This is a genomic window from Verrucosispora sp. WMMC514 (genome assembly GCF_027497295.1).
In the GTDB taxonomy this organism is placed as follows: Bacteria; Actinomycetota; Actinomycetes; order Mycobacteriales; family Micromonosporaceae; genus Micromonospora; species Micromonospora palythoicola.
This window is the reverse complement of record NZ_CP114906.1, coordinates 1,261,922-1,318,698: the sequence shown is the minus strand read 5'-3', so window position 1 is coordinate 1,318,698 and position 56,777 is coordinate 1,261,922. Positions and strand designations below refer to the sequence as shown.

The following is a 56,777-nucleotide window of genomic DNA, read 5'->3' as shown; positions in this document are numbered from 1 at the left end:
GGCCCGAAGTCGGCCCGGGCGTCGGAGTCGGTGGAGAAGCTGACGATCGTGGTCGTCCGCCCGTGGAAGTTGCCCTCCGCGACCACGATGTTCGCCTGGCCGGCCGGTACCCCCTTGACCTGGTAGCCCCACTTGCGGGCCACCTTGATGCCGGTCTCCACGGCCTCGGCCCCGGTGTTCATCGGCAGCACCAGATCCTTGCCGCACAGCGCCGCCAGTTCCCGGCAGAAGTCGGCGAACTGGTCGTGGATGAACGCCCGGCTGGTCAGCGTGAGCCTGTCGAGCTGGGCGTGTGCGGCGGCGACCAGCGTCGGATGCCGGTGACCGAAGTTCAGCGCCGAGTAGCCGGCCAGGCAGTCCAGGTAGCGGTTGCCGTCCACGTCGGTCACCCAGGCACCCTCGGCCGAGGTGATCACCACCGGCAGCGGGTGGTAGTTGTGCGCGGTGTGCCGCTCCGAGTCCTGCACCGCGGCGGGGGTCCGCAGCATGTCCTCGATCATCGGTCTGCCTTTCCCTGACGGAGTCGCAACGTGCAGCACTTCGGGCCACCGCCGGCCCGACGCAGCTCGGACAGGTCGACGCCGATCGTCTGGTAGCCCCGGTCGCGCAGCTTGGCGGCCAGGTCGGTGGCCTGCTCGGGCAGCACCACGTGCCGGCCGTCGCTGACCGCGTTGAGGCCGAGCACCTCCGCGTCGGCCATGGTGGCGTGCACCGCGTCCGGGAAGAGCCGGCGGAGCACGGCCTGGCTGCCCGGCGAGAACGCCTCGGGCAGGTACGCCACGGTCCGTTCGTCGAGCACGGTCAGCGCGGTGTCCAGGTGGTAGAAGCGGGGATCGACCAGCTGCATGGTGATCACCGGGTATCCGAAGACCTCCTGGAGCTGGGCGTGCGAGGCGTGCGCGGTGCGGAAACCGGTGCCGGCGAGCAGGTGGTCGCCGGCCAGCAGGACGTCGCCCTCGCCCTCGTTGACGTGCTTCGGGTCGTACATCTCGAAGCCGGCGGCCTCGAACCAGGCGCGGTACGCGGGGGCCTCGTCGGCGCGCTGCGGGTCGCGGAACTGCACCGCCATCGCCTTGCCGTCGATCACGGTGCCGCCGTTGGCGGCGAAGACCATGTCGGGCAGCCCCGGTACCGGTGCGATCTCCTCGACGGTGTGGCCCAGGTCGAGGTAGACCTGCCGCAGCCGCTCCCACTGCCGTACGGCGAGGTCGACGTCGACCGGGGCGGTCGGATCCATCCACGGGTTGATCGTGTAGTCGACGGCGAAGTACGTCGGCCGACACATCAGAAACCGTTGGCGGGTGGCGTCCATCGTCATCTGTCCTGCTCCAAGCCTCGGGCGCGCCCGGCCACCGTCGGCCCACGGGCTGGCGCCGTGGCTCAACGGTATGCGGGCAAGACCAGCAGGATCCACCGCGAACCCTTGCATTCAGCGGCAGATCATTGCGTTTGGCACCCGAGTGGTGCAGATTCATTGCGTATGGGTCGTGGCCCGACTCGCCGGGCGACCCACGTCAGGGCCCGAGCCTCCCCGGGCATACGTCAGGGGCGGCGAATCGCCGCCCCTGACGAGCGTGTGCGCCCGGCTGGTGAACCACCAGATCTGATCGGGCTACGGTCGGTTTCGCACCGTCCGGCACCGGTGAACCACCGGCGGGGCGAAAAGTGCCCGTTAGAGGCGGTCCACAAACTGTGAATCAAGCCACTCGCGGAAGCGGACCACGGTGTCCCCGTCGGTGGTCGGCCAGTCGTACTGACCGGTCATCGCGAGCACGCCCAGCACCACCGCTCCGAGCCCGAAGGCGATGCCCAGCAGTGCGTCGGACTTGCCGGCGATGTGCCGCCGGCGGGTGGCCATCAGTCCGAGTACGGCGAGCACCGCCCCGACCGCGCCCAGCGCGATGCCGTAACCGGCGAGGGCGCCGGTGAGCACGAACAGGACGCTGCCGACGCCGACGATCAGGCCGAGCGTGGCCAGCAGGCTGGCCCGGGGTCGCGGGCCGACGGGTGCCGGCGGTACGTCCCGATCGGTCTCACCGGCGGGCGTCCGGTCATCCACGGTGCCGTCCCGCTCGACGGTGTCGGTGGTCCGGTCACGGTCGGCGCGCCGGTCCTCGTCGGCGATCCGGTCGCCCTCGGCGGTGCGGTGGCCGTCGACAGCGCGGTCGAGGCTCGTGGTGCGGTGGCCGTCCACGGTCCCGTCGCGGTCGGTGGTCTCGGTGGCGGCGCGGCCGCTGCGGCCACCGTGCACGGTGGAGCGGGCGGTGGCGGCCCGGGCCTCGGCGGCCCGCTCCGCGTCGGGCTGGGGAGTCGCCCGGTCGGTGTCCGGGCCGGCGCTCCGGTCGGTGGCAGCCCGCCCGGTGACGACGGTGTTGCCGGTCGGCGTTCGGCGCTGCTCGGTGCTGCCGTCGGTGCCGCCCGCGTCGGTGCGGGTGTCGGTGGCGACCGTCCCGGTCCGGCCCCGGTCGTCGTCCGTCGGTGCCGCCGATTCGTCCCGGCGCAACAGCGAAGGAAACTTCATGATCTTCACCTCCTGATCGATGCGTGGACGGCGGCATCAGCCCCGTATTCGCCAGCCACGCCACAACATCTCGGAGTTACCCACCCCCCACCCCGCCGACACCCCCACCCCGCCGCCCTGCCCCACCACCGCACCGATCATGCAGTTGTGGTCGCACGGAAGGCTGTCAATTCCGACAAATGGACGGCCATAACTGCATGATCGCCGGCGCGGGCGGCGCGGGCGGCGCGGGCGGCGCGGGCGGCGCGGGCGGCGCGGGCGGCGCGGGCGGCGCGGGCGGCGCGGGGTGGGGGTTGGGGTGGGTTTGTGGGTGGGTCAGTGGGGGCGGGTGAGGGGGGCCAGGGCTGCGGTGAGCAGGGCGAGGCGGCGGGGGCGGGAGACGCGGACCGGGCGGTTGCGGACGCAGTGCGCGAGGACTTCCACGGCCCGGTCGACCGGGAGCATCAGCGGTCGGAACGTGCCCTTGGCCAGCTTGGTGTCGACGAAGCCGAACCGCACGGTGGTCACGTGCACGCCGTGCCGACGCAGGGCCGCCGAGAGACCCATCAGGTACGACGACAGTCCCGCCTTCGAACCGGCGTAGCCGGGTGCCTCGCCGGAGACCAGCCGGTCGGCCAGGCTGGAGATCCCGATCAGGTGCCCGTCGCCGGCGGCGAGCATCGTCGGCACCACCACGGCGGCGGTGCGTACCGCGCCCATCAGGTTGACCTCGAAGGTGCGTGTCTGCGCGTCCAGGTCGGCCGGGTCGACGGGTTCGCCGATGCCGGCGGCGTAGACGCACAGGTCCACCCCGCCGAGTTCGTCGATCGCCTTGCCCAGCACCTCGGGATAGTCGGGTGCGGTGACGTCGACGGTGTGGTGGGCGTACGTGGGGACGATTATCGGGTTGTCGCGCCGGGACAGCCCGGTGACCAGCCAGCCGTCGGCGAGCAGTCGGCGGGTGAACGCCAGTCCGATCCCGTCGCTGTTGCCGATCACCACCGCGCGGCGCATCCGATCCGTCACGACTCACCGCCCCATCGAGTCGACGTGCCGCCCGCCCGTGCCGACGGCCCGACCGGCAATTGAACCAGAATCCCGAGGACAGTCCCTACCGTCGAGTAGCGGTCCTCTGCCGGGCCTGCCGAGCGGCGGGGGAGTCGAGGGTTGCGCCGGGGCGGGGAGCGACCCGCCGGGGTGCGGGGCGGAGCAGGGTGACGCCGGCCCGGCGAAGGAACACCTCGCGGCGGGCGACGGCCTGACCTCGTTCGTCGAGCTGGTACCCGTCCAGCCAGAACCATCCGTCGTAGGTGGTCCAGCCCAGCTCGCGGATCACCCGGAACAGGATCGGACGGTGAAACTGCACGCTGGCGGACCGGGTCAGACGCAGCAGGTCACCGGCGTGGAGTGGGCTCACCGCAGCCAGCCGAGGAACCGGCGGTGCAGTGTGCCGGCGGTCGACCAGCTCAGGTCGTGGCTGGCGGAGACGAGGCAGGAACCCATGTAGAGCGCCAGGGACACGGGCGCCCGGTCGTACTCGGCGCGCAGCTCGATGCGGCGTCGGGCGCACGGCCAGGGTCGGCCGCATCCGGCGCAGCTCCAGGTGGGCAGTACTGGCCCGTGCGTGGTCATGGGAATCCTCTCGGGGACGCCATTGCCGGCCATTTCCGGTCCGGGGAAATTCTGTCCCAGGATGCATTCGGTCGCGTACCTTGCGCAATGCGTCGCTTCGCCAATAGCCTGACTTGAAATTGGTGCGCGATGAATGCGAGCGAATTAGTCGTGGCAGGGAACGGCGGATGTTGCACCAGGAGAGCGGTGATGTTGCATGACGGATGAAACAGTCGGTTCCACGGTGCCGCGACGTCAGCTCGGGCGGCTGCTCACCCAGCTCCGCGAGGACGCCGCCGTCACGCTCGACGCGGCGGCGCAGGCGCTTGACTGTTCGCGGCAGAAGATATGGCGCATCGAGAAGGGGCTGGTGCCGGTACGCGTGGTCGACGCCCGGGCCATGTGCGATCTCTATCGCGTCGCCGACGAGATGAGGGCGATCGTCGCCGGTCTCGCGAAGGAAACTCGTGCCAGGGGTTGGTGGCACTCCTACGGTGACGTGGTGCCGCCGTGGTTCTCGCTCTACGTCGGCCTGGAATCGTCAGCAGCGCTGATTCGACGGTACGACTCGGAGCTGATCCCCGGATTGCTCCAGACCCGGGAATACGCCACCGAACTCTTTCGCCGCAAGAACCCGACAATGACAGTTGACGAGCGGGAGAAACTGGTCGCGGTACGCCTCCAGCGTCAGCACATCCTGGTCCGCCGGCTGCCCAGCGCGCCCACGCTGAAGGTGGTGCTGAGCGAGGCCGTGCTGCGCCGCACCATCCCCGACCGGCGGGCGATGGTCGAGCAGTTGCGCCACCTGCTCGACGTGGCCGCGCTGCCGACCGTCTCGCTGCGGGTGCTGCCGCTGGCCGCCGGCCCGCCGCTGGCCAGCGAGACCGGCACGTTCGTCCTGCTGGACTTCCCGCGCCCGCTCGGCCGGGCGTCGACCGAGCCGACCACCGTCTACCTGGAGAACATCACCGGCGCGCTCTACCTCGACAAGCCGGCGGAGGTGACCGCCTTCGAGCACGTCTGGTCCGACCTGGAGACGCTCGCGCCGGATGCGGCAGAATCGGAGAAACTCGTCCAGACGATCATCGAGGAGCATCATGCCTGACCTTGCCGGTGCCGTCTGGCGCAAGAGCAGCCGCAGTGGCGGCAGCGGCGGCGACTGCGTCGAGGTGGCCGACAATCTGCCCGGCGTGGTGGCCGTCCGCGACAGCAAGGATCCGCACGGCCCGGTGCTCACCGTCGCCCCCGTCGCCTGGGCGGCCTTCGTCGCCGAGGTGCGACGCGGCAGGCGCTGACAACCCGCGTGGCAGGTGCGGAAGCCGGCAGCCCGGCCCGCGCTGCCAACAGCGCCGTCGAGGGTCGCGACCATGCGGGTGGTGGGCGCGGCGGACGCCGGCCGGCCGGAGACTGCTGCGCCAACCGCTGGCTACGCTTGGCGCCGTGCCAGAGGGACACACGATTCATCGCCTGGCGGCCCGGCATGCCGAGCTGTTCGCCGGGGACAAGGTGCACGCCGCCAGCCCGCAGGGCCGCTTCGCCGACGGTGCCGCCACGATCTCCGGCACGGTGCTGGACGGCACCGAGGCGTACGGCAAGCACCTGTTGCACCACTATGCCGATGAGCTGACGCTGCACGTGCACCTCGGCCTCTACGGCAAGGTCGCCGACGGTGCCGGTGGGCCGCCGGAGCCGGTCGGGCAGATCCGGCTCCGGCTGACGAGTGACCGGCACTGGCTCGACCTGCGCGGGCCGACCGCCTGTGAACTGCTCAGCCCGCCCGAGGTGGCCGCGCTCCGGGCGCGACTCGGACCGGATCCGCTGCGCGCCGACGCCGATCCGGAGCGGGCGTACGCCCGGATCTCGCGCAGCATGACGCCGCTCGCGGCGTTGCTGCTGGATCAGACGGTGGTGGCCGGCACCGGTTTGATCTTCGTGACCGAGGCGCTGTTCCGCGCCGGTCTGTCGCCGAGGCTGCCCGGTCGGGAACTGACCCGGGCCGGCTGGGAGGTGCTCTGGGCCGATCTGGTGGAACTGATGACGCTCGCGGTCGGCACCGGCCGGATCGACACCGTCCGCGCCGCCCACCTGCCCGAGGCGATGGATCGTCCGGCCCGCGTCGACCGGCACGGGGGAGAGGTCTACGTCTACCGCCGCCCCGGCCAGCCCTGTCACGTCTGCCGGACCCCGATCAGCCGAGGCACCATCACCGCCCGCAACCTCTACTGGTGCCCCACCTGCCAGTCCTGACCCGACCGGCGTGAATCTTGGTCCGGAACGGCCCTTCACGGGGCCGCGCTCGACCAAGGTCTGACCGAGATGTGGATCAGTCGAGGAGCCAGCGGACCACGTCGGCGTGGTCGGTGAAGACCCGGTCGCCGTCGATGCTCCAGGCCATCGTCTGCCCGATCGTCCAGCCGCGTACCCGGTCCCGGTCCAGCCCCAGCTCGGCGCTGAGCCGGTCCAGCCGGCGACGGACGGCCACCCGGGAGTGACCCAGCTCGGTGCCGCGCACCATCGCCACCACCGAGAACTCGCGCTCGCCGACCAGCGGCTTCGGGTCGATCACCAGCCACGGCTCGCGTTCGGCGCGCAGCACGTTGCCGGCGTGCAGGTCCTGGTTGACCAGGACCTGTGCACCCTGGCTGCCGGTGAGCCCGCCGAGCAGGTCGAGCGCGGCGTCGACCAGCCGCCGCTCGAACGGCCGCCCGGCCCGCTCCCACTTGACCGGCAGCCGGGCCGCCCAACCGGTGGCGGCCTCCGCCAACGACAGGAACGGCTGACCGGCCGGTACCCAGAGGCGGGGGAGCAGCGCCACCACGGCGTCGAGCGCCTCGTCGAGCGGTACCGCGTGCAGCGGTGTGCCGGGGTCGCAGCGTTCCAGCAGCAGGGCCCGCAGGCCGGCATCGTGGGCGAGCAGCCGGACGGCCCCGGCACCGTCCCAGCGACGCAGCGCCGTCGCCTCGTGCGCGCTCTCCGCGTCGGGAAACTGCACCTTGAGCACCGCGCGGGTGCCGTCCGGCAGCTCGGCCGGCACCGCCAGGGAGGCGCAGGCGTACCCGAAGGGCGGCCCGAGCCGCAGTGACCAGCGCCGGGCGCAGGTGGCCAGCCGGCCGGGCAACCCGGCCAGCCATTCCGACCCACCCGGCATGCCGTGCAGCCAGGTCAACCCGTCGGGGACGCGCAGCACGCCGCTCACCGAATCATGATGGCCGAGCCCGGTCGGGCGCCACAACGGAGATCAGCGGAGCCGGCGGATGTCGCCGTACGCCCGGTAGAAACCGCCCCGGCCGGACTCGCGGACCTCGGTGACCAGGTAGCGCGCGCCCGGCTCGCGGATGCCCTTGGGGAACTGCACCGACCAGTCCCGGTGGTAGCCGCCGGACAGCACGTGCACCCGCAGCCGGCCACCCTGCTCGACGCACTCCACCACCACGCCGCCGCCGGTGTCGGCGACCACCTCGACCTGGGTCACCGCCGCCGGCTCCGGCAGCCGGGCCGGCGCCTTGACGTCGACCACGTCGGGCACACTGCCCGCCTCCGCCGCCCGGATGGCGGGCTCGCTGGCGTCGATGCAGGCCAGGTGGCCGCTGGTGGTCACCACGTAGAGACGCTGGTCGTGGTACTGCATGGAATAGGCCGACCCGCAGCCGGTGCCGAGCTTCCACAGCCGGGTGCCGTCGGCGGCGAAACAGTAGATCGAGGACTGGCTGTCCCCGGCGAAGACGTAGCGGCCGTCGGCGGCGGTGGCGCAGGAGAAGACCGGGGCGTCGGCCCGGTAGGTGCGCCGCGCCGACCCGCCGTCCTTACCGATCCGGACCACCTCGCGGGTGGCGGTGCCGGCGAACACGGCGTCGCGTTCCTGCCAGCCGAAGAGCACCGAGCCGGTGCGGGTGTGCCACAGCTCGCGACCGGTGCGCCAGTCGTAGCCGCTCACTCCGGTCGAGTCGCCGTGGTAGACGGCGTCGGCGTCGCAACGCACCATCCAGGCCGACCGGCCACGCCCGGCCCGCCGCCACAGGAACTCGTCCTCGTGGTCGATGGCGGCGATCCCGCCGTCGGCGTCGGAGACTCCCAGCACGCCGTCGTGGATGTCGAGCCAGTAGATGTCGATGTCGGGCACGATCGCGTACGCCACCCGGGGGATCTTGCCGGAGAGGTCGTAGACGTTGCCGTCGTCGCAGCCGGCGTAGATCCAGGCGTCGTCGGCGACGATGCACTTGACCCCGTCGGGCAGGCGGACCTGGTCCAGCACCCGGGCATCGTGGTCGAGGGTGGTGATCACCCCCCGCTCGTTGCCCACCATGCAGGCGCGCCCGTCGACGAAGATGCCGAAGGCCGGTGCGCCGGAGTCGTACCGCCAGAGCACCGGGGCGGTGCGGGCGGTGGAGCGGGTGCTGACGATCTGTCGCCGGGAGACGGCCCGCTTCTGGCGTACGCCGGGCACGGCTGGGGCGTACCCCTTGCGGATCTTCTCGCCGATCTTCTTCGCCGCGGCGGCCCGCGCCCGGGCGTTGTCGGGGTAGCCGGTGGTCTTGACCTGGCCCTGGTCGCCGATCCGCCCATAGCGCACGGTCATCGTGGCGTCGTCGACTGCCACCTCGTAGAACTTGTGCGCCGCACCGTCCACTTCGGACAGTTCGAGGTAGGTCGTCTCCTGCGACATGGGGCTCCTCCGAGGGGTTCGCGTCGGCCCTGACCGGGCGGCGCGCACACGCTAACCCCCGGCACCGACAGAATCCCCACCCTCGGCGCCGTCAGCGGGCGAGCGCGTCCACGGCCTTGCGGGCGGCGACCAGCACCGGGTCCCAGACCGGGGCGTACGGTGGGGCGTAGCCGAGGTCGAGGGCGGTCATGTCGTCCACCGTCATCTTGTTCCACAGCGCCACGGCCAGGGTGTCGATCCGCTTCGCCGCCTCGGACCAGCCGACGATCTGGGCGCCGAGCAGCCGCCCGCTCGGGCGCTCGGCGATCAGCTTCACCGTCATCTGCCGGGCGCCGGGGTAGTAGCCGGCGCGGTTCGTCGACTCCGCGATCACCGAGACGAACTCGAACCCGGCCATCCGCGCCTCGCGTTCCCGCAGCCCGGTGCGCCCCACCTCCAGGTCGCACACCTTGGTCACGGCGGTGCCGATCACCCCCGCGAAGGTGGCGTACCCGCCGCCGATGTTGATCCCGGCGACCCGGCCCTGCTTGTTGGCGTGGGTGCCGAGCGGTACGTGCACCGGCATGCCGCTCACCTTGTGCAGGGTCTCCACGCAGTCCCCGGCGGCCCACACGCCGGGCACCTCGGACACCCGCATCTGGCGGTCCACCCGGATCCCGCCGCTCGGTCCCAGCGGCAGGCCGGCGGCGACGGCCAGCTCCGTGTTGGGGCGTACCCCGAGACCGAGCACCACCAGGTCGGTCGGGATCGGCCCGTCGTCGGTGACCACCTCGCTCACCCGGCCGTCGTGCTCCGTCAGGCCGGTGACCTGTACGCCGGTGCGGATGTCCACGCCCAGCCCGCGCATCGCCTCGGTGACCAGCCGGGCCATGTCGGGGTCGACGGTCGACATCGGCTGCTCGTCGCGCTCGACCAGGGTGACCGACAGCCCACGACGGACCAGTGCCTCGGCCATCTCGACACCGATGTAGCCGCCGCCGACCACCACCGCCCGCCGGGGCCGCGGGTCGGCCTCCAGCCAACCGCGCAACGCCGAGCCGTCGTCCAGGGTCTGCACCCCGAACACCCCGGCGGCGTCGGTGCGCGCCCAGGCCGGCTTCTTCGGCACCGCCCCGGCGGCGTACATCAGGTTGTCGAACGGTTCGCGGACGTCGCCGCCGCCGTCCAGGTCGCGGGCGACCACCTCGCGGCGGTCCAGGTCGATCCCGACCACCTCGTGCCGGATCCGCACGTCGATGGCGTAGTCCTCGCGGTGCGTCTTCGGCGACCGGGCCACCAGCTGCTCCCGGTCGGTCACCAGGCCGCTGATCCAGTACGGGATTCCGCAGGCCGAGTACGAGGTGAAGTGCCCCCGTTCGAACACGACGATCTCCAGGTCGTCCGGGCCCCGGCGGCGGCGCGCCTGGGCGGCGGCCGACATGCCGGCGGCATCCCCACCGATGACGATCAGCCGTTCCGTCACACCGTCACCTCCTTCCTCAGGCCGGGTCCCCGCCCCGGGTCTGGCGTGCCACGTCCGTCACCACATCCTCCAACCGTCCGGTCCGGGCGTACACCGAACGCTGCCGTTGGGCGCCGCTGCCGTGCCGGCGCAGCCCCTCCAACAGGCTGGTCACCTCGGCCAGGTCGCCGTGGCGTTCCAGCGCCGGCCCGAGGCGTCCGACGAGCTGGTGCAGCAGGTCCCAGGCCGGCCGTAGCTCACCGCTGGACAGGTCGACCGCCTCACCCTCCAACCCGTCGTGGGCGGCCCGCCAGTGCGCGCCGACCAGCAGGTGATGGTCGGTCGGCAGCGGTGGCCGCCCGGCCGCGATGTCGTCGAGCGCGGTCGCCACCAGCCCACGGACCAGCGCGGCGACCAGGACCGCGTCGTCGACGGTCGGGCAGACGTCACCGATGCGCAACTCCACCGTCGGGTACTTGGCGGACAGCCGGGCGTACCAGTAGAGCATCCCCTCGTCGAGCATCACGCCGCTGCTGATCAGCTGCCGGATCAGCCGTTGGTAGTGCTCGTGGTTGACCAGGTAGGGCGTCGGCGCGACCGAGGGCCAGCGTTCCCACTCGATCGAGCGCCAGCTGGCGTAGCCGGTGTCGGCGCCACGGGAGAACGGCGAGTTGGCGGTGACCGCGTGCAGGATCGGCAGCCACGGCCGTACGTGGTTGAGCACCTGTACGCCGGCGTCGGGATCCGGCACTCCGACGTGGACGTGCATGCCGTTGTTGCCCGGCCCGGGGACCAGCAGCCGGAACCGGGCGAGCATCCGGTCGAAGCGGGGCTTGTCGACCACGGCGGGCACCGGACCGTCGATCGGCCCGGTGCCGATCGCCAGCAACCGGGCGCCGGCCCGCTCGGCGGCGTCGGCCAGCGAGGCGCGGAGCAGGCCGAGGGAGTGCCGGATCGAGGAGAGTTCCAGCCCCGGCGGACTGCCGATCTCGATCTGACTGGTCTGGAACTCCCGCTCGACCTGTCCGCGCAGCTCGGCGGGGACCTGATCGAGGACCGCCTCGACCGCGGGCACTGCCACCCCGGTGTCCGGGTCGACGAGCAGGAACTCCTCCTCGACACCCACGGTGAGCAGATCGGTTGCCTCGGCCGAAGAGCCCGGGGCCGGTGCCGCCTGCGTGACCATCACTACCACCGTCCACTTCTGCCGGGCGGTCCGTCCGCACCGGGTCGGCCGGCAATTACCCCCTGTGGTGGCCCCGGGAAACTCCGCCCGGTGTGCCGTGGTGTGTCCGCTGGCCGGACCGGTCACATCGATCGACATTGACAACTGCGCGAGGGCGACGTACAACTCCTGAGAGAGCGCTCTCTCACCCGTCCCCGCAGAGAGGCACGTCCATGACACCTGCCCCGGCGGCATCCGCCGCCCCGCCTGTGCGACGCCGGCTGCCGCTGGCGTTGGTCCTGCTCACCGCCGTTACCACCGTCCTGGCCGGGCTCGGCACGACCGCGGACGCGGCCGTGCCGCCACCCCCGTCGGGCTGGAGCCTGGTGTGGAGTGACGACTTCACCGGTGCTTCCGGCACCCTCCCGTCCTCCGGAAACTGGATCATCGACACCGGCACCAGCTACCCGGGTGGTCCACCGCAGTGGGGCACCGGCGAGATCCAGACGTACACGAACAGCACCGCGAACGTCAGCCACGACGGTGCCGGCAACCTGCGGATCACCCCGCTGCGCGACAGCGCCGGTCGCTGGACCTCGGCCCGCATCGAGACCGTCCGCAGCAACTTCAAGGCCCCGGCCGGCGGAGTGCTGGCCATCGAGGGCCGCATCCAGATGCCGAACGTCACCGGTGCCGCCGCGTCGGGGTACTGGCCGGCGTTCTGGGCGCTCGGTTCGCCCTACCGGGGCAACTACCAGAACTGGCCGGGCATCGGCGAGTTCGACGTGATGGAGAACGTCAACGGCCTCAACTCGGTCTGGGGCGTACTGCACTGCGGCGTCGCACCGGGCGGTCCGTGCGACGAGTTCAACGGCATCGGCGCCTCCCGGGCCTGCCCCGGCAGCACCTGCCAGTCGGCGTTCCACACCTACCGCTTCGAGTGGGACGCCTCGGTCAGCCCGCAGCAACTGCGCTGGTACGTCGACGGGCAGCTCTACCACACGGTCAGCCAGAGCCGGATCGGTGAGCCGTACTGGTCGCAGATGACCAGCCATGCCGGCTACTTCCTGCTGCTGAACGTGGCGATGGGCGGGGCCTTCCCGAACGGGGTCGCCGGCAGCGCCACGCCGACCTCGGCCACCGTGCCCGGCCGGCCGATGCTCGTGGACTACGTCGCCGTCTACAGCCGGGGTGGTGGCAGCAACCCGCCGCCCACCACTCCGCCGCCGACCACGCCGCCGCCGGGCGGCACCCGGGACGCGTACGCGACCATCCAGGCCGAGTCCTTCAACGCCCAGAACGGCGTGATCGTCGAGGCGTGTGCCGAGGGCGGACAGAACATCGGGGCGCTGCGCAACGGTGACTGGGTCCGCTTCGACAACGTGGAGTTCGGCTCCGGCGGGCCGCGCGACTTCGTGGCCCGGGTCGCCTCCGGCGCGGCGTCCGGCGTCAGCGGCCTGGTGGAGGTGCGGGTGGACAGCCCGACCGCCGCACCCATCGGCAGTTTCGCCATCGCCAACACCGGCGGCTGGCAGAGCTGGCGTTCGGTGCCCGGCAACGTCTCCGGGGTGACCGGACGGCGCACCGTCTACCTCACCTTCACCAGTGGCCAGCCCAACGACTTCGTGAACGTCAACTGGTTCCACTTCCGGCGCTGAGGCGTGCGGCACGGCCCCCGGCGCCGCCGCTGGCGGACGGGGGCCGCGCCGTCGCACGGGGGAGGCCCTGGACAGAAACAGTTAACAGTCTTAATAATAGGCGCCAGGTTGACGTCCATGGATTTTCGTCCGGGCTGGAGGGGCAGATGAAACGGTCCAGAACCCTGGTGCTGTCGGTGGTCGGCGCACTGGCCGCCGCGCTCGGCGCGGTGTCGCTGACGCCGGCCGCGTACGCCGCCGGAGTCAGCGCGAGCTTCGTCAAGACGTCCGACTGGGGCTCGGGCTGGGAGGGGAAGTACACGATCACCAACGGCGGCGGCGCCACGGTCAACGGCTGGAGTCTCTCCTTCGACCTGCCCGCCGGCACCACGGTCGGCACCTACTGGGACGCGCTGCTGACCTCCAGCGGCCAGCGGTACACCTTCACCAACCGCTCCTGGAACGGCACCATCGCACCCGGCGCCTCGGTCTCCTTCGGCTTCCTCGGCAGCGGCTCCGGCTTGCCGGCGAACTGCCGGCTCAACGGCGCGGCCTGCACGGGTGGCACGACGCCGACGACGCCGCCACCCACCACGCCGCCTCCCACGACCCCGCCGCCGACCACGCCTCCTCCGACGACCCCGCCGCCGACCAGTCCGCCGCCGGTCACCGGGCTGCCGAAGCACATCCTCACCGGCTACTGGCACAACTTCGTCAACCCGGCGGACGAGCTGCGGCTGCGTGACGTGCCCACCGAGTACGACCTGGTGGCGGTCGCCTTCGCCGACGCGACCGGCACGCCCGGCGCGGTCGGCTTCGCCATCGACCCCGGCCTGTCCGCCGCGCTGGGCAACTACACCGACGCCGACTTCTCGGCCGACGTGCGGACCCTCCAGAGCCGGGGCAAGAAAGTGATCATCTCGGTGGGTGGCGAGACCGGCCGGGTCGTGGTCGACAGTTCGGCGTCCGCGGTGGCCTTCGCCGACAGCGTGTACGCCCTGATCCAGCGCTACGGCTTCGACGGCGTCGACATCGACCTGGAGAACGGGTTGAACCCGACGTACATGGCGCAGGCCCTGCGGTCACTACGGGCGAAGGTGGGCAGCGGGCTGATCATCGCGATGGCGCCGCAGACGATCGACATGCAGAACCCGGCGGGCAGCTACTTCAAGCTGGCGTTGGACATCAAGGACATCCTGACCGTGGTGAACACCCAGTTCTACAACTCCGGGGCGATGCTCGGCTGCGACAACAACGCCGCGTACGCCCAGGGGACGGTCAACTTCATCGTCGCGCTGGCCTGCATCCAGTTGGAGGCGGGGCTGCGGCCCGACCAGGTCGGGCTCGGCCTGCCGGCCGGTCCCGGCGCGGCCGGCGGCGGCATCGTCGCGCCCAGCGTGGTCAACGCCGCGCTGGACTGCCTGACCCGGGGCACCAACTGCGGCAGCTTCCGCCCGCCGCGCACCTACCCCGGCCTGCGCGGCGCCATGACCTGGTCCGTCAACTGGGACATCACCAACAACAACACCTTCGCCCGCACCGTCTCCCCCCACCTCCGCACCCTCCCCTGACACGCTCAAGATCCGGGCAACTTCCCCGATGCTGCTGTCTCAGGCCCGGCTGAGGCAGCAGCATCCCCGAAGTTGCCCGGATCTTGGGCTTGGCGCAGGGGGTGTAGGGGGTGCAGGGGCGGTCAGGGGGAGGGGGTTTGGGTGGGGGAGGAGTGGTGGCGGCGGCGGAGTTTCTTGGTTACCCAGGTGGCTAGCATGAGGGCGAACAGGGCGAGGATGCCGTAGTCGAACCAGGAGCTGTAGCGGTCGATCTGCTGCCAGCGGGAGCCGAGGGCGTAGCCGAGCCCGATGAAGATCCCGTTCCAGATGCCGCTGCCCAGCGTGGTCAGCGTGACGAACTCGACGAGCGGCATCCGGTTCGCCCCGGCCGGCACCGACACCAGGCTGCGGACCACCGGCACCATCCGGCCGAAGAACACCGCCCAGCGGCCGTACCGCTCGAACCACCGGTCGGCCTTCTCCAGGTCGTCCAGATCGACAAGGGGTAACCGGTCGAGCCACCGTTTGAGGCGGTCCTCGCCGACGACCGCGCCGACCCAGTAGAGGAACAACGCGCCGAGTACCGAGCCCGCGGTCGCCGCCACGGTCACCACGAGCGCGTTGAACTCGCCCTCGCCGGCCAGGTATCCGGCCATCGCCAGGACGATCTCGCTCGGAATGGGCGGGATGATGCTCTCCAGGGCGACCAGCAGGGCCACCCCCACCGCGCCGCTCGCCTCGATCACCCCGGCGATCCAGCCGGTCAGCCCGCCGACCTGGGTGGGGTCGACGTCCTGGGCAAGCGCCATGATGATGCCTTTCGCGGTCGGGGGTAAACAGTGCTCTTACCCGCCGACGCCGCCCACACACCGGGCCTGCTGTGGCTCACTCCTGCGGATGCAGCGCCTCGTCGGCCGGGCCGAGGCGCCATCCGGTGAACCGCACGACGAGCCCGCCCCGACTGGGCGAGCAGCAGTACGGCCCAGCCGCCGCCACCGCGTCGGGAGCCAGCGGAGCGAGCCGAACCAGTCGCCACGACTCACCGGCGGCCCGGGCCCGTACGGTGAGCGCGTCACCCGCGCGGCTGACCCGTACGCTCACCTCCCGGCCCGCCCAGTCCGGCACCGGTGCCACCGACCAGTCGGAGACGTCCCGGGTCACCACCGCGCCCACCTGGGGCTGGCCGTCGCTGACCTCCACGCCCGCCTTCACCCAGTTCCGGTCGTCCACCCGGACCAGCACGCCGGCCTGGTCGAACTGCCCGGTCCAGGCCAGCCGGAAGTCGACCTCGACGGCCGCACCGACGGGAAACGGCGCGAGCAGTGCGGGGGCGTCGTCGTGCACGAAGCCGTAACTGGTGTGCCGCCACAGGTCGCTGCCGTGACCCGGCTCGACGGCCAGCGTGCCGTCCGGTTCCTCGGCCACCCGGACCGGCCGGCCGTGCCATTCGCCACCGGACCAATCGATGCTGCGCATGCCGGCACCGTACCCAGTCGGGTTTGCCGACGCCCCGACCGGGAGAAGGTACGGGGGCATGTCTGACAGGTGGTACTCGGAGGCGGTCGTGTACTGCCTCGACATCGACACGTACGCGGACTCCGACGGTGACGGGGTCGGAGACATCCGGGGTCTGATCGGCCGGCTCGACTACCTCGCCCGGCTCGGGGTGACCTGCCTATGGCTGCACCCCATCCATCCGTCGCCCAACGACGACGACGGCTACGACGTGACCGACTTCTACAACGTCGACCCACGGTTCGGCACCCTCGGTGATTTCGCCGAGTTGCTGCACCAGGCCAACAACCGGGGCATCCGGGTGATCATCGACCTGGTGGTGAACCACACCTCCGACCAGCACCCGTGGTTCCAGTCCGCGCGCTCTTCGCCGGACTCGCCGTACCGCGACTGGTACGTCTGGTCCGAGCAGGAGCCGGCCGACCGGCACCAGGGCATGGTCTTCCCCGGCGAACAGCATGAGACCTGGACCTACGACCGGACCGCGAAGGCCTGGTACTACCACCGCTTCTACAAGTTCCAGCCGGACCTGAACACCATGAATCCGGCGGTACGCGCCGAGATCAAAAAGATCATGTCGTTCTGGATCCAGCTCGGCGTCGCCGGCTTCCGGATGGACGCGGTGCCGTTCATCATCGAGCGCACCGAGCCCGGCGACCCGAGCCCGGAACTGGACTTCGGGTTCCTCACCGAGCTGCGCCAGCACGTGCAGTGGCGGCGCGGGGACGCGGTCCTGCTGGCCGAGGCGAACGTCGAGCCGGACAACCTGCCCGCCTTCTTCGGCGACCGTGGCGGCTCGGCGAACCGGGTGCACATGCTCTTCGACTTCATGCTCAACGGGCGGCTGATGCTGGCCCTGGCCCGGCAGGACCCGGAACCGGTGATCGAGGCGTTGCGGGACACCCCGGCACTGCCGCAGGGCGGGCAGTGGGCGACGTTCCTGCGCAACCACGACGAGATCGACCTGTCCCGGCTCACCGCCGAGCAGCGCAACGAGGTGTACGAGCAGTTCGGTCCCGAGGAGCACATGCGCATCTACGACCGGGGCATCCGCCGCCGGTTGGCACCGATGCTGGGCAACGACCGTCGGCGCGTCGAGTTGGCGTACTCCCTGCAGTTCTCGCTGCGCGGCACGCCGGTGCTGCGCTACGGCGAGGAGATCGGCATGGGGGAGGACCTGTCGCTGGACGGCCGGGAGGCCATCCGTACCCCGATGCAGTGGTCGAACCAGCCCAACGCCGGTTTCTCCACGGCGGAGCCGGAGAAGCTCGTCCGCCCGGTCATCGACAAGGGCGAGTTCGGGTACGAGAAGGTGAATGTCACCCTCCAGCGCCGGGACCGGACCTCGCTGCTGGCCTGGTTCGAGCGGATGATCCGTACGCTGCGGGAAGCCCCGGAGATCGGCTGCGGCTCGACCACCCACATCGACGTGCCGATGCCTCCGGGAGTGCTGGCGCACCGCGCCGACGGGCCGACGGGGACGATGGTCTTCCTGCACAACCTCGGCACCACCGACGCCGAGGTGGACCTCAGCCAGCTTCAGCCCGAGGCGGACCTGCCCATCGACGTGCTCGCCGACCGCAACTACGACGACGTCGGCAAGCTGGACAAGCTGCAACTGTCCGGTCACGGCTACCGCTGGATCCGGCTCTGTCGATCCTGGTCGCACTGAGCCGAAGACCGGGCCGACCCGCCGTGGTCGGTGACCTCCGGGCCGGTGGGCCCGGTCCGGAGGTCGGGATCGGCGGGGGTCAGGCCGCCCCGGCGTGGGTTAGGCTCCTGCCGTCGAGCCAAGTTACCGGGAGGTAGGCATGTCGGAAGGGCAGCGGGTCGCCATCGTGACCGGAGCGGCACGGGGAATCGGCGCGGCCACCGCCAGGCGGTTGGCCGCCGACGGGCTGGCCGTCGCGGTGGTCGACATCGAGGAGGCGGCGACCAAGGAGACCGTGGACGCGATCGCGGCGGCCGGCGGCCGGGCACTCGGCGTCGGTGCGGACGTGGCGGACCGGGCCCAGGTGGAGGCCGCCGTGCAACGGGTGGCCGCCGAGCTGGGCGCGCCGACCGTGCTCGTCAACAATGCCGGCGTACTCCGCGACAACCTGCTGTTCAAGATGACCGACGCCGACTGGGACACCGTCCTGGGCGTACACCTGCGCGGGGCGTTCCTGTTCAGTCAGGCCGCGCAGAAGCACATGGTCGAGGCCCGTTGGGGCCGCATCGTCAACCTGTCCAGCACCTCCGCGTTGGGCAACCGGGGCCAGGCCAACTACTCGGCCGCCAAGGCCGGGATGCAGGGCTTCACCAAGACCCTCGCCATCGAACTGGGCCCGTTCGGGGTGACCGTCAACGCGGTCGCGCCCGGCTTCATCGTCACCGACATGACCGCGGCCACCGCCGCCCGGATGAAGGTGGACTTCGAGGCGATGCAGAAGCACGCCGAGTCGGAGATCCCGGTCCGCCGGGTGGGCCGGCCCGACGACGTGGCGCACACCATCTCGTTCCTGGCCAGCGAGGGGGCGTCGTTCGTGTCCGGCCAGGTCGTCTACGTCGCCGGCGGCCCCCGCGACTGACCGGCCCCGAACAGCGGCCCCTTCTGGTCTCAGGAAGGGGCCGCTGCCGCCCTTCGGCGGGTGTGCCGGAGCCAGGCCAGGCCGAGGACCGGCAGCACCAGCGGGATGTAGCCGTAGCCGCTGCCGAAGCCGGACCAGACCGTCTCGTCGGGGAAGAGGTCCGGTCGGGCCAGACTCACGGCACCGACACCGACCACGCCGACCAGTTCCAGCCCGCAGCAGGCCAGGGCGATCCGGCGGCCCGCGTGACCGGCCCGCGCCAGCCCGACCGCCGCCACGACGTAGACGATCGCGGCGAGCGCGGAGAGCAGGTACGCCAACGGCGCCTCGTCGAACCTGGTGACGATCTGGAGAGCGGCGCGGCTGCTGGCGGCGATGGCGAAGAGCAGGTAGACCGCGATCAGCAACCGTCCCGGACCGGCGTTGGTGCGAGGCCGGGCGGTGCTCAGCTCAGCCACCGAGCACCTGCCAGGTCTGTTGGAGCCGGACCACGACCACCGGCGTCACCAGGCACACCGCGCACACGATCGCCGAGCCCCAGCGGGTCGGTTCCATCCGAGCCAGCACCGCCGCGAGCGGCGGCAGGCAGACCAGCGTGACCAGGTAGCCGAAGAACGATCCCGGTTCGCCCGGACGCTCACCGCCGGCCAGCGCCACGGCGGTCACCAGCACCAGGCCGAGCAGCAGCAGCTCCAGCACGGCCAGCCCGATCAACTGCGTCCGGTCCGGCGGCCGGTGGCGCAACGCGGCCACCAGCGCCCAGGCCGCGACCAGCAGCGACAGCACGATGGCGGCGACGGCCAGTGCCCCGTCGGCCGGAGACCCGGTGGTGGTCGCGGCGGTGGTGCTCACCCGGTCCGTCCGGTGCTCGTTCCGATCACCGCACCACTCTACTAACCCCCGTAGTAAGAGCGTCCGCCGCCAGGGCGGCCGGTTACCGTGCGCGCGGCCCCGGCCCCGGCCGGCGGGACGCCGGGTACGCACGGTCGCGGGGGACTAGCGTGATCACTGTCGCGGATCAGCCGTGGCCAGGCGAGGACGGCGGAGGTACGGGATGCGGTTCGGGTTGTTCGGCACCGGGCACTGGGCGGCGGAGACGCATGCGGCGGCGCTCGAGGCGCACCCGAGAGCGGATCTGGTCGGCGTGTGGGGGCGCAACCCCGACAAGGCCGCCGCGCTGGCCACCCGGTACGGGGTGCCGGCCTTCGACGACGTCGACTCGCTGATCGAGGCGTGCGAGGCGGTGGCCGTCGCACTGCCGCCGGACGTCCAGGCGGACATCGCCGTCCGGGCCGCCACCGCCGGTCGACACCTGTTGCTGGACAAGCCGCTCGCGCTGACCGTGGCCGACGCCGACCGCGTGGTCGAGGCAGCCACGGGCACGGGTGTCGCGTCGGTGGTCTTCTTCACCGGCCGGTACCAGCCGGACGTCGCCGGCTTCATCGCCGCGACCGCCGCGGCCGGCGGCTGGCACACCGCCAGCGTGATCCGGTTCGCCTCGATCTTCCAGCCCGGCAGTCCGTACGGGCAGTCGCCGTGGCGGCGGGAGCACGGCGCGTTGTGGGACATCGGTCCGCACGCGCTGGCCGTGTTGCTTCCGGTGCTCGGCCGGGTGGCCCGGGTGGCCGCCACCGACGGCCCCGAGGGCCTGGTGCACCTGCTGCTCAGCCACGCCGACGGGGCCACCAGCACGGTCTCGCTGACGCTTGACGCACCACCCCGTTCGGTCGCCGCGGAGTTCGTCTTCTACGGCGAGAGCGGCATCGAGCGACTGCCGAACGGTGGTGCCGGCCCGGCGACGGCGTTCGGGGTGGCCATCGACCAGTTGCTGGCCGAGGTCGACGCCGGTACCCGGGACCACCGCTGCGACGTGCGCTTCGGTCGCGAGGTGGTGGCGGTCCTCGCCGCCGCCGAGGCCGCCCGCGCACAGGGCACCGTGGTCGACGTGCCGGCCTGAGCGCGGGCGGTAAACCGGTCGCCACCGGCCGGACGAGTCGGTAGGGTCGCCGGCATGTGCGTGCACGCCCTGATCAACGCGGCCGCCTCGCCGGCCGCCTTCGGGCCGCTGCTGGTGGCCCGCCCGCGCGTCCGGCGTCCGGCCCTGGCCGGCGCGACCCGCGACTGACGCCTTCCGCGCATCCGCCCGCGTCACCCGCACCGCATCGCGCGGTGCCGCTTCCGCGCCATCTCACCAGGGCCGTCCGAGTCCCGATCGCTCGGACAGGCCCCGTCGACGGTCGCCTGTCCGCTCTCGTCGCCCACCCGGCGACAGACAAGGACGACGCCATGGCGCCCCGCTGTACCCGCACGACCGAACGCGACCGGTCCCGTCGCGTGCTCTCGCAGAATTTCCTCACCGACCCGGCCGCCGTCGCGCGGTTCGTCGACGCCGCCCGCCCCGATCCGCACGGACTGGTGCTGGAGGTCGGCGCCGGCCGGGGGCAACTGACCCGCCCGCTGGCCGCGCGCTGCGGCCGGCTGACGGCCTACGAGGTGGATCCCGTCGCCGGGGCGGAACTGGCCCGGGTCTGCGCGACCCTGCCGAACGTGACCCACCGCCAGGCCGACTTCCTCGCCACCGTGGCACCGGGGGAGGAGTTCTGCGTGGTCGGCAACATCCCGTGGTCGCTGACCGCGGCGGTGGTGCGCTGGTGCCTGGCCGCGCCCCGACTGCGCGCCGCCACCCTGCTCACGCAGCTGGAGTACGCCCGGCGGCGCACCGGTGCGTACGGCCGGTGGACCCGACTGACGGTGCTCAGCTGGCCGGAGTTCGACTGGCGGCTCGCCGGGTGGGTGTCGCGTACCGCGTTCCGCCCGGTGCCCCGGGTCGACGCGGGCATGCTCCGCGTCGAGCGGCGGGCAACGCCGTTGCTGCCACCCCGGGCCCTACCGGCGTACCGACGGATGGTCGAGCTGGGGTTCGGCGGGGTCGGCGGCTCGCTCGCGGCGTCGCTGGCCCGCGAGCATCCGAAGGGTCGGCTGGCGGCGGCGTTGCGCGCCAGCCGGCTCGACCCGGACCTCCCGGTGGGGCATGTCTGGCCGGAGCAGTGGCTGGTGCTGTACCGCCTACTGCACGCCCGCTAGCGGGCCCGGCTCAGGGGAGGGTGCCCAGCGCCTCGGTCAGCTCGGTGGGCGAGCTGAACTGGTCCACCGGCAGCGCGCGTACGGCCTGCAACTGCTCGGTGCTCGCGCCGTTCTCCTGGCACCAGCGGATCAGGTCCTCACGGGAGACGGGATACTCCAGCCCGGCGAGGTACTCGTGCAGGGCGGCACCGCTGTCGGTCATGCTGTGCGAACTACCCGCGTAGCCGTCTCGGCACACCCCGGCGGGCCACCGCGTTTGCCCGTCGGGGTGCCGGGTAGCCGCAGGCATGCTGGTACAGCGGCTCGGCGCGCCGAGCGACCTCGATCCGTTGCTGGAGCGTGTCCGGGACGCGCGGGTGGTGATGATCGGGGAGGCGACGCACGGCAGCTACGACTACTACCGCATCCGGGAGCAGTTGACCCGCCGTCTGGTCGCCGAGTGCGGCTTCTCCTTCGTGGCGGTGGAGGGCGACTGGCCGGACTGCGACCGGGTGCACCGTTCGGTGACCGGTGCCCCGGGAGCGGCGGCCGAGCCGCAGACCGCCCTGGAGGGGTTCGAACGGTGGCCGACGTGGATGTGGGCCAACGCCGAGGTGGCCCGCTTCTGTCGTTGGCTGCGGGCCTGGAACATGGACCGGGCCGAGACCGCCCGGGTCGGCTTCCACGGGCTCGACGTCTACAGCCTCTGGGAGTCGATGCAGGCGATCTTCGACTACCTCGGTGAGGAGGAGCCGGCGTCGCTGGAGATCGCCCAGGACGCCTACCGGTGCTTCGAGCCGTACGGCAAGCGGGTCGAGGAGTACGGCGCGGCGAGCCGGTTCGTCTCCGCCCGGTGCGAGCAGGAGGTGATCCGGCTGCTGGCGCGTACCCGGCAACACGCCGCCGCCGACGGGCCGGACGCCTTCTCGGCCTGGCAGAACGCGGAGGTGGTGGCCGGCGCGGAGCGCTACTACCGGGAGATGGTCGCCGGTGGGCCCGGCTCGTGGAACGTCCGGGACATCCACATGACCGACACCCTGGATCGCCTGCTCGACCGCTACGGGCCGGGCGCCCGGGGTGTGGTGTGGGCGCACAACACCCACGTCGGTGACGCGCGGGCGACCGACATGGCCGCCGACGGGATGGTGAACATCGGCCAGTTGGCCCGGGAACGCCACGGCCCGGACCAGGTGGCGCTGATCGGCTTCGGCAGTTGGCGGGGCACGGTGATCGCCGCGCCGCGCTGGGGTTCGCCGGCGGAGGCGATGGTGGTGCCGCCGGCCCGGCCCGGTTCGCTCGAACATCGGCTGCACGAGCTGATGCCGGAGCGGGCGGTGCTCGTCTTCGGCGGGCCGGACCAGCCGGGTTGGGTCACCGACACGCTCGACCACCGGGCGATCGGGGTGGTGTACGACCCGTCGTTCGAATCGTGGGGCAACTACGTGCCGACCCGGCTGGGGGAGCGCTACGACGCCTTCATCTGGTGCGACGAGACCACCGCGCTGCATCCGTTGCCCGCCCTGGCCGCCCCAGGCGAGATGGAGACCTATCCGGCCGGCGTCTGAGCCGGCGTCGACCCGGCCCTCCACCCGACGTGCGGTGAAGGGCCGGGTCGCCGTGCGGGTCAGGCGCCGGCACCGACCTTGTCGTCGAGCCGGGCGCGCAGCTTCTCGCCCTCGATGTCGACGTTCGGCAGCGCCCGGTCCAGCCAGCGGGGCAGCCACCAGGCCACCTTGCCGAGCAGCGACATCACCGCCGGCACGATGGTCATCCGGACCACGAAGGCGTCGATGGCCACGCCGATGGCGAGCGCGAAGCCCATCGACTTGATCACCGGGTCGTCGAGGAAGATGAAGCCGCCGAAGACCGAGGTCATGATCAGAGCGGCGGCGGTGACCACCCGCGCGCCGTGCCCCATCCCGTTGATGGTGGCCTGCTGGGCGGTGTCGCCGTGGACGAAGTCCTCCCGCATCCGGGAGACCAGGAACACCTCGTAGTCCATGGCCAGGCCGAACAGGATGCCGATCAGCAGGATCGGCAGGAAGCTGATCAGCGGGCCGGGTGTGTCCAGGCCGACCAGGTCGGCGAGGTGACCCTGCTGGAAGACCGCGACCGTGATGCCGAAGGTGGCGGCGACGGTGAGCAGGAAACCCAGCGCCGCCTTGACCGGCACCAGCACCGAACGGAACACCAGCATCAGCAGCAGGATCGACAGGCCGACCACCAGCGCCAGATAGATCGGCAGCGCGTCGGAGAGCTTCTCCGAGATGTCGATGCCGATTGCGGTAACCCCGGTGAGCAGCACGTCGGCGCCCTGGATGTCACCGACGGCGGTGCGGATGTCGTGCACCATCGTCTCGGTGGCCGGGTCGGTCGGGCCGGTCTGCGGGATCACCCCGAGCAGCGCGGTCCGGCCGTCCGGGCTGAGCTGCGGCGGGGCCACGGCGAGCACGTTGTCGGTGCGCTGGACCAGGGCGGTCACCTGCGGGATGGCGGCGGCGGTGGCACCGGCGTCGTCGCCGGCGACAACCACCGCGAGCCGGCCGGTGAAGCCCGGTCCGAAGCCCTCCGTGATCAGGTCGTTGGAGACCCGCGCGGCCGAGCCGACCGGCGCGGTACCGGCGTCGGGCAGCGCCAGGCGCATGTCCGGTGCTGGCAACGCGAGCAGCCCCAGGCCGAGCAGGCCGACCAGGATCACCGGAATCCGGAACCGGGTGATCAGCCGGGCCCAACGGAAGCCGAACGCCGAGGTGTCCTCGCTGCCGTTGGTGGCGGTCTCCGGTGCCGCGCGGTGGGTGGTCACGTCGCTGCGGCGGGCGGCGTCGTCCGGGACGTCTTCGGCGGTCAGCGCCACCGGCACCGACGAGCGCAACCGGCGGGGCAGCACCCGGCGACCGGCGAAGCCGAGCAGCGCCGGTTGCAGGGTGATCGCCACCAGCACCGCGACGGTGACGGTACCGGCGGCGGCCAGACCCATCACGGTCAGGAACGGGATGTTCACCACCGCGAGACCGGCCAGGGCGATGACGACCGTGGCTCCGGCGAAGGTCACCGCCGAGCCGGCGGTGCCGACCGCCCGGCCGATCGCCTCGTCCGCCGGCATGCCGTCGAGCAGGTTCTGTCGATACCGCGAGGTGATGAAGAGCGAGTAGTCGATGCCGACGGCCAAGCCGAGCATCAACGCGAGGATGGGTGCGGTGCTGGTCAGCTCGATGACGCCGCTGAGTGCGAAGAGACCGGCCATGCCGACGCCGACGCCGATCAGCGCGTTGAGCATGGTCATGCCCGCGGCCACCAGCGAGCCGAAGGTGACCACCAGGACGACGAGGGCCACCGCGACGCCGATCGCCTCGGTGGAGCCGACCTCGGGCTCGGTGTTGAGCACCTCACCGCCAGGCGCCACCTGCCAACCCTGGGCCTCGGCCTCGGCGCCGAGCTGCTCGTACGCCTCCCGCTGTTCCTCGGTGATCTGGTCGGCGCCGTCGTTGAACTGCACCTGGATCAGCGCGTACTGGCCGTCGGGAGAGACCGAGCCGACCTGGAACGGGTCGATGGCGGCGAGCACACCGGGTACCGCCGTGGCCTCCTGGGTGACCGACTGGATGACCGACTGGCCCTCGGGTGTGCCGAGCTGTCCCGGAGCGGGCGCCTTGACCGCGATGGTGCCGGTGGCGCCGGCCGCCGCCGGGAACTGCTCGTCCAGCAGGTCGAGCGCGCGCTGCGACTCGGTGCCGGGCATGGTGAAGTTGCTGGCCGTCGGGCCGCGCAGGGTCGCTGCTGCCAGGCCGAGCCCGACGAGTACGACGAGCCAGATCGCGGCGACGAGTCGCCGCCGACGCATCGATCCCCGGCCAAGCCGGTAGAGCAGGGTCGCCATGAGGTCCTTTCCCTCGGTCGTGGATGGTGGGACGGGTCAGTGGGCGGGCGGTTCGAGCGCCCGGCGCATCAGGCCCAGCAGCGCGTCGCCCAGTTCCTGGTCGGGCACGTCGGCGAACTGGCCGCAGGTCTCGGCGATGCCCGCCAGCAGCACCAGCGCGGTGATCCGGGCGGAGGCCCGCTCGGACCGCCCGGCGAGCGCGTCGATCAACCGTTCGGAGATCTCCTGGATGTGGGCGAAGTCGGGCTGTTGCAGCAGCTCCGGGAACTCGCCCCGGAGCAGGGCGATCTCACCGCGGAACCGGACCGCGAGGTCGACGAAGCCTTCGGCGGCGACCCGCTGCGCGGCGGCCGGCCCGGGCTGGTCGGCGATCCGGTCGTCGAGTGACCGCAGCACCTCGATCGCGGGTGCCATCAGCTCGGTGAGGATGGCCTCCTTGTTGGCGAAGTGGTACAGCACCGCCGCCTTGGAACAGCCCACCTCGGTGGCGATGTCCTGCAACGAGGTGCCCCGGTAACCGGTGGCGGCGAAACGCCTCGCCGCCGCCGCGAGGATCTCGCCGTGCGTCTGCGGGGTGGTGCGGGCCATGACTCTCAGCATGCCTGACCGATCGGTCAGAGCTGACCGATCGGTCAGATCAGTGGCGTTTCCCACAACCAGGTGCGCCGAATTGGCTCTCCGGGTGGCTCCGCGCCGTAGCGAGAATCGGGGTCATGACCGACTCGACGGCGGCCCGGGCGGTCGCGCTTCGTGCCCTGCACCGCCCCGGCGACCCGCTGGTGCTGCCCAATGCCTGGGACGCCGGCTCGGCCCGGGCGGTGGTCGCCGCCGGTTTTCCGGCGGTGGCGACCAGCAGCGCGGCCGTCGCCGAGTCACTCGGGTACGGCGACGGCGAGCGCACGCCACCGGGCGAGATGTTCGCCGCCGTGACCCGGATCGCCCGCGCGGTCGCCGTTCCGGTCACCGCCGATCTGGAGCGGGGCTACGGTCTGCGCCCGGACGAACTGGTCGCCCGGTTGCTCGACGCCGGGGCGGTCGGGCTCAATCTGGAGGATTCGGATCCGCGTACCGGCGTCATGGTCGATGCGGAGGAACAGGCCGACCTGCTGGCCGGGGTGCGGGCCGCGGCGGAGGACGCCGGGGTGGCGGTGGTGGTCAACGCCCGGACGGACGTCTTCCTACGGCCCGGTGCGGAACCGGCCGACCGGCTCGCCGAGGCGGTCCGCCGGGCGCGCCGCTACCTGGCCGCCGGCGCGGACTGCGTCTACCCGATCCTGCTGGCCGACCCGACGCAACTGCGGGATGTCGTGCAGGCCGTGGCGGCGCCGGTCAACGTACTGGCCCGCCCCGACGGACCGGGACGGACGGCACTGGCCGCCCTGGGCGTGGCCCGGATCAGCTACGGCTCCGGCCTGTACGCGGCGACCCGCGCCCACACCGCCCGGCTGCTCGCCGCCGTCGCCGCCGGTGAGCCTCGCGGTGGGCGGCCGGGCACCCTCCTCCCGTGGAGCCTGTCGAGCTGACGGCGTCAACGGATCACCTGCGGGTTCCGGTTGACCGCGGGGCGTCCGGCCGGGATGGTGATCGGATGGGGGCTGACGAGACCCGGGACGGGGTCGCGCTTACCAATCTCGACCAGCCGTTGTTCGACGGGTCGGGCGCGAGCAAGCGCGACCTGGTCGACTACCTCGACGCGGTGACCGACCGGATCGTCCCGCAGTTGCGCGGCCGTCCGCTGTCGGTGGTCCGGGTACGTCCGGGACAGCCGCAGTTCATGCAGAAGAACCTGCCGCGGTACACCCCCGACTGGGTACCTCGGGTGTCGATCTGGGCCGAGGCGTCCCACCGGGAGATCGCGTACGCGCTCTGCGACGACCGCCGTACCCTGCTCTGGTTCGCCAACCAGCGGGCCGTCGAGTACCACCCCACCCTGGCCGTGGTCGACGACCTGAGCCGTCCCACCCACCTGGTGCTGGATCTCGATCCGCCGGAGGGCGGTGGGTTCGCGGCCGGGGTGGCGGCCGCGCTGCTGGTCCGGCAGGCCCTCGCCGACGCCGGGCTGGCGGGCGCGGTGAAGACCAGCGGCGCCAAGGGGGTGCACGTCTTCGTCCCGGTCGAGCCCGGCCCCGACGCCGAGGAACTGGCCGCGGCCACCCGGGCCCTCGCGGCTCGGGCGGAGCGCCTGGATCCGGCGTTGGCGACCACCGCGTTCATCCGCGAGGACCGGGGCGGCAAGGTCTTCGTCGACCCCACCCGCACCGGCGGCGCGACGGTCGTGTCGGTGTACAGCCCCCGGCTGCGTCCCGGCGTGCCGGTCTCCTTCCCGGTGCCCTGGCCGGACCTGGAGTCGGTCACCCCGTCGGACTTCACCATCCGGACGGTCCCGGCGCTGGTGGCGCAGCGAGACCCGTGGGCCGAGCTGATGCCGCCGCCGCAGCATCTCCCGGCGGACCTGGTCGAGGAAGGGCGGGCCATTCCGGTGCCACGGGTGCAGGCCATGCACGAGGGCCGCCGTCGAGCCCGCGCCCGGCGCGCCGCCGCGGACTGAACAGGACGAGCGCCCGCGCCGGCCTTCCTGCCGCCGGCACGCCGCTGGGCCGGACCGTGGTGGCGGTCCGGCCCAGCGGCTGGTCGAGCGGATCAGAGCATCCAGCGGTGGCGTTGCACGAAGGGCAGGCGGGCCCAGAGCCGACCCAGACCCCAGGTGTGCCCGGCGTACGCGGCGGCCAGGGCGACCAGGACCACGGCGTAGATCAGGTGGTAGTCGACCACCGGGTTGGTGGAGCCGGTCGGGTCGCCACCGGCGGTGAACCGGGCCAGCGGAAACTCGGCCAGCCACATCAGCGCCATCATCAGGGTGCCCGAGGCGGCCGCCACCCGCAGACCGACGCCGGCGATCAGGGCGAGACCGATGGCGGCCAGGCCCACCATGAACAGGGTGTTCGCCCACCACGTTCCGGCGATCGAGTGGGCCACCGACTGCATCGGCCCCACCTCGACGTTGGCGAGGAACCCCTTGGTCGGCGAGCCGCCGTTGATCCAGGCACGCTCGGTCGGGGTGGCGTAGCCGAGGCCGAAGGTCTTGTCGAGGAAGGCCCAGAGGAAGACGAGGCCGGTGGAGATCCGCAGCACGGCAAGAGCCCGGGCGGCGGTCGTGGTCAGCATGGCGCCGGGCAGTTCGGCGTGTTCGAGCGGACGCTCGATCGAGCGGTGGGTGCCCTGGTGGACGGTCATCGTTGCCTCCGTGGTCAGCTTCTTACGTGACCACTCTCGCCCGGCGGCGGGCCGTCGCGCGCGGGCCGGAACACCCGAAGCCGCCAGGACCAAGGTCCCGACCTCGGCAGGCCGCTCAGCTGACGGCGACTACGCCTCACCGCTGCCTGGGACGCGGCGATCGGAGCTTGATCTGGCTGTGCTCACGGCGACCTGCGTGATCGTCGGGACGCAGCCGACGAACGTCGACGGCGCGTAGCACATGTGCTACGTTGGGCTTATGCATGAAGTGGGGCTGCGGGAGATGCGGCAGAACGCCAGTGACCTGGTACGCCGGGCGCAGGCGGGTGAACGCTTGACGATCACCGTCGCCGGCCGGCCGGCAGCCGTGCTCGGCCCGATCAGTCCTCGAACCTGGCGCGAGTGGGACGACCTTGCCGGCGTGTTCGACCAACCCACAGACCCGGGGTGGGTCGACGATCGGAATCTCCTGGACGACACCGTCACCGATCCGTGGGTCGAGCGGTGAGTCGGGGCATCCTCGACACCAGCATCCTCATCGCCACCGATGTAACCCCCATTCCTGGTGAGCTGGCCATCAGTGTCGCCAGCCTCGCCGAACTCCAGTTCGGTGTCCTGGTCGCGAAAAGCGCCGAGGCGAGGGCGCTGCGGTTGGCGCGGTTGAGTGCCATTCAACGTCGATTTGATCCGCTGCCTATCGACGAAGCGATCGCCGACAGCTACGCGCGGTTGGCCGCACGGGTCGTCGAGACCGGCCGCCAGCCGCGAGCCAGGGTGATGGACCTCCTCATCGCCGCAACGGCCCACGCCCACGACGCCGCCGTGTACACCCGTAACGCCGAGGACCTCACAGGTCTCGAAGACCTCATCACGATCCACCGCATCTGACTCCCGCCGCGCACATTGGCTTGGTCGCAACGGCAGAAGAAGCCGCAGATCTGGTGGTCGAGAGTCTGCCCGGCTCACAGATCATCGGGCAGAACCCGGAACGCCGGATGGCTGCTCAGCGGACGGATAGCTCGAAAGTCCCGCCGGTCAAGCGTCAAACCGCATCCGTCTCATACTGCTCGGCGAGCACTACCTTCCCGGAAGGCTCCCGGGATGCGGCCGGGCCACTACAGATCTTTCAGAAAAAGGTGCCCCCGGCAGGATTCGAACCTGCGCCCCCGCCTCCGGAGGGCGGTGCTCTATCCCCTGAGCTACGGGGGCTCAGCGACTGGAGAAGACTAGCAAACGCCCCTCCCGATCGCCCAATCGGTATCGGCGCGTCAGGCGGCGAGTGCGCGTCCGCAACTGGGCAGCGGGTGCGGCACGATGCGCCTGGGGAGCCGGCGCGGCCATTCGTTGCGGGCCCAGGAGCCGTCCACGATCAGGTGTACGGTGCGTCGCTCGGCTCCGCTGAGTCGGTGTACGAACTCCCGGGGCAGTGGCGGGTCGACCGACGGGGTGGTGACCATGAACCGGACCCGCCCCCGAGACGAGACCGCCGAGATGACGTCGGCCGCCGGCATGGTGCCCCGCAGCCGGACCCGGCCGACCCAGTAGACCTCGGCCAGGTGTTCCTGGGCCGCCCGGGTGATCGCCGGGTACTCGCTGCGGACCCAGCGTTCGACCGCCCCGACGCAGAGCCCGCAGGCCCGTTCGCGGGGCTCGCGCGGACCCAACCCCCAGGCCCGCAGGTACGCCCCGACGACCCCCACGTCAAGCGTCAGGCCGAACTGCTGCTGGATGAGGGCGTGCAGACTCTGGCGGGTCCACAGCTCCTCGTCCAGACCGAACGCGTCGGGGTAGACGCCCCGAAGGGTGTCGATCAGTTCGAGTTCCTGTTCGCGGCTGAGTGTTCCCGGCTCACCCTGCCGCTGTCCGCGACGGACGGCTGCCACCGCTCCGTCACCGCCGATGGTGTGGCGTCGGCACCAACTGGTGACCGAACGCCGCGCGTCTCTGAGTGCAACCCCCACGTCCCGGACAACGAGTGCACTTCGCTCCAAGTAACCCCTAGAGGGAAAATCGGTCTTATGTCCCCAAGGTGGGGCGGAGAAGGCGAACTCGCTGGCACCTGGATGCCTACGCGTCGCCGCCCCGCTCGTATGACGAGCGGGGCGGCGAGGGTTGATTCGGCAGGCGAGCGGCTCAGCCGTCGGCAGGAATCATCCGGCGCAGCTCGTTGATCTCCTTCTGCTGCGCCTGCTTCGATGCCTCGGCCAACCGGACCACCTCGGGCCGGTCCGACACCTTGAGCACACCGTCGGCCATGTGAACGCCGCCAAGATGGTGGTCGATCATCAGCTTGATGAAGAGTCGGTCGACCTCCACGCCCTGGGCCTCGTGCAGCTGGGTGATCTCCTCGCGGGTCGCCATGCCCGGCATCAGCCCGTCCGGGCCCACCGGCACCGCGTCGGGCATCCACTCCATCGCGGGCCGTGAACCGGTGGGCAGCAACTCCCACTCCTGCAACCAGCGCTGCATGTGACCGATCTGAGCCTGCTGGGTCAGGGCCATGTCGTAGCCCATCTGCCGCAGCGCCGGATTCTGCGCCTTGGCGTACGCGATCATCGCCATCTCCACCGCCTGGGCGTGGTGTCGGGACATGTCCCGGGCGAAGCCGGCCTCGGCCGAGTCGTCACCCGGGGCCCGGTCGGACACCAGGGTCGCGGCCGTCCACCCGATGCCGAGCAGCAGCACCGCCGCCATGACCAGGGTCAGGTAACGCAGTGTCCGGGACGGCCGGTGGAGTTCGGTGCCGTTGCGCTCCGCCGGGGTCGCCTCCTGGGTGGCGCTGGGCATGTCAGCCACCCGTCGGCGGAGCCAACTCGCGCGGCTCGGTGCCGGTGCCGGTCGTGTAGTTGCCGGACGAGCAGGGCACACCCGGCTCGATCGAGGCGTTCTGCGCCAGCGTGGTGGCGAACTCCTTGATCCGCGGGTCGTCGGCGCTGTCGACCTTGAGCTGGTAGCCCCACGCCTGCAGCGACACGGCGGCGTCCAGGCCCTCGTACGGGCTCATCAGCATGAAGTCGTTGCCTCGGATCACGCTGGCCAGCTTCTCGACATCGGCCGCGGGCAGGTCCGGGCGGTAGGTGAGCCAGACAGAGCCGTGCTCCATGCTGTGCACCGCGTGCTCGGACGCGATAGGCGCGTCGTAGACGTCACCGAGGCACCGCTGCCAGGCGTTGTTGTGCGCGCCACCGACCGGCGGGCTGTACTTGTATTCGATCTTGCCGGACTGGTGCGACTCGTAGGTGAGGCTCTCCGGGTCGGTCTCGCGGTAGTTGACGATGCCCGCGATGTCGGCCGCCTTGTCCTCCCAGGACTGGCTGCCCTTGAAGGTCGCCCAGGCACCGAATCCGATGATCGACGCGGCGAGCACGCCGACGGCGACGAACAGCGCGATCGGTCCCCACGACCGACCCTGGCTGACCTTCACCGGGGTGATCGGCTTACGTGGCCCCTTGCCGCCCCCCGCGCGCTGGGCCGAGCCGGCCTTGCCCGGGCCAGCCTTGGCTCCGGTCGCCTTGGCGCCGGCGGCCGGCCGTCCCGCCGCCGGCTTCTTGCCGGTGCTGACCACAGTCGGGCGGCGCTCCGGGCCGCCCGGGGTGCTGATACTCATCGTGCCTCGTCAGGTCGGTCGGTCAGGGGCTCTGGCGGGCCGGGTTCGGTTGCTGGGTCGCCGCCGCGGGGACCGAGTCTACCCCCGATAACATGGATCGGTGACTCCAGCAGAACTCGCCGAAGCCGTCCTCGCCGCCGCTCACGCCGTCTTCGCCGACCGAGGTTGGGACCGCTCCGCGCTGCCGGGGCACACGACGGTCGAGCGACCGCGCAACCCGGAGCACGGCGACTACGCGGCCACCCTGGCGCTTCAGCTGAGCAAGAAGGCCGGCCTGCCGCCCCGAGAACTGGCCGCCGCGCTCGCCGCCGAGCTGGCCAGCACGCCGGGGATCAAGTCGGTCGAGATCGCCGGCCCGGGCTTCCTCAACATCCGGCTCGACGCGGCCGCCGCGGGACAGCTCGCCCGTTCGATCGTCGAGGCGGGCGACGAGTACGGTCGCGGCGACCGGCTCGCCGGCCTGAAGATCAACCTGGAGTTCGTGTCGGCCAACCCGACCGGTCCCGTGCACATCGGTGGCGTCCGCTGGGCGGCGGTCGGCGACGCGTTGAGCCGGCTGCTGCGGGCGACCGGCGCGGAGGTCGGCACCGAGTACTACTTCAACGACGCCGGCTCGCAGATCGACCGCTTCGCCCGCTCGCTGCTGGCCGCCGCCCGTGGCGAGCCGGCGCCGGAGGACGGCTACGGCGGCGCGTACATCGCCGAGATCGCCGAGCAGGTCACCGCCCGGCGGCCCGACGTGCTGAGCCTGGACGACGCCGCCGCCCAGGAGGTCTTCCGGGTCGAGGGTGTCGCGTTGATGTTCACCGAGATCAAGTCCTCGCTGCGGGACTTCGGGGTCGAGTTCGACACCTACTTCAACGAGAAGGACCTGCACGATCGCGGTGAGCTGGAGCACGCCCTGACCCGGCTGCGCGAGCAGGGCCACCTCTTCGACTCCGACGGCGCCACCTGGCTGCGGACCACCGACTTCGGCGACGACAAGGACCGGGTGCTGCGCAAGTCCAACGGTGAGTGGACCTACTTCGCCGCCGACTGCGCCTACTACCTCGACAAGCGGGAACGGGGCTTCGACCGGGTCGTGATCATGCTGGGGGCGGACCACCACGGCTACGTCGGCCGGATGAAGGCGATGGCCGCCTGCTTCGGTGACGACCCCGAGCAGACGCTGGAGATCCTCATCGGGCAGCTGGTGAACCTGGTCCGCGACGGCGCGCCGGTCCGGATGAGCAAGCGGGCCGGCACCGTGGTGACCCTGGAGGACCTGGTCGACGCGATCGGGGTGGACGCCTCCCGCTACGCGCTGGCCCGGTACTCCAGCGACTCGCCGATCGACATCGACATCGAGCTGTGGACCCGGGCCACCCGGGACAACCCGGTCTACTACGTGCAGTACGTGGCGGCCCGCACGGCGAGCGTCGGCCGCAACGCCGCCGAGGTCGGCCTCACCAGGGGCGACGCGGCGTCGTTCCGACCCGAGCTGCTCGACCACGACAAGGAGAACGAGCTGCTCAAGGCGTTGGCTGAGTTCCCCGCCGTGGTGGCCGCCGCGGCCGAGCTGCGTGAGCCCCACCGGGTGGCCCGGTTCCTGGAGGACCTGGCCGGGGCGTACCACCGGTTCTACGACAACTGCCGGATCCTGCCCCGGGGCGACGAGGCCGTCACCGACCTGCACCGGGCGCGACTCTGGCTCAACGACGCGACCCGGGTGGTCATCGCCAACGGGCTGCGCCTGCTCGGCGTCTCGGCGCCGGAGCGGATGTAGTGGTGAGCGGTCCCGCGGTCGCGAATCCAGGGAGGCACTGATGCGGGCGCACGAGGCGGGCGCGCTGCACGGCGACATCGGTAACCGGGGGCCGGCCTGGCTGCGTACCCCGGACGACGTGAACGCCCTGGTGCCGCAGTTGTGGCCGCGCAACGTGACGCGCGCCGCCGACGGCGCGCTCACCGTCGCGGGCCTGGGCGTACGCGACATCGCCGCCGAGTTCGGCACCCCGGTGTACGTGCTCGACGAGGACGATCTCCGCTCGCGCTGCCGGGACTTCCAGGCCGCCTTCCCGGACGAGGACATCTACTACGCGGGCAAGGCCTTCCTCTGCCGGGCGGTGGTCCGGATGATCGCCGAGGAAGGCATGTTCCTCGACGTGTGCAGCGGCGGGGAACTGGCCGTGGCGCTGGCCGGCGGGATGCCGCCGGAGCGGATCGGCTTCCACGGCAACAACAAGTCGGTGGCCGAGCTGAGCCGGGCCCTCGACGTCGGGGTGGGGCGGATCATCGTCGACTCGTTCCACGAGATCGAGCGGCTCACCGCGTTGGCCCGTGAACGCGGCGTACGGCCCCGGGTGCTGATCCGGGTCACCGTCGGGGTGGAGGCGCACACCCACGAGTTCATCGCCACCGCCCACGAGGACCAGAAGTTCGGCTTCTCCCTCGCGGGTGGGGCGGCCCTGACCGCGGCGCTGCGCGTGCTCGACGAGGACGTGCTGGAGCTGCGCGGGCTGCACTCGCACATCGGCTCGCAGATCTTCGACACCAGCGGCTTCGAGGTCTCCGCCCGTCGGGTGCTGGCCCTGCAGGCGCAGATCCGCGACGCCCGCGGCGTCGAACTGCCCGAGCTGGACCTCGGCGGTGGTTTCGGCATCGCGTACACCTCGCAGGACGATCCCGCCGCCCCGCACGACCTGGCCAAGCGGCTACGCAAGATCGTGGACTCGGAGTGCGCGGCGGAGCGGCTGGCCACGCCGCACCTGTCCATCGAACCGGGTCGGGCGATCGTCGGCCCGGCCGTGTTCACCCTCTACCAGGTGGGTACGGTCAAGGACGTCGACGGCATCCGGACGTACGTCAGCGTCGACGGCGGGATGAGCGACAACATCCGGACCGCCCTGTACGACGCGTCGTACTCGGCGACCCTGGCCTCCCGGGCGAGCACCGCCGGGCCGATGCTCGCCCGCGTGGTGGGAAAGCACTGTGAGTCCGGGGACATCGTGGTGAAGGATGAATTCCTGCCCGCCGACGTGCAGCCCGGAGATCTTGTCGCGGTGCCCGGCACGGGCGCGTACTGCCGCAGCATGGCCAGCAACTACAACCACGTGCCCCGCCCCGGCGTGGTCGCGGTTCGCAACGGCCGGGCCCGGCTGATCGTTCGACCGGAGACCGAAGAGGACCTGCTCGCTTTGGATGTGGGATGACGTCACCTGTACGCCTCGCCCTGCTCGGCTGCGGCACCGTCGGTGCCGAGGTGGTCCGGCTGCTGCACGAGCAGTCGGCCGACCTCGCCGCCCGCGTCGGTGCCCCGTTGGAGATCGCCGGCATCGCCGTGCGCCGGATCGGGCGGGACCGCGGCGACCTTCCCGTCGACCCGGCCCTGTTCACCACCGACGCGCTCGGGCTGATCAAGCGGGACGACGTCGACGTGGTGGTCGAGGTGGTCGGCGGCATCGAGCCGGCGCGCGGCTGGCTGGTGGAGGCGTTGCGGGCCGGCAAGAGCGTGGTCACCGCCAACAAGGCGTTGCTCGCCGAGGACGGCGGCGCCCTGCACGACGCGGCGGCGGAGGGCGGCGGCGATCTCTACTACGAGGCGTCCGTGGCCGGGGCGATCCCGCTGCTGCGCCCGCTGCGTGAGTCGCTGCACGGTGACCGGATCACCCGGGTCACCGGCATCGTCAACGGCACCACCAACTTCATCCTCTCCGCGATGCACGCCACCGGTGCCGGGTTCGCCGAGGCGCTGGAGGAGGCCACCGAGCTGGGGTACGCCGAGGCTGACCCCACGGCCGACGTGGAGGGCTTCGACGCCGCCGCCAAGGCGGCCATCCTCGCCTCGCTGGCCTTCCACAGCCGGGTCGCCGCCGCCGACGTGCACCGCGAGGGCATCACCGAGGTCACCGCCGCGGACGTGGCCAGCGCCAAGGCGATGGGCTGCACGATCAAACTCCTCTGTATCGCCGCGCGCGGCGCCGACGGGCAGGGCCGGGAGGCGGTGAGTGTCCGGGTGCACCCGGCGATGATCCCGGTGACCCATCCCCTGGCCAGCGTGGGCGACGCGTTCAACGCGGTCTTCGTGGAGGCCGAGGCGGCCGGGCAGCTGATGTTCTACGGACGCGGTGCCGGTGGGGCGCCGACCGCCAGTGCGGTGCTCGGTGACGTGGTGGCGGTGGCCCGCAACCGGCTCGCCGGAGTCCGCGCGGCCAGCGAATCCGCGTACGCCGACCTGCCGGTACGCCCGATGGGTGAGGCGCTCACCCGCTACCACATCAGCCTCGACGTGGCCGACCGGCCCGGTGTGCTGGAGTCGGTGGCCGGGGTGTTCGCCCGGCACGACGTCTCGATCGCCACCGTCCGGCAGGGGCCGGCCGCCGGTGCCGCCGGCGCCGCCGGTGACGCCGTCCTGGTCATCGTGACCCACGTCGCGCCGGACGCGGCGCTCGCGGCGACCGTCCGGGAACTGCGCGGGCTGGACATCGTCCGGTCGGTGGCGAGCGTGCTGCGGGTCGAGGGCGGGCTGTGAGTGGCCGGGTCAATCGTGGAGGCGAGGAGAGCGTGATGTGGCGTGGTCTGATCGAGGCCTACCGGGACCGGTTGCCGGTCACCGAGGCCACGCCGGTGGTCACCCTGCACGAGGGGAACACGCCGCTGCTGCCGGCGCCGGTGCTCTCCGCCCGGCTCGGCTGCGACGTGTACCTCAAGGTGGAGGGTGCCAACCCGACCGGCTCCTTCAAGGACCGGGGCATGACGATGGCCGTCTCCAAGGCGGTCGAGGCCGGTAACAAGGCGATCATCTGCGCCTCCACCGGCAACACCTCCGCCTCCGCCGCCGCGTACGCGGCCCGGGCCGGGATGACCTGCGCGGTGCTGGTGCCGCAGGGCAAGATCGCGTTGGGCAAGCTGGCGCAGGCGCTCGTGCACGGCGCCAAGCTGCTCCAGGTCAACGGCAACTTCGACGACTGCCTGGCGCTTGCCGCCAAGCTCGCCCAGGACTACCCGGTCGCACTCGTCAACTCGGTGAACATCGACCGGCTGCACGGCCAGAAGACGGCCGCCTTCGAGATCGTCGAGGCGCTCGGCGACGCACCCGACATCCACTGCCTGCCGGTGGGCAACGCCGGCAACATCTCCGCGTACTGGATGGGTTACGCGGAGGACCATGACGCCGGCAACGCCAGCCGGCGACCGAAGATGTACGGCTTCCAGGCGGCCGGCGCGGCGCCGATCGTGACCGGGCAGGTGGTGGCCGAACCGTCCACCATCGCCACGGCCATCCGGATCGGCAACCCCGCGAGCTGGACGAAGGCCCTGGACGCGCGGGACACCTCGGGTGGCCTGATCGAGGCGGTCACCGACCGGGAGATCCTGGCGGCGTACCGGCTGCTGGCCCGGGAGGTCGGCGTCTTCGTGGAACTGGGCAGCGCGGCAAGCGTCGCCGGCCTGCTCCAGCAGGCCGCCGCCGGCCGGGTGCCGGCCGGCGCCACGGTGGTCTGCACGGTCACCGGGCACGGTCTGAAGGACCCGGAGTGGGCCATCTCCACCGCACCCGCCCCCGTCACCATCGCCAACGACGTGCTCCTCGCCGCCCGCTCCCTCGACCTCGCCTGAGGTCCGGTCCTCCCCGCCCCCGCCCCCGAGCACCCGCCGATCATGCAGTTGTGGCACCTCACAAGGGTGGATGAACGTGTGCGTTTCGGGAGCCACAACTGCATGATCGCCGCAAGCGGCGGGTGGTGGGGAAGTCAGGGGCGGGGGGTGACGGCGCCGGCGACGGTCCGGGTGACCAGGCCGAGCACCTCGTGGCGGGACACGTCGTGTTCGGCCAGGTAGCTCCAGCCCGCGTAGAGCTGTGCCCAGAGCACGGACTGCAACCAGGTGGCGGGCAATGCCGGATCGATGCTGCCGTCGGCGTGTCCCCGGCTCACCAGAGCGTGGAAGTCGTCGTCGCAGACACCGGTGGCCCAGGCGGGGTCGGTGACCAGTTGCGGCTCGGCGAAGACCAGTGAGAGCAGGTCGCCCAGGTCGAAGTACTCGACGCAGAGCCGCTGCAGGGCCTCAGCGCCGGTGCCCTCTGCCAGCCGGGCGCGAGCGGTCGCCCGGTTGAGCCGGGCGACACCCTCGTCGACCACGCCGGCCAGCAGGTCCGACCGCTCGGCGAAGTACCGGTGCAGGGTGGTCCGGCCGACCTGCGCCACGGTGGCGATCTCGCCCAGGCTGGCCGCCGGATTGCGGCTCAGAACCTCGATCGCGGCCTGCAGGATCGCCTGCCGGGTCCGCGCCCGACTGCCGGTCTCCTCGGTGGTCACCACGGAGAGAGGGTACCAATGTGCGATTTCGGAATTCCGATTGCCCGTTATGGAACATAGGTGTTCCATAACGGGGTGACTGCGAACGCCACTACCGCACCGACCGATCCGCAGCCGGCCGACTCCTGGGCGGCCGGCCGTCCGGGCCGGACCCACCTACTGCTCGCCTACCTACGGCCACACTGGCCGGCGATGTTGCTCGGGCTGCTGCTCGGCCTGCTGGCCAACGCCGCCGGGCTGGCCACCCCGCTGGTGACCAAATGGGTGCTGGACACCCTCGGTGCCGGCGGCTCACTGTCCCGGCCGGTGACCGTGCTGTTCGCCCTCGTCGTCGTCGGTGCCGGCATCTCGCTGTGGCAGTGGGTGCTGATGGGTGGCGTCGCCGAGCGGGTGGTGCTCGACGCGCGGTCCGGGGTGATCCGCCGCTATTTCGCCGCCCGGATCGACCAGCTCACCCGCCGGCCCGGCGGCGAACTGGTCACCCGGGCAACCTCCGACCCGGGGCTGCTGCACGAGGCGTCCGGCAGCCTCGTCGGCCTGATCAACGGTGCGGTGGCGCTGGTCGGGACGCTCGTGCTGATGGGCACGCTCGACCTGGTGCTGCTGGCCACCACCCTGGTCGCGGTCGTCGTCGTGGCGGTGCTGATGGGCCTGCTGCTGCCGTCGATCGGGCGGGCCCAGGAGGCGGCGCAGGAATCGGTGGGACGACTCGGCGGGATCCTGGAGGGTTCGCTGCGCGCCATCCGTACGGTCAAGGCCAGTCGCGCCGAACAGCGCCAGGCTGGTCTGATCATCAGGCACGCGCAGGACTCGGCACGGCACGGCGTACACGCCGCCCGCCGCGCGGCGACCGTCTGGACCATCTCCTGGACCGGCCTCCAGCTCGCCGTGATCGTCATCCTCGGATTCGGAGCGGCGCGGGCCGAGCGTGGCCTGATCGAGGTGTCCACCTTGATCGCTTTCCTGCTCTACGCCTTCCAGCTGATGGGGCCGATCAGCGAGTTGACCCAGAACATGACGGCCATGCAGGCGGGTATCGCGGCGGCCGGCCGCCTGCGGGAGATCGAGGCCATCGCGGTCGAGCCCGGTTCCCGGCCGACCGGTCAGCCGACACCGGTACCCGCCGGACCGCTCGGGCCCGTCGGATCGGAATCCGGCGACGTCGTGCTGACCTTCCAGGACGTCACCGCACGGTACGCCCCGGGGGCGCCACCCGCCGTACGCGGCATCGACCTGGCGATCCCCCGTCGTGGCCACACCGCCATCGTCGGGCCCTCCGGTGCCGGCAAGACCACCCTGTTCTCCCTGCTGCTGCGCTTCCTCGAACCGGAGCGGGGTCGACTGCTGCTTTACGGCCGTCCCTACCCGGAGCACACCCCCGTCGAGATCCGTGGCCGGCTGGCCTACGTCGAGCAGGAGGCGCCGGTGGTGCCGGGCACCGTCGGGGACAACCTGCGCTTCACCCACCCGGACGCCAGCGACGAGGAACTCTGGGCCGCACTGCGCGCGGTCGACCTGCACGACCGGGTCGGCTCGCTCGACCTCGGGCTGGACGCGCCGCTGAGCGCCACCACCGTCTCCGGCGGCGAGCGGCAGCGCATCGCGTTGGCCCGGGCGGTGCTGCGTACCCCCGACGTGCTGTTGCTCGACGAGGCGACCGCCCAGGTCGACGGACTCACCGAGGCGGTGATCGGCCGGTGCGTGCGGCAGCGGGCCACGGTGGGCGCGGTGGTGACCATCGCCCACCGGCTCTCCACCGTGCTCGACGCCGATCAGATCGTCGTGATGGACCGTGGCCGGATCCGGGCCGTCGGCGACCACGCCACCCTGCTGCGCACCGACGAGCTGTACCGCGATCTGGTGGCGTCGCTGCGGATCAGCACCGCCGAGAGCCCGCCCGACCCGGAATCCGGTGGACCGAGCGGGTCGGGCACACTGCTCGTACCCCTCGACCGTCTCCCCCAGGAGTGAGCCTCGCGATGTCGCTGCTCGCCAGATTCAGCCTCGCCAACCGAGGGCTGGTAGCCCTCATCGCGGTGGTGACCACGGCGTTCGGTGCGTACGCCGTGCCGTCACTGAAGCAGCAACTCCTACCGTCACTGGAGTTCCCCGCCGCCTTCATCGTGGCCCAGTACCCCGGTGCCGCGCCGGAGGTCGTCGAGTCCGAGGTCGCCGAGCCGATCGAGAACAGCCTGCGCGGCATCTCCGGTCTCGACTCGGTCGTCTCGACCTCCCGAGAGGGCCTGACCACCATCCAGGTGCAGTACGAGTTCGGCACCGAACTCGACGACATGGTCAGCCGGATGCAGACCGCGATCAACCGGACCAGCCTGCCGGAGGGCGTCGACCCGCAGGTGATCGCGGGCAGCACCGACGACCTGCCGGCGGTGGTGCTGGCCGCGTCCGGCGACGACGACGAGCGGACCCTCGCCGGCAAGCTCCGGGACACCGTGGTGCCGGAACTGGCGGCGATCGACGGCGTACGCGGCGTCGAGCTGACCGGCGTCCGGGACGAACTTGTGGTGATCACCCCGGATCCGGCGAAGCTGGCGAAGGCGAAGGTGCAGCCGACCGCGATCGGCACGGCGTTGCAGGCCAACGGCGTGGCGGTGCCCGCCGGAGCCGTGCTGGACGGCCAGCGCACCCTGCCGGTGCAGGTGGGCACCCCGCTGACCACCCTGGACGAGCTGCGGGACGTGATCGTCGCTCCGCCGGTCAAGAAGGCCGGACCGGTCCGTCTCGGCGACGTCGCCACGGTCGAGGAGCAACTCGCCCCGGCCACCGCCATCACCCGCACCAACGGCCGGGAGAGCCTCGGCATCGCGGTCACCGCCGACCCGGACGGCAACGCGGTGGAGATCTCGCACGCGGTCGCCGACCGGCTCGCCGACCTGCGCTCCGCCACCGGCGCCGAGTTGACCGTGGTGCTCGACCAGGCGCCGTTCGTGGAGAAGTCCATCAAGACGCTGAGCACCGAGGGCCTGCTGGGTCTGATCATGGCCGTGGTGGTCATCCTGGTGTTCCTGCTGTCGGTACGTTCCACCGTGGTCACCGCGGTCTCCATCCCGCTGTCGGTGGTGGTGGCGCTGATCGCCCTCTGGATCGGTGACTACTCGCTCAACCTGCTCACCCTCGGCGCGTTGACGGTCGCGGTCGGCCGGGTGGTGGACGACTCGATCGTCGTGCTGGAGAACATCAAGCGACACCTGACGTACGGGGGGCCGAAACGACAGGCGATTCTCACCGCCGTACGCGAGGTGGCCGGTGCGGTGACCGCGTCGACGTTGACCACGGTTGCCGTCTTCGCCCCCATCGCCCTGGTCGGTGGCTTCGTCGGGCAGCTCTTCGCACCCTTCGCGATCACGGTCACCGTGGCGCTGCTCGCCTCGCTGCTGGTCTCGCTGACGGTGATCCCGGTGCTCGCGTACTGGTTCCTCAAGCCGGTCAGCGCCGCGGCCGACGGGGCGGCGGTCCGGCGGGCGGCTGAGGAGCGCGAGCTGCGCAGCCCGTTGCAGCGGGCGTACCTGCCGGTCATCCGGTTCGCCACCGGGCGGCGGGCCTACCGGTGGGCGACCCTGGCGGCGGGACTGCTGGTGCTGTTCGGCACCTTCGGGCTGGCCCGGCAGTTGGAGACGAACTTCCTCGACGACTCCGGTCAGGACACCCTCAACATCCGCCAGGAACTGCCGGTCGGCACCGGGTTGGCCGGCACCGACGCGGCGGCCAGGCGGGTCGAGGCGGTGCTGGCGGACACTGCGGGCATCGACTCGTACCAGGTCACCGCCGGTGGCGGCGACACACCCTGGGCCGGCAGCGCCGGCAACAACGTGGCCAACTACGCCCTGCGGCTCGGCGGGGACACCGACGCGAAGGCGATGCGCGGCGTGCTGCGGGACCGGTTCGCGACGCTCGGGTCCGAGGCCGGCGAGATCACCTTCCCGGCGGGCCAGGGCGGGGCGTCCGCCAACGAGCTGGCGGTCATCGTCCGGGCCGCCGATCCCGAGGTGCTGGCCGCCGCCGCGGCGCAGGCCGAGGCGGCACTGACCGGCATCGGCGGGGTCGAGGACGTCTCGACCACCCTGGCCCAGCGGGTACCCCGGGTCGACGTGACGGTCGACCGGGTGGCGGCCAGCCGGGCCGGGCTCACCGAGGCCGCCGTCGGCCAACTGGTGGCGCAGTCTTTCCGGGGTACGCCGCTGGGTCAGGTGACCGTCGACGGCGCCGCCCGGGACGTGGTGCTGCGCCTGTCGGCGGCACCGCCGGCGACCGTGGCGGAGCTGCGGGCCCTGCCGGTGGGCGCGGTCGAGCTGGACGACATCGCCGACGTCACCGAGACCACCGGCCCGCAACAGGTACGGCGGATCGACGGTGAGCGCAGCGTCTCGGTGACCGGCACGGTCACCGGCTCCGACCTGGGCGCGATCAGCGCCGAGCTGCAGCGTCGCCTCGACGCGATCGACGTACCGGGGGCCACGTTCTCCCTCGGCGGGGTCAGCGCCGAGCAGCGGGAGACCTTCGCCGATCTGGGTCTGGCCGTGCTGGCCGCGATCGCGATCGTCTTCCTGATCATGATGGCGACGTTCCGGAGCGTGGTGCAGGCGCTGATCCTGCTGGTGTCCATTCCGTTCGCGGCCACCGGAGCGGTCGCTCTGCTGCTGGTCAGCGGCACCGCACTGAGCGTGCCGGCGCTGATCGGTGTGCTCATGCTGGTCGGCATCGTGGTGACGAACGCCATCGTGCTGCTCGACCTGGTCAACCAGTACCGGGCCCAGGGCATGGGGGTGCGGGAGGCGGTGGTCGAGGGTGGACGGCACCGGCTGCGGCCGATCCTGATGACCGCGATCGCCACCATCTTCGCGCTGACGCCGATGGCCTTCGGGCTGACCGGTGAGGGCGGTTTCATCTCGCGACCGCTGGCCATCGTGGTGATCGGCGGCCTGCTCACCTCCACGCTGCTCACGCTGATCCTGGTGCCGACGCTGTACGCCATGGTGGAGGACACCAAGGTCTCGGTGCGGGCGTGGCGGCGGCGCCGTCACGGTGACCCGGCCGGCGAACCGGGTGCCGGCGAGACCGACGGCGCCGAGCCGGACACCGACCGGACGCCGGTGGGAGCGCAGGCCGGTGCCGGCACGGCGGACACCGGCCGGCGGGAGAGCCGGCCGGTACCGGCGGCGCCCTCCGGGGCGTTGATCGAGAACACCGACCAGTTCGAGGTGCTGCGGCTGCCGAAGACCCGTAACTCGCCGTTCCCACCGAACGGGTGACCGGGCACCCCCGGAGGGTCCTCGGGCCCTCCGGGGGTGTCCGCGCTCCGACTCGGCCACCGACGGTGGCCGGGTATGGTCCGCTCCGTGGCGTCCACCCTCTCGGTCCTCACCCGCAACCGGAACTTCCGCAATCTCTTCCTCGCCGAGCTGGTGGTCTTCGGTGCCGACTGGTTCGTCATGGTTCCGTTGCTGGTGCTGCTGCCGAAGCTGACCGGCAGCGGGGTGTGGGGCGCTCTGGTGCTCGCCGTGGACACCGGCATCGTGGCGCTGTTGCTGCCGTACTCCGGCACCATCGCCGACCGCTTCGACCGGCGCACGATCATGATCGTCTCGAACGCCGCGGCGCTTGTCGGCGTCCTGCTGCTGCTCGGCGTACGCGACGCCGGCACGGCCTGGCTGGCGCTGCTCGGTATCGGCGTGGTCGCGGTGGCGAAGGCGTTCTACTCACCGGCGGCGCAGGCGGCGCTGCCGAACGTGCTCGATCCGGACGAGCTGGCCGCCGGCAACGCGGTGGCCGGTTCGGCGTGGGGCACGATGACCGTCGTCGGCGCGTCGCTCGGTGGGGTGCTCAGCGCGGCGGCCGGGCCGTACGCCTGTTTCTGGGTCGGTGCGGTCGGGCTGGTGATCGCCGCGGGCCTGGCCACGCTCATCCGCCGCCCGTTGCAGGCAACCCGGGAGCGGGGGGCGAGGCCGCCGCAGACCTGGGCGGCCATCCGCGAGGCGCTCGTCTACATCGGGCACCGTCCGCGGGTGCTGGCGCTGGTGACGGTCAAGTCGGCGGTGGGTCTCGGCAACGGTGTGTTGACCGTCTTTCCGCTGCTCGCCGGGGTGTACGGGGTCGGCGCGCTCGGTGCCGGCCTGCTGTTCGCCGTCCGTGGTGCCGGCGCGTTGGTCGGTCCGATCATGATGCGTCGGGTGCTGACCAACCGTGCCTGGCTGCTGCCCGGCCTGGCCCTGTCCATGTCGGCGTACGGGCTGGCCTACCTCGGTACCTCCGTGGCCGCCTGGTTCCCGCTGGTGCTGGTCCTGGTCTTCGTGGCGCACTTCGCGGGTGGCAGCAACTGGGTGATGTCGAACTTCGCCCTGCAGGGCGAGGTGCCGGACCGGCTACGGGGTCGCGTCTTCGCGACCGACATGATGCTGGCGACCCTGGCGATCTCCGTCAGTCAGCTGGTGGTTGCCGCGGTCGTGGACATCGTCGACGAGCGTGTCGTACTGGCCGGCTGCGGCCTGGTCACCCTGGTCTACGCGATCGGCTGGCGGATCGCGACGCGGGGTCTGTCGCTCGCCGCGTCGCCACCCGCCGTCGCGGAGAACCGGTAGCGAGGTGCGGTCCGGTGCCCCCGGTGTTCGGTGTCCCAGGTGCCGGGCGATGCTCCCCATCGGTGGCGGCTGTCCCTAGCATGGGCGGGGTGTCGACCACATTCGTCGCCGAACCGGCCCGGGTCCGGGTGCCGGCCACCAGTGCGAACCTGGGGCCCGGCTTCGACGCGCTCGGGCTGGCCCTCGCGCTGCACGACGACGTCGCCGCCGAGGTGACGGCCGGGGGCGTGACGGTGACGGTGACCGGCGAGGGAGCCGGCGAGCTGCCGACCGACGACAGCCACCTGGTGGTACGCGCCATGCGCGCGACCTTCGACGCGCTCGGTGGGCAACCACCGGGGCTGGCGGTGGAATGTGTCAACCGCATCCCGCAGGCGCGCGGGCTCGGCTCCTCGTCGGCGGCGATCGTCGCCGGGGTGCTGCTGGCCCGGGCGCTGGTGGCGGAGGGCGCAAGTCGCCTCGGCGACGACGCGGTGCTGCGGCTGGCCGCCGAGATCGAGGGCCATCCGGACAATGTCGCACCCTGCCTGCTCGGCGGCTTCACCCTGGCCTGGACGGAGCCGGACGGTTCCCGGGCGGTGTCGCTGCCGGTGGCCCACGGCGTACGCCCCACGGTGCTGGTGCCGGCCGAGCGGGGGCTGACCGCCTCGGCCCGTGCGGCGTTGCCGGCCGCCGTGCCGCACGCCGATGCCGCGTTCAACGCCGGCCGGGCGGCGCTGCTGGTGCACGCGTTGACCGCGCAGCCGGCGCTGCTGCTGCCGGCGACCGCCGACCGGTTGCACCAGGGCTATCGCGCGGCGTCGATGCCGGGCACGAACACCCTGGTCAACGAGCTGCGTGCGGCTGGTGTGGCGGCCGTGGTCAGTGGTGCGGGCCCCACCGTGCTCGCCCTGTCCGAGCTGCCCGTAGAATTCGACGCGGGAACAGACTGGCGGCTGCTGCGGTTGGCGGTAGATGTATGCGGGGCGCAGGTCGAACGGGGTAGACTCGGACACGCGGAGCGGGACCCTGTTGCCGCAGGTCGCAAGAGTTGATTACGCTCTAGACTTAGCACAGCCGCGAAGCATGCGATCTCCCTGCGGGTCGGCGCACCCCCGAAGCTTTCGGCGGTAAGCCCGTCACCCCTGCCTAGGCCCACGCCGCACCGCAGTCTTCACTGGTCGCCGCAGACGGCGAAACCCCGCCCACCGCTCCATCTGGTGGGTCGGGAGACCGACCGGCTGCTGTGTCAAAGACTCCCGCGAAGCGTCATGCGAGGCGGGTGTACCGAGGCCGCCCGGCCACCTGTTGTCGATTCCGGGCAGTCCCGGCCTATCGAGGGAAGGAATCCATTGAGCGACACCACCGACGTGACGTCGGATGTTTCCAACGTCGCTGGCGATGCCACCACCGCTGCCCCCGCCCGCCGCCGGCGCAGCGGCACCGGCCTGTCGGCGATGCTGCTGCCGGAGCTGCAGAGCCTGGCCGCGTCGCTCGGCATCTCGGGGACGGCTCGCATGCGCAAGGGCGAGCTGATCAGCGCGATCACCGAGCGGCAGGGCGGCACTGCCGGGGCCCCTCGACCACGGGCCGAGGTCGCGGCGGCCGCCGCACCGGTCCGCGAGGAGGTGCACGCGGAGGTACGGGACGCCGGCGAGCGACCGGAGGCCGAACGCCGTGGCGCCGAACAGCCGGCGGCGAGCGTCGAGAGCGAGGGTCGTGGCCGTACCCGGCGGAGCCGGACCGCCGTGGCCGAACCGCGTGCCGAGGAGGCCGCCGCCGAGGGCGAGCGGTCCGAGGGCCGGTCCGGCCGTGGCGCCGAGCGCGGCGAGCGTGCCGAGCGGGGTGACCGTGCGGAGCGCAGCGCCGAGCGCGGTGACCGAGGCGAGCGCGCCGACCGCGGCGACCGTGCCGAGCGGGGTGACCGTGCCGAGCGCGGCGAGCGGGACAACCGTGCCGAGCGCGGCGAGCGTGCCGAGCGTGGTGACCGTGCCGAGCGCGGTGACCGAGGTGAGCGTGCCGAGCGCGGTGACCGAGGTGAGCGCGCCGAGCGCGGTGACCGAGGCGAGCGCGCCGACCGTGGTGACCGCGGACAGCGCGGCGAGCGGGACAACGACGGTGACGACGACGGCGACAGCGGCGGTCGGCGCAGCCGGCGCAGCCGTTTCCGGGACCGCCGGCGGGGCCGGGGCGACCGCAACGATTCCGGTGGCGACGGCGGCCGTGAGCCGCAGGTCGGCGAGGACGACGTGCTCGTGCCGGTGGCCGGCATCGTCGACGTGCTGGACAACTACGCCTTCGTCCGGACCACCGGCTACCTGGCCGGTCCCAACGACGTCTACGTGTCGATGTCCCAGATCAAGAAGTACGGCCTGCGGCGCGGTGACGCGATCACCGGCGCGGTCCGGGCGGCCCGCGACGGCGAGCAGCGGCGTGACAAGTACAACCCGCTGGTCCGGCTGGACACCATCAACGGGATGGAGTCGGACGAGGCCAAGCGCCGGCCGGAGTTCTACAAGCTCACCCCGTTGTACCCACAGGAGCGGCTGCGGCTGGAGACCGAGCCGCACATCCTCACCACCCGGGTCATCGACCTGGTCATGCCGATCGGCAAGGGGCAGCGGGCGCTGATCGTGTCGCCGCCGAAGGCCGGTAAGACCATGGTGCTGCAGGCGATCGCCAACGCCATCACGCACAACAATCCGGAGTGCCACCTGATGGTGGTGCTGGTGGACGAGCGACCCGAAGAGGTCACCGACATGCAGCGGTCGGTCAAGGGCGAGGTCATCGCGGCCACGTTCGACCGCCCGCCGCAGGACCACACCACCGTCGCCGAGCTGGCGATCGAGCGGGCCAAGCGCCTGGTCGAGCTGGGCCACGACGTCGTCGTGCTGCTCGACTCGGTGACCCGGCTCGGTCGGTCGTACAACCTGGCGGCACCGGCCAGCGGCCGGATCATGTCGGGTGGTATCGACTCCACCGCGTTGTACCCGCCGAAGCGGTTCCTCGGCGCGGCCCGCAACATCGAGAACGGCGGCTCGCTGACCATCCTCGCCACCGCCCTGGTGGAGACCGGTTCCATGGCGGACACGGTCATCTTCGAGGAGTTCAAGGGCACCGGCAACGCGGAGCTGAAGCTGGACCGGAAGATCGCCGACAAGCGGACCTTCCCGGCCATCGACATCCACCCGTCCGGCACGCGCAAGGAGGAGATCCTGCTCGCGCCGGAGGAGTTGGCCATCGTGCACAAGCTCCGCAAGGTGCTGCACTCGCTGGATTCGCAGGCGGCACTCGACCTCCTGCTGGACCGGCTCAAGCAGTCCCGTACCAACATCGAGTTCCTGATGCAGATCGCCAAGTCGACGCCGGGGGAGTAACTCCCGCCGACGAAGACCGACGAAAGGGCGTGGCCGGGTCCGGCCACGCCCTTTTCGGGTGCCGGATCGGCTCGGGTCCCTCCGCCCGTACCCTCTCGGTTCTGGCCCTTTGCTCTGCTTCACCCCACGCACCGGAAGCCGGCCGGAACCAGTGCGCCGGTTGAAGCAGAGCAAAGGGGGCGCGGAGGTAGATATGTCCCTGCTGGTGGCGTCGGGGTGGGTGCAGGAATGCTTCGCGCAGGTGGTGGGAATGCGTACGGCAGGCCCGGTGTTGCTACCGGCGACCAGGTGACGCGGCCCGCCTCCAGGGCCCACCGAAGCCCATGGCAGACTGGTCAATCGGCCACCGGTTCCGGTTCACGCCCCCATCGGCAGGCAGCGGCAGGCCAGGGGCGACCCGGCGACCACAGACGAGAGGACCGAGGCGACATGAAGCCCAACATCCACCCGGAGTACGTGACCACCGAGGTCAGCTGCTCCTGCGGTAACACCTTCACCACCCGCAGCACCGCCAAGGGCGGCTCGATCCACGTCGAGACGTGCAGCGCCTGCCACCCGTTCTACACGGGCAAGCAGCGTGTGCTGGACACCGCTGGCCGGGTCGCGAAGTTCCAGCAGAAGTACGCCAAGGTTCAGGGCAAGAAGGCCAAGTAGCTCCTCGTCCGACGCCCGCGTCCGGTTCACCGCCGGGCGCGGGCGTTGTCCGTCTGTGTCCGGTCTCAAGGAGCGATCTCCAGCATGAGCAGTGAACGCCTGGCCGCCCTCCTCGACGAGTACGCCGAGTTGGAGAAGCGACTGGCCGACCCCGCGATCCACGCCGACCAGGGCACCGCCCGTCGGATCGGCCGTCGCTACGCCGAGCTGGTGCCGCTGCACAAGGCCGCCGCCGAACTGGAGCAGGCCCGCGCCGATCTCGCCGCGGCGCGCGAACTGGCCGCCGAGGACGCCTCCTTCGCCGCCGAGGCCGAGACGATCGCGGCGACGCTGCCGGTGCTGGAGGAGCGGCTCGCCGAACTGCTCATCCCTCGTGACCCGCACGACGCCAAGGACGTCATCGTCGAGATCAAGGCGGGCGAGGGCGGCGAGGAGTCCGCGTTGTTCGCCGGTGACCTGCTGCGCATGTACACCCGGTACGCGGAGCGGCGCGGCTGGGTCACCGAGGTGATCGACGCTCAGGACTCCGACCTCGGCGGCGTGAAGGACGTCTCGCTGGCGATCAAGACGAAGGGTGTGCCGGAGGGCGGCAACGGAGTCTGGTCCCGGTTGAAGTGGGAGGGCGGCGTACACCGGGTGCAGCGGGTCCCGGTCACCGAGTCGCAGGGACGCATCCACACCAGCGCGGCCGGCGTACTGGTGTTGCCGGAGGCCGAGGAGGTCGACGTCACCGTCGACCCGAACGAGTTGCGCATCGACGTCTTCCGCTCGTCCGGGCCCGGGGGCCAGTCGGTGAACACCACGGACTCGGCGGTGCGGATCACCCACCTGCCCACCGGCATCGTGGTCTCCTGCCAGAACGAGAAGTCCCAGTTGCAGAACCGGGAGCAGGCGATGCGGATCCTGCGCGCCCGGCTGCTGGCCGCCGCGCAGGAGCAGGCCGACGCCGCCGCGTCGGACGCCCGCAAGGCCCAGGTGCGTACGGTGGACCGCTCCGAGCGGATCCGCACCTACAACTTCCCGCAGAACCGGATCACCGATCACCGGATCGGCTTCACCGCGTACAACCTGGATCTGGTGCTCGCCGGGGAGCTGGACGGCGTGCTCGACGCGCTCGGCGAGGCGGACCGGGCCGCGCGCCTGGCGGGCGACGCGGAGCTGACCCGCCGCTGAGACGCTGCCGTCGGTCAGGCGGTACGCGGCCGGGCCTTGGCCCGCAGCATCTCCCGGTCGGCGGCCTCGAAGGCGGCGCCGAGCGCGTCCCGCTGGCCGGGGCCGCCCGCGCCCACCTCGGCGAAACCGATGCTGACCCCGACCGGAGTGCCTGGTACCAGTGACTCCCAGTCCTCGGTGCGGACGGCCGCGTCGATCCGGCGAGCCACCTCGGCCGCCTCGGTCATCCCCGCTTCCGGCAGCACCACCACGAACTCGTCACCGCCGTAGCGGGCGACGAAGTCGCCCCGACGCATCACCCGGTTGATGACTCCGGCGACCCGTTGCAGGACCAGGTCGCCCGAGTGGTGCCCGTGCCGCGTGTTGACCGCCTTGAACCCGTCCAGGTCGCAGACGCCGATCACCACCCGCTCACCCCGGGCGACCACGGCCGCGATGTAGCGCTCCAACCGGCGCCGGTTGGGCAGCCCGGTCAGCGGGTCGGTGAGTGCCTCTCCCTCGAACCGGGCCGCTTCGCGACGCATCTCCTCGTGGTCGATCCGGGCGGCGATGCCGTCGATGTAGACGTCCCGGAGCCGGTCGTGGCGCTGCGCGGCGAGCCGGAAGGCCAGCCGGTCGGCCCGGTGCGCGGCGGCGTGGTCACCGGCTCGTCCGAGCGCCATGCTGCGCAGCCGGGCCGGCTCGGCCGCGCCGAGCGTCTCCGCGGACACCTGGACGGTGTCCAGCCGGGTGACCGCCTCGATGGGGCGTCCGCTGGCGATGGCGAGACACACCTGGCCGAGCTGGCGCATGTCGCGGGCCCGGGCACTGTCCGCGCCGTAGCCGAGCAGCCGGGCCGGGTCCAGGCCCGGGACAGGATCGATGTCGTCGCCGAGGGCACACCGGCGGGCGGCCGCGTAGCCGTAGGCGGCCAGGCTGCTGGGACGCAGCCGGTCGGCACGTCCGGCGGTGACGAACCGGCCCAGGTCGCCGCCGACATCACGCAGTACGCGCAGACAGCCGTCGCTGTCACCGGTGTGGTCCAGGGCGACCGCGTTGCGCAGCCGGATGCCCGGCGCGGCGAACGTCTCCTCGGGGATGCCGGCGGCGGTGCCCAGTTGCCGGGCGCGTTCGATCGCGCCCAACGCGTAGCCGTGGAAGCTGAGGTACGAGTAGGCCATCGCCAGGTCGTGCCAGCCCCAGGCGGTGTCCCGGTCCGCCTCCTCGACCGCGCCGAGCGCCCGGGCGGCCTTGACCAGGTGCGTCACGCAGCGGTCCAGCGCGCCCTGATGATGGGCGGCCAGCGCGGCCAGGGCGTTGAGGTGCCCGTGCAGATAGGGCTCGGCGAGGTCGCGTACCGCCGCGGACGCCTCCTCGATGGCGCGGGTGTACTCGGCGGTACGCCCGAGGTTGATCAGGGCCGAGAGCCGCTGCACGAGCGCGTCGGCGCGGGCGTGCGGGTCGCGGGTGGCACGCAGCACCTGCTCCAGGAGCCCGTACGCCTCGGTGGAACGGCTCACCTCCTGCAACGCCCGCGCCTTCGTCAGGGCGTCAACCTGGTCCTCGACCCGGTCGAGCCAGCCCACCCGTGACCTCCTGTCGGTGTGCCGCTGCACCCGCTTATGCACGTGCACGGCGACGCTTCATGATTATTGCGTGACCACCGCGCCGCAACACCCGTCCGAAGGGACGAGACGTCACCGTCCGACGCCCGTGATCGCCGACGCGGCCCGTACTCTCGCCACCGCCGGCGTGACCTCGGCCCGCGCGGAGGCCGAGCTGCTGGCCGGGTACGTGCTCGGGATCCCCCGGGGGCGGTTGGCGCTGGCGGACGGCTTCACCGACGAGCAACTCGTCGGTTACCGAGCGCTGGTGGCCCGCCGGTCCCGACGGGAACCGTTGCAGTATCTCACCGGCACCGCCGGCTTCCGGCACCTGGAGCTGGCCGTCGGGCCGGGTGTCTTCGTGCCACGCCCGGAGACCGAACTGCTCGCCGGGTGGGGCGTCGACCAGGCCCGGCGGGTCGCGGGCAACGACGGCGGGCAGGCCGACGGGCGGTCGGAGCCGCTGGTGGTGGACCTGTGCAGCGGGTCCGGGGCGATCGCCCTGTCGGTGGCCTCCGAGGTGCCGCAGGCCCGGGTGGTGGCGGTGGAACGCTCGCCGCGGGCGCTGTCCTGGCTGCGGCGCAACGCGGCGGCTCGGGTCGCCGCCGGTGACCGGCCGATCGAGGTGGTGGCGGCGGACGCCACCGATCCGGCGCTGCTGGCCGAGCTGGCGGGTCGGGTGGACGTGCTGCTGTGCAACCCGCCGTACGTCCCGCTCGCGGTGGCCGTACCTCCGGAGGTGGCCGACCACGACCCGGCGGAGGCCGTGTTCGGTGGGACGGACGGGCTGGACGTCATCCGCCGGGTGATCGACCGGGCGGCTTTCCTGCTGCGTTCCGGTGGCGTCCTCGGCGTCGAACACGACGACAGCCACGGCACGGTGGTGCCGGATCTGCTCGCCGCCGACGGTCGGTACGCCGCGATCGTCGACCATCGCGACCTCGCCGGCCGGCCGCGTTTCGTCACCGCGTCCCGCCTCGCGGACCGCCCGCCACCCGGTGCCACCGCGACGTGGCAGACTGGCTCCTCGTGATGCTCTACGACTGCCGGTCGCTCGCCGACCGGGACCGCGGCATCGCTGCGGCCATCGAGGCGGTCCGCAACGGCGAGCTGGTCGTCCTGCCGACCGACACGGTCTACGGGATCGGCGCCGACGCGTTCACCCCGTACGCGGTCAAGGCGCTGCTGGACGCCAAGGCTGTCCCGCACGCCTCGCCGCCGGTGCTGATCGGTTCCCGGCACACCCTCGACGGCCTGGCCTACACCCTGCCCGCCGCGGCGCGTGATCTGGTCGAGGCGTTCTGGCCGGGCGCGCTGACCATCGTGGTGAAGCACTCGGCGAGCCTGCGGTGGGATCTCGGCGACGACAGCGGCACGGTGGCGGTGCGGATGCCGCTGCACCCGGTGGCGCTGGAGGTGCTGCGCGAAACCGGGCCGATGGCGGTCGCGTCGGCCAACAAGCTCGGTCAGCCGGCCGCGCTCACCGCCGACCAGGCGCGCGACCAACTCGCCTACTCCGTGCGGGCCTACCTGGAGGCGGGGCCGGCGGTGGATCCGGTGCCCAGCACGATCGTGGACCTGACCGGCGACGAGGCGGTGCTGGTCCGGGAGGGCGCGATCGACCTGGCCCGGCTCCGTGAGGTGGTACCGGAGCTGCGTGAGAGTCAGGTGGTGTAGGTGCCTCCCTTCACCGTCCTGCACGTCTGCATGGGCAACATCTGCCGTTCTCCGATGGCCGAGCGGCTGCTCACCCTCGCCGTGGCCGATCGGCTGGCCCGGCGCGAGGTCGACCCGGCCCGGGCCGGGGAACTGCTGCACAGCCACAGCGCGGGCACCGGCGGTTGGCATGCCGGCGAGGAGATGAACCCGCCGGCGGCCCGTCAGGTCATTACCCGGGGCGGCGACACCGACGGGTTCGCCGCCCGCAAACTGCGCTCCGATCACATCGACGCCGCCGACCTGGTGCTGACCGCCACCGCGGATCAGCAGGAGTACGTGACCGCGTTGCGGCCCGACGCCGCCGGCCGCACGTTCGTCCTCGGCGAGTTCGGCCGGTTGCTGGCCGCGCTCGACCCGGCCGGGTTGCCGGCGGCCGAGGCCACCGCCGACGCGGTACACGCCCGTGGCGTGGCGTTGGTCGAGGCGGCGCACGAGGCCCGTCAGGGCGCCACCGCGCTGCCCACCGACGACCTCGACGACCCGTGGGGGCGCGGTGACCAGTGCTTCAGCCGGGTCGCCGACGAGATCGAGGAGACGGTGCAGCCCCTCGCCGCGCTGCTGCTCCCCTGATCGGCGAATTTCATCCGGGTTTGGGGAAAGGCGCGGCAGAAAGGGTGATTAGCGCCATCCTGAGGGAGTCCTGACGGCTCCTGCGGGGAGAGCTGATGACCCGGGCGTTCTTGCCGAAGATGTTCACCGTCCTGCTGGCCGGCACGCTCGCCGGCCTGGTGCTGGCGGTGGCGGCGCTGCCGGCCGCGCTGGTGTTCGGCATCGGATTCTCGGCGCTCTCCGCGCCGTACGCGGAGCTGCCCAACACGCTGCGGACACCGCCGACGGCCCAACGATCGAACCTGTACGCCAGCGACGGCACCACCCTGATCACCTCCTTCTACCAGGAGGACCGGGTGGACGTGCCGCTGGACGAGGTGGCGCCGGTGATGCGGCAGGCCATCATCGCCGCCGAGGACGCCCGCTTCCACGAGCACAGCGGGGTGGACCTGCGGGGCATCGTGCGGGCCTTCACCGCCAACCGGCGCGACGGCGCCACCCGGCAGGGCGCCTCCACGCTGACCATGCAGTACGTCCGCAACGTGTTGAGCACCGACCCCCGGCTCAGCGAGGCGCAGCGGGCCGCGGCCACCGAGGTGAGCACCGCCCGCAAGATCCAGGAGATCCGGTACGCGCTGGCGCTGGAGCGGGAGCTGACCAAGGAGCAGATCCTCGCCCGTTACCTGAACATCGCGTACTTCGGTGCCGGCGCGTACGGCGTCGCCGCCGCCAGCAAGCGGTACTTCTCCACCGCACCGGCGAAGCTCACGCTGGCCCAGGCGGCGCTGCTGGCCGGGCTGGTCCGGTCCCCGGACAGCGACGATCCGATAAACGGCGACGCCGACAGCGCGACCGCCCGGCGCGGCTACGTGCTGGACCGGATGGTCGAATCGGGCGTGGCCGCGCCCGAGGAGGCGGCCCGGATCGCGGCCCAGCCGTTGAACCTGCGGCCCAGCGAGACACCGAACGACTGCACGGCGGTGCCCGAGGGGCACAACGACTGGGGGTTCTTCTGCGACTGGTTCACCCGCTGGTGGAACAGTCAGAAGGCGTTCGGCGCCAGTGTCGACGAGCGGCAACGCACCCTGCGCCGGGGCGGGTTCAGCATCGTCTCCTCACTCGACCCCGGTGTGCAGCGGGCCACCACCGAACAGGTGCGGCGGATCTACCCGGCCGAGCACCCGCACGCCATGCCGACCGCGGTGGTCCAACCCGGCACCGGGCGGGTGCTCGCCATGTCGGTGAACCGCACCTACAGCGTGGCCGCGAACCCCGGCGGGCAGCAGAACCACCCCAACACCGTCAACCAACTGGTCGCCGGCGGCGGCACCATCGTCGGCTACCAGGGCGGTTCCACGTTCAAGCTGTTCACCATGCTGGCCGCGCTGGAGGCCGGGCTGCCGCTGAACACGGTCTTCGACGCGCCTCGACGGATCGTGACCGACTTCCGGGTCAGCGGCACCGAGGCGAGCTGCGGAGGGTACTGGTGTCCGCAGAACGCCAGCGCCTCGGTGAGCGGCCGGCACGACATGTGGACCGCCTTCGGCGACTCGGTCAACACGTACTTCGCCTGGCTCACCGAGCGGGTCGGGGCGGACCGGGTGGTGGAGATGGCCGAACGGCTCGGCATCGTGTTCCGGGCCGACGACGACGCCCAACTGGCCCGGCACGGTGCCCGGGAGTGGGGCCCGTTCACCCTGGGGGTCTCCGCGACCACCCCGCTCGACCTGGCCGGTGCGTACGCGACATTGGGCGCGGAGGGCACGTGGTGCGCGCCCACGCCGGTCACCTCGATCACCGATGCGGACGGTCGCCGCGTGGCCGCCGGGCAGCCGGACTGCCGGCAGGTGCTCGACGTCGACGTGGCCCGGGCGGCGGCGGACGCCGCCCGTTGCCCGGTCGGCGACCAGTCGATGTACCAGGGCTGCGACGGCGGCACGGCGACCGGGCTGCGCGGTCAGCTCGGCCGGCCGGTGGTGGGCAAGACGGGCAGCTCCGAGCGGTACGCCACGGAGACGGTCGTGGCCCTCACCCCGCAGGTGGCGGTGGCGGCGATGGCGGCCAACCCCGACGAGCCGCGCGACGCCGTCGGCCGGGCGGTGCAGACCGCCATGGTGGAGGCGGTCGGGGAGATCCTCTCCTTCGCCCTGCGCGACGAGCCGGTCCGCGACTTCGTGCCGCCGAGCGAGACGACCGCCTGGCGGGTCACCGGGCAGCGCACCGGCGACTGACCGGCTCAGCCGGCGGCCGGGCCGCGGGCCGGGGCGGCCGCCGCCAACCGCTCGGCACCCTCGGCGATGTTGCGGGCCATCCCGCCGAAGACCACCGCGTGGAACGGCGTCACCGCGGCCCAGTACGCGTGCCCGACCAGACCCCGGGGCAGGAAGACCGCCCGCTGCCGGTAGCTGACCTGTCCCGCGTCGT

Annotated in this window: 53 protein-coding genes and 1 tRNA gene (2 of these 54 running past the window's edge); 29 read left to right on the top strand and 25 right to left on the bottom strand. The window is 71.9% G+C overall.

Annotated elements, in window-relative coordinates; all coding sequences use genetic code 11:
* The 6 genes from rocD to O7597_RS05950 form a co-directional block, all read right to left on the bottom strand.
* Window positions 1-500, bottom strand: the beginning of a protein-coding gene (gene rocD / locus O7597_RS05975) for an ornithine--oxo-acid transaminase (RefSeq protein ID WP_281582206.1). The gene continues 715 nt to the left of window position 1, outside the view; only the first 500 of its 1,215 coding nucleotides appear in the window; the start codon lies at window positions 498-500; the stop codon falls past the left edge of the window.
* Complete coding sequence (ddaH, locus tag O7597_RS05970; RefSeq protein WP_281583192.1) at window positions 497-1,312, bottom strand: dimethylargininase; 816 nt, start codon at window positions 1,310-1,312, stop codon at window positions 497-499. The genes rocD and ddaH overlap by 4 nt, the downstream gene beginning before the upstream one ends.
* Before the next feature lie 360 nt (window positions 1,313-1,672).
* Window positions 1,673-2,521, bottom strand: coding sequence for a DUF308 domain-containing protein (locus O7597_RS05965; RefSeq protein WP_281582205.1), 849 nt, complete (start codon window positions 2,519-2,521; stop codon window positions 1,673-1,675).
* A 315-nt stretch (window positions 2,522-2,836) separates the two neighbouring features.
* Entirely contained in the window at window positions 2,837-3,526 is a 690-nt protein-coding gene (locus tag O7597_RS05960) for an SDR family NAD(P)-dependent oxidoreductase (protein WP_269738110.1), read from the bottom strand.
* A gap of 85 nt (window positions 3,527-3,611) precedes the next feature.
* Window positions 3,612-3,917 (bottom strand): hypothetical protein, encoded by a 306-nt coding sequence (locus tag O7597_RS05955; RefSeq protein WP_269738109.1) that lies wholly within the window; start codon window positions 3,915-3,917, stop codon window positions 3,612-3,614.
* Entirely contained in the window at window positions 3,914-4,132 is a 219-nt protein-coding gene (locus tag O7597_RS05950) for a hypothetical protein (protein WP_269738108.1), read from the bottom strand. The genes O7597_RS05955 and O7597_RS05950 overlap by 4 nt, the downstream gene beginning before the upstream one ends.
* 196 nt (window positions 4,133-4,328) lie before the next feature.
* Between O7597_RS05950 and O7597_RS05945 the strand changes: the two genes are divergently transcribed.
* The 3 genes from O7597_RS05945 to O7597_RS05935 all read left to right on the top strand — a co-directional run bounded on the left by O7597_RS05945 (window position 4,329) and on the right by O7597_RS05935 (window position 6,358).
* Window positions 4,329-5,216, top strand: coding sequence for a helix-turn-helix transcriptional regulator (locus O7597_RS05945; RefSeq protein WP_269738107.1), 888 nt, complete (start codon window positions 4,329-4,331; stop codon window positions 5,214-5,216).
* Window positions 5,209-5,406: a DUF397 domain-containing protein gene (locus tag O7597_RS05940; RefSeq protein WP_281582204.1), complete on the top strand. Its 198-nt coding sequence runs from the start codon at window positions 5,209-5,211 to the stop codon at window positions 5,404-5,406. The genes O7597_RS05945 and O7597_RS05940 overlap by 8 nt, the downstream gene beginning before the upstream one ends.
* Window positions 5,407-5,551: 145 nt before the next feature.
* Window positions 5,552-6,358 (top strand): DNA-formamidopyrimidine glycosylase family protein, encoded by an 807-nt coding sequence (locus O7597_RS05935; RefSeq protein WP_281582203.1) that lies wholly within the window; start codon window positions 5,552-5,554, stop codon window positions 6,356-6,358.
* A 76-nt stretch (window positions 6,359-6,434) separates the two neighbouring features.
* Here O7597_RS05935 and O7597_RS05930 read toward each other — a convergent pair whose 3' ends face one another.
* From O7597_RS05930 to O7597_RS05915, 4 genes are all read right to left on the bottom strand, one after another.
* Complete coding sequence (locus O7597_RS05930) at window positions 6,435-7,307, bottom strand: aminoglycoside phosphotransferase family protein (protein ID WP_281582202.1); 873 nt, start codon at window positions 7,305-7,307, stop codon at window positions 6,435-6,437.
* Window positions 7,308-7,349: 42 nt separating this feature from the next.
* Window positions 7,350-8,774, bottom strand: a complete 1,425-nt coding sequence (locus O7597_RS05925) for a WGR domain-containing protein (protein ID WP_281582201.1) — start codon at window positions 8,772-8,774, stop codon at window positions 7,350-7,352.
* 91 nt (window positions 8,775-8,865) lie between these two features.
* On the bottom strand, window positions 8,866-10,236 hold the full coding sequence (locus O7597_RS05920) for an FAD-dependent oxidoreductase (RefSeq protein WP_269738096.1): 1,371 nt from the start codon (window positions 10,234-10,236) through the stop codon (window positions 8,866-8,868).
* Window positions 10,237-10,252: 16 nt separating this feature from the next.
* Window positions 10,253-11,401, bottom strand: coding sequence for a glutamate--cysteine ligase (locus O7597_RS05915; RefSeq protein WP_269738095.1), 1,149 nt, complete (start codon window positions 11,399-11,401; stop codon window positions 10,253-10,255).
* Between the two features lie 212 nt (window positions 11,402-11,613).
* Between O7597_RS05915 and O7597_RS05910 the strand changes: the two genes are divergently transcribed.
* Both O7597_RS05910 and O7597_RS05905 read left to right on the top strand, forming a co-directional pair.
* Window positions 11,614-13,038: a carbohydrate-binding protein gene (locus tag O7597_RS05910; RefSeq protein ID WP_281582200.1), complete on the top strand. Its 1,425-nt coding sequence runs from the start codon at window positions 11,614-11,616 to the stop codon at window positions 13,036-13,038.
* Between the two features lie 146 nt (window positions 13,039-13,184).
* Window positions 13,185-14,588, top strand: coding sequence for a cellulose binding domain-containing protein (locus O7597_RS05905; protein ID WP_281582199.1), 1,404 nt, complete (start codon window positions 13,185-13,187; stop codon window positions 14,586-14,588).
* A 122-nt stretch (window positions 14,589-14,710) separates the two neighbouring features.
* Here O7597_RS05905 and O7597_RS05900 read toward each other — a convergent pair whose 3' ends face one another.
* Both O7597_RS05900 and O7597_RS05895 read right to left on the bottom strand, forming a co-directional pair.
* Window positions 14,711-15,376, bottom strand: coding sequence for a DedA family protein (locus O7597_RS05900; RefSeq protein ID WP_281582198.1), 666 nt, complete (start codon window positions 15,374-15,376; stop codon window positions 14,711-14,713).
* 76 nt (window positions 15,377-15,452) lie between these two features.
* Complete coding sequence (locus O7597_RS05895) at window positions 15,453-16,043, bottom strand: DUF1349 domain-containing protein (protein WP_281582197.1); 591 nt, start codon at window positions 16,041-16,043, stop codon at window positions 15,453-15,455.
* A gap of 58 nt (window positions 16,044-16,101) precedes the next feature.
* Between O7597_RS05895 and O7597_RS05890 the strand changes: the two genes are divergently transcribed.
* Window positions 16,102-17,754, top strand: coding sequence for an alpha-amylase family protein (locus O7597_RS05890; RefSeq protein WP_281582196.1), 1,653 nt, complete (start codon window positions 16,102-16,104; stop codon window positions 17,752-17,754).
* Between the two features lie 139 nt (window positions 17,755-17,893).
* Window positions 17,894-18,652 carry a 3-oxoacyl-ACP reductase FabG gene (fabG, locus tag O7597_RS05885; RefSeq protein ID WP_269738090.1) on the top strand — a complete coding sequence of 253 codons (759 nt, stop codon included), beginning with the start codon at window positions 17,894-17,896 and terminating at the stop codon, window positions 18,650-18,652.
* A 29-nt stretch (window positions 18,653-18,681) separates the two neighbouring features.
* Here the strand turns inward: fabG and O7597_RS05880 are convergent, their stop codons facing one another.
* Together O7597_RS05880 and O7597_RS05875 are read right to left on the bottom strand one after the other, a co-directional pair.
* Window positions 18,682-19,110, bottom strand: coding sequence for a hypothetical protein (locus O7597_RS05880; protein WP_269738089.1), 429 nt, complete (start codon window positions 19,108-19,110; stop codon window positions 18,682-18,684).
* A complete protein-coding gene (locus O7597_RS05875; RefSeq protein ID WP_269738088.1) occupies window positions 19,103-19,504 on the bottom strand; it encodes a hypothetical protein in 402 nt (133 codons plus the stop codon). Before O7597_RS05875 ends, O7597_RS05880 begins: the two co-directional genes overlap by 8 nt.
* A gap of 202 nt (window positions 19,505-19,706) precedes the next feature.
* Between O7597_RS05875 and O7597_RS05870 the strand changes: the two genes are divergently transcribed.
* Window positions 19,707-20,609 carry a Gfo/Idh/MocA family oxidoreductase gene (locus O7597_RS05870; protein ID WP_269738087.1) on the top strand — a complete coding sequence of 301 codons (903 nt, stop codon included), beginning with the start codon at window positions 19,707-19,709 and terminating at the stop codon, window positions 20,607-20,609.
* 329 nt (window positions 20,610-20,938) lie between these two features.
* Window positions 20,939-21,736, top strand: a complete 798-nt coding sequence (gene erm / locus O7597_RS05865) for an ErmE/ErmH/ErmO/ErmR family 23S rRNA (adenine(2058)-N(6))-methyltransferase (protein ID WP_281582195.1) — start codon at window positions 20,939-20,941, stop codon at window positions 21,734-21,736.
* Between the two features lie 10 nt (window positions 21,737-21,746).
* Here the strand turns inward: erm and O7597_RS05860 are convergent, their stop codons facing one another.
* On the bottom strand, window positions 21,747-21,938 hold the full coding sequence (locus O7597_RS05860) for a DUF2795 domain-containing protein (protein ID WP_164447670.1): 192 nt from the start codon (window positions 21,936-21,938) through the stop codon (window positions 21,747-21,749).
* 85 nt (window positions 21,939-22,023) lie between these two features.
* Between O7597_RS05860 and O7597_RS05855 the strand changes: the two genes are divergently transcribed.
* Entirely contained in the window at window positions 22,024-23,280 is a 1,257-nt protein-coding gene (locus tag O7597_RS05855; protein WP_269738085.1) for an erythromycin esterase family protein, read from the top strand.
* 59 nt (window positions 23,281-23,339) lie between these two features.
* Here the strand turns inward: O7597_RS05855 and O7597_RS05850 are convergent, their stop codons facing one another.
* Window positions 23,340-25,592: an MMPL family transporter gene (locus O7597_RS05850; protein WP_281582194.1), complete on the bottom strand. Its 2,253-nt coding sequence runs from the start codon at window positions 25,590-25,592 to the stop codon at window positions 23,340-23,342.
* A gap of 36 nt (window positions 25,593-25,628) precedes the next feature.
* A complete protein-coding gene (locus O7597_RS05845; RefSeq protein ID WP_281582193.1) occupies window positions 25,629-26,180 on the bottom strand; it encodes a TetR/AcrR family transcriptional regulator in 552 nt (183 codons plus the stop codon).
* Between the two features lie 125 nt (window positions 26,181-26,305).
* Between O7597_RS05845 and O7597_RS05840 the strand changes: the two genes are divergently transcribed.
* Both O7597_RS05840 and O7597_RS05835 read left to right on the top strand, forming a co-directional pair.
* Window positions 26,306-27,115, top strand: coding sequence for an isocitrate lyase/phosphoenolpyruvate mutase family protein (locus O7597_RS05840; RefSeq protein WP_281582192.1), 810 nt, complete (start codon window positions 26,306-26,308; stop codon window positions 27,113-27,115).
* Between the two features lie 65 nt (window positions 27,116-27,180).
* Window positions 27,181-28,140, top strand: a complete 960-nt coding sequence (locus O7597_RS05835; protein WP_281582191.1) for an ATP-dependent DNA ligase — start codon at window positions 27,181-27,183, stop codon at window positions 28,138-28,140.
* A 92-nt stretch (window positions 28,141-28,232) separates the two neighbouring features.
* On the opposite strand, the gene O7597_RS05830 is transcribed toward O7597_RS05835, so the two are convergent.
* Window positions 28,233-28,757: a DoxX family membrane protein gene (locus O7597_RS05830; protein ID WP_281583191.1), complete on the bottom strand. Its 525-nt coding sequence runs from the start codon at window positions 28,755-28,757 to the stop codon at window positions 28,233-28,235.
* 328 nt (window positions 28,758-29,085) lie between these two features.
* On the opposite strand from O7597_RS05830, the gene O7597_RS05825 reads away from it, so the two are divergent.
* Window positions 29,086-29,334, top strand: a complete 249-nt coding sequence (locus O7597_RS05825) for a type II toxin-antitoxin system prevent-host-death family antitoxin (RefSeq protein ID WP_281582190.1) — start codon at window positions 29,086-29,088, stop codon at window positions 29,332-29,334.
* Window positions 29,331-29,714, top strand: a complete 384-nt coding sequence (locus O7597_RS05820) for a PIN domain-containing protein (RefSeq protein ID WP_269738079.1) — start codon at window positions 29,331-29,333, stop codon at window positions 29,712-29,714. Before O7597_RS05825 ends, O7597_RS05820 begins: the two co-directional genes overlap by 4 nt.
* A gap of 249 nt (window positions 29,715-29,963) precedes the next feature.
* On the opposite strand, the gene O7597_RS05815 is transcribed toward O7597_RS05820, so the two are convergent.
* The 4 genes from O7597_RS05815 to O7597_RS05800 form a co-directional block, all read right to left on the bottom strand.
* Window positions 29,964-30,035, bottom strand: a tRNA-Arg gene (locus tag O7597_RS05815).
* A gap of 59 nt (window positions 30,036-30,094) precedes the next feature.
* On the bottom strand, window positions 30,095-30,787 hold the full coding sequence (locus O7597_RS05810) for a winged helix-turn-helix domain-containing protein (protein ID WP_281582189.1): 693 nt from the start codon (window positions 30,785-30,787) through the stop codon (window positions 30,095-30,097).
* Window positions 30,788-30,959: 172 nt separating this feature from the next.
* A complete protein-coding gene (locus tag O7597_RS05805) occupies window positions 30,960-31,613 on the bottom strand; it encodes a DUF305 domain-containing protein (RefSeq protein ID WP_281582188.1) in 654 nt (217 codons plus the stop codon).
* Window position 31,614: 1 nt separating this feature from the next.
* Entirely contained in the window at window positions 31,615-32,433 is an 819-nt protein-coding gene (locus O7597_RS05800) for a DUF3105 domain-containing protein (RefSeq protein WP_269738076.1), read from the bottom strand.
* Window positions 32,434-32,533: 100 nt separating this feature from the next.
* On the opposite strand from O7597_RS05800, the gene argS reads away from it, so the two are divergent.
* Genes argS through thrC form a run of 4 tightly spaced genes read left to right on the top strand, consistent with a single transcriptional unit; the run spans window position 32,534 to window position 38,028 of the window.
* Complete coding sequence (gene argS / locus O7597_RS05795) at window positions 32,534-34,198, top strand: arginine--tRNA ligase (RefSeq protein ID WP_281582187.1); 1,665 nt, start codon at window positions 32,534-32,536, stop codon at window positions 34,196-34,198.
* 40 nt (window positions 34,199-34,238) lie between these two features.
* Entirely contained in the window at window positions 34,239-35,624 is a 1,386-nt protein-coding gene (gene lysA, locus O7597_RS05790) for a diaminopimelate decarboxylase (protein WP_281582186.1), read from the top strand.
* Window positions 35,621-36,943, top strand: coding sequence for a homoserine dehydrogenase (locus O7597_RS05785; protein WP_269738073.1), 1,323 nt, complete (start codon window positions 35,621-35,623; stop codon window positions 36,941-36,943). The genes lysA and O7597_RS05785 overlap by 4 nt, the downstream gene beginning before the upstream one ends.
* Window positions 36,944-36,978: 35 nt before the next feature.
* Window positions 36,979-38,028 (top strand): threonine synthase, encoded by a 1,050-nt coding sequence (gene thrC, locus O7597_RS05780; RefSeq protein WP_269738072.1) that lies wholly within the window; start codon window positions 36,979-36,981, stop codon window positions 38,026-38,028.
* 134 nt (window positions 38,029-38,162) lie between these two features.
* Here thrC and O7597_RS05775 read toward each other — a convergent pair whose 3' ends face one another.
* Window positions 38,163-38,729: a TetR/AcrR family transcriptional regulator gene (locus O7597_RS05775; RefSeq protein WP_269738071.1), complete on the bottom strand. Its 567-nt coding sequence runs from the start codon at window positions 38,727-38,729 to the stop codon at window positions 38,163-38,165.
* A gap of 72 nt (window positions 38,730-38,801) precedes the next feature.
* Here O7597_RS05775 and O7597_RS05770 point away from each other — a divergent pair, with 72 nt between their 5' ends.
* The 7 genes from O7597_RS05770 to prfA all read left to right on the top strand — a co-directional run bounded on the left by O7597_RS05770 (window position 38,802) and on the right by prfA (window position 50,502).
* Complete coding sequence (locus O7597_RS05770; RefSeq protein WP_281582185.1) at window positions 38,802-40,697, top strand: ABC transporter ATP-binding protein; 1,896 nt, start codon at window positions 38,802-38,804, stop codon at window positions 40,695-40,697.
* An 8-nt stretch (window positions 40,698-40,705) separates the two neighbouring features.
* Window positions 40,706-43,993, top strand: coding sequence for an efflux RND transporter permease subunit (locus O7597_RS05765; RefSeq protein ID WP_281582184.1), 3,288 nt, complete (start codon window positions 40,706-40,708; stop codon window positions 43,991-43,993).
* Between the two features lie 87 nt (window positions 43,994-44,080).
* Complete coding sequence (locus O7597_RS05760; protein ID WP_269738068.1) at window positions 44,081-45,319, top strand: MFS transporter; 1,239 nt, start codon at window positions 44,081-44,083, stop codon at window positions 45,317-45,319.
* An 89-nt stretch (window positions 45,320-45,408) separates the two neighbouring features.
* On the top strand, window positions 45,409-46,353 hold the full coding sequence (gene thrB, locus O7597_RS05755) for a homoserine kinase (protein WP_269738067.1): 945 nt from the start codon (window positions 45,409-45,411) through the stop codon (window positions 46,351-46,353).
* Between the two features lie 297 nt (window positions 46,354-46,650).
* Window positions 46,651-48,675, top strand: a complete 2,025-nt coding sequence (gene rho / locus O7597_RS05750) for a transcription termination factor Rho (RefSeq protein ID WP_269738066.1) — start codon at window positions 46,651-46,653, stop codon at window positions 48,673-48,675.
* A gap of 429 nt (window positions 48,676-49,104) precedes the next feature.
* Window positions 49,105-49,329, top strand: coding sequence for a 50S ribosomal protein L31 (gene rpmE / locus O7597_RS05745; protein ID WP_093405395.1), 225 nt, complete (start codon window positions 49,105-49,107; stop codon window positions 49,327-49,329).
* A gap of 84 nt (window positions 49,330-49,413) precedes the next feature.
* Window positions 49,414-50,502: a peptide chain release factor 1 gene (prfA, locus tag O7597_RS05740; protein ID WP_269738065.1), complete on the top strand. Its 1,089-nt coding sequence runs from the start codon at window positions 49,414-49,416 to the stop codon at window positions 50,500-50,502.
* Window positions 50,503-50,516: 14 nt separating this feature from the next.
* On the opposite strand, the gene O7597_RS05735 is transcribed toward prfA, so the two are convergent.
* Window positions 50,517-52,067, bottom strand: a complete 1,551-nt coding sequence (locus O7597_RS05735) for a GGDEF domain-containing protein (RefSeq protein ID WP_269738064.1) — start codon at window positions 52,065-52,067, stop codon at window positions 50,517-50,519.
* A gap of 70 nt (window positions 52,068-52,137) precedes the next feature.
* Between O7597_RS05735 and prmC the strand changes: the two genes are divergently transcribed.
* The 4 genes from prmC to O7597_RS05715 all read left to right on the top strand — a co-directional run bounded on the left by prmC (window position 52,138) and on the right by O7597_RS05715 (window position 56,584).
* On the top strand, window positions 52,138-53,118 hold the full coding sequence (gene prmC / locus O7597_RS05730) for a peptide chain release factor N(5)-glutamine methyltransferase (protein ID WP_269738063.1): 981 nt from the start codon (window positions 52,138-52,140) through the stop codon (window positions 53,116-53,118).
* Window positions 53,118-53,762: an L-threonylcarbamoyladenylate synthase gene (locus O7597_RS05725; protein WP_269738709.1), complete on the top strand. Its 645-nt coding sequence runs from the start codon at window positions 53,118-53,120 to the stop codon at window positions 53,760-53,762. Before prmC ends, O7597_RS05725 begins: the two co-directional genes overlap by 1 nt.
* Window positions 53,763-54,374: a phosphotyrosine protein phosphatase gene (locus O7597_RS05720; RefSeq protein WP_269738062.1), complete on the top strand. Its 612-nt coding sequence runs from the start codon at window positions 53,763-53,765 to the stop codon at window positions 54,372-54,374.
* 95 nt (window positions 54,375-54,469) lie between these two features.
* Window positions 54,470-56,584, top strand: coding sequence for a transglycosylase domain-containing protein (locus tag O7597_RS05715; RefSeq protein WP_269738061.1), 2,115 nt, complete (start codon window positions 54,470-54,472; stop codon window positions 56,582-56,584).
* A 5-nt stretch (window positions 56,585-56,589) separates the two neighbouring features.
* Here the strand turns inward: O7597_RS05715 and O7597_RS05710 are convergent, their stop codons facing one another.
* Window positions 56,590-56,777, bottom strand: partial view of an SDR family oxidoreductase gene (locus O7597_RS05710; protein ID WP_269738060.1) — the 3' end only. 1,306 nt of this gene lie beyond the right edge of the window; the window shows 188 of its 1,494 coding nt (coding positions 1,307-1,494); the start codon falls outside the window, past its right edge — the gene reads right to left on this strand; it ends in the stop codon at window positions 56,590-56,592.

What these genes read in the sequence shown, in the direction of transcription:
- ddaH (WP_281583192.1), bottom strand. Translation starts at nt 1,312, where the DNA reads ATGGACGCCACCCGCCAACGGTTTCTGATGTGTCGGCCGACGTACTTC.
- O7597_RS05965 (WP_281582205.1), bottom strand. Translation starts at nt 2,521, where the DNA reads ATGAAGTTTCCTTCGCTGTTGCGCCGGGACGAATCGGCGGCACCGACG.
- O7597_RS05950 (WP_269738108.1), bottom strand. Translation starts at nt 4,132, where the DNA reads ATGACCACGCACGGGCCAGTACTGCCCACCTGGAGCTGCGCCGGATGC.
- O7597_RS05945 (WP_269738107.1), top strand. Translation starts at nt 4,329, where the DNA reads ATGACGGATGAAACAGTCGGTTCCACGGTGCCGCGACGTCAGCTCGGG.
- O7597_RS05940 (WP_281582204.1), top strand. Translation starts at nt 5,209, where the DNA reads ATGCCTGACCTTGCCGGTGCCGTCTGGCGCAAGAGCAGCCGCAGTGGC.
- O7597_RS05925 (WP_281582201.1), bottom strand. Translation starts at nt 8,774, where the DNA reads ATGTCGCAGGAGACGACCTACCTCGAACTGTCCGAAGTGGACGGTGCG.
- O7597_RS05915 (WP_269738095.1), bottom strand. Translation starts at nt 11,401, where the DNA reads ATGGTCACGCAGGCGGCACCGGCCCCGGGCTCTTCGGCCGAGGCAACC.
- O7597_RS05910 (WP_281582200.1), top strand. Translation starts at nt 11,614, where the DNA reads ATGACACCTGCCCCGGCGGCATCCGCCGCCCCGCCTGTGCGACGCCGG.
- O7597_RS05905 (WP_281582199.1), top strand. Translation starts at nt 13,185, where the DNA reads ATGAAACGGTCCAGAACCCTGGTGCTGTCGGTGGTCGGCGCACTGGCC.
- O7597_RS05900 (WP_281582198.1), bottom strand. Translation starts at nt 15,376, where the DNA reads ATGGCGCTTGCCCAGGACGTCGACCCCACCCAGGTCGGCGGGCTGACC.
- O7597_RS05895 (WP_281582197.1), bottom strand. Translation starts at nt 16,043, where the DNA reads ATGCGCAGCATCGATTGGTCCGGTGGCGAATGGCACGGCCGGCCGGTC.
- O7597_RS05890 (WP_281582196.1), top strand. Translation starts at nt 16,102, where the DNA reads ATGTCTGACAGGTGGTACTCGGAGGCGGTCGTGTACTGCCTCGACATC.
- fabG (WP_269738090.1), top strand. Translation starts at nt 17,894, where the DNA reads ATGTCGGAAGGGCAGCGGGTCGCCATCGTGACCGGAGCGGCACGGGGA.
- O7597_RS05870 (WP_269738087.1), top strand. Translation starts at nt 19,707, where the DNA reads ATGCGGTTCGGGTTGTTCGGCACCGGGCACTGGGCGGCGGAGACGCAT.
- erm (WP_281582195.1), top strand. Translation starts at nt 20,939, where the DNA reads ATGGCGCCCCGCTGTACCCGCACGACCGAACGCGACCGGTCCCGTCGC.
- O7597_RS05860 (WP_164447670.1), bottom strand. Translation starts at nt 21,938, where the DNA reads ATGACCGACAGCGGTGCCGCCCTGCACGAGTACCTCGCCGGGCTGGAG.
- O7597_RS05855 (WP_269738085.1), top strand. Translation starts at nt 22,024, where the DNA reads ATGCTGGTACAGCGGCTCGGCGCGCCGAGCGACCTCGATCCGTTGCTG.
- O7597_RS05850 (WP_281582194.1), bottom strand. Translation starts at nt 25,592, where the DNA reads ATGGCGACCCTGCTCTACCGGCTTGGCCGGGGATCGATGCGTCGGCGG.
- O7597_RS05845 (WP_281582193.1), bottom strand. Translation starts at nt 26,180, where the DNA reads ATGGCCCGCACCACCCCGCAGACGCACGGCGAGATCCTCGCGGCGGCG.
- O7597_RS05840 (WP_281582192.1), top strand. Translation starts at nt 26,306, where the DNA reads ATGACCGACTCGACGGCGGCCCGGGCGGTCGCGCTTCGTGCCCTGCAC.
- O7597_RS05835 (WP_281582191.1), top strand. Translation starts at nt 27,181, where the DNA reads ATGGGGGCTGACGAGACCCGGGACGGGGTCGCGCTTACCAATCTCGAC.
- O7597_RS05830 (WP_281583191.1), bottom strand. Translation starts at nt 28,757, where the DNA reads ATGCTGACCACGACCGCCGCCCGGGCTCTTGCCGTGCTGCGGATCTCC.
- O7597_RS05825 (WP_281582190.1), top strand. Translation starts at nt 29,086, where the DNA reads ATGCATGAAGTGGGGCTGCGGGAGATGCGGCAGAACGCCAGTGACCTG.
- O7597_RS05805 (WP_281582188.1), bottom strand. Translation starts at nt 31,613, where the DNA reads ATGCCCAGCGCCACCCAGGAGGCGACCCCGGCGGAGCGCAACGGCACC.
- O7597_RS05800 (WP_269738076.1), bottom strand. Translation starts at nt 32,433, where the DNA reads ATGAGTATCAGCACCCCGGGCGGCCCGGAGCGCCGCCCGACTGTGGTC.
- lysA (WP_281582186.1), top strand. Translation starts at nt 34,239, where the DNA reads ATGCGGGCGCACGAGGCGGGCGCGCTGCACGGCGACATCGGTAACCGG.
- O7597_RS05785 (WP_269738073.1), top strand. Translation starts at nt 35,621, where the DNA reads ATGACGTCACCTGTACGCCTCGCCCTGCTCGGCTGCGGCACCGTCGGT.
- thrC (WP_269738072.1), top strand. Translation starts at nt 36,979, where the DNA reads ATGTGGCGTGGTCTGATCGAGGCCTACCGGGACCGGTTGCCGGTCACC.
- O7597_RS05765 (WP_281582184.1), top strand. Translation starts at nt 40,706, where the DNA reads ATGTCGCTGCTCGCCAGATTCAGCCTCGCCAACCGAGGGCTGGTAGCC.
- rpmE (WP_093405395.1), top strand. Translation starts at nt 49,105, where the DNA reads ATGAAGCCCAACATCCACCCGGAGTACGTGACCACCGAGGTCAGCTGC.
- prfA (WP_269738065.1), top strand. Translation starts at nt 49,414, where the DNA reads ATGAGCAGTGAACGCCTGGCCGCCCTCCTCGACGAGTACGCCGAGTTG.
- O7597_RS05725 (WP_269738709.1), top strand. Translation starts at nt 53,118, where the DNA reads ATGCTCTACGACTGCCGGTCGCTCGCCGACCGGGACCGCGGCATCGCT.
- O7597_RS05715 (WP_269738061.1), top strand. Translation starts at nt 54,470, where the DNA reads ATGACCCGGGCGTTCTTGCCGAAGATGTTCACCGTCCTGCTGGCCGGC.